Annotated in this window: 25 protein-coding genes (1 of these 25 running past the window's edge); 5 read left to right on the forward strand and 20 right to left on the reverse strand. The window is 40.1% G+C overall.

Translation table 11 applies throughout. From position 1 onward, the window contains the following. The 17 genes from EV200_RS11700 to EV200_RS11780 form a co-directional block, all read right to left on the reverse strand. Positions 1-2,041, reverse strand: the start of a protein-coding gene (locus tag EV200_RS11700; RefSeq protein WP_132532781.1) for a non-ribosomal peptide synthetase. Its footprint begins 2,417 nt before the window's first position; the window shows 2,041 of its 4,458 coding nt (coding positions 1-2,041); it begins with the start codon at positions 2,039-2,041; its stop codon lies off the left edge, out of view. 4 nt (positions 2,042-2,045) lie between these two features. Further along, a complete protein-coding gene (locus EV200_RS11705; protein WP_132532783.1) occupies positions 2,046-3,434 on the reverse strand; it encodes an FAD/NAD(P)-binding protein in 1,389 nt (462 codons plus the stop codon). A 50-nt stretch (positions 3,435-3,484) separates the two neighbouring features. Continuing rightward, the gene (locus EV200_RS11710; protein WP_132532785.1) at positions 3,485-5,191 is read right to left on the reverse strand and encodes a carbamoyltransferase family protein; all 1,707 of its coding nucleotides are present in this window, start codon (positions 5,189-5,191) and stop codon (positions 3,485-3,487) included. A gap of 23 nt (positions 5,192-5,214) precedes the next feature. Next, positions 5,215-5,793, reverse strand: a complete 579-nt coding sequence (gene cysC, locus EV200_RS11715) for an adenylyl-sulfate kinase (protein ID WP_132532787.1) — start codon at positions 5,791-5,793, stop codon at positions 5,215-5,217. Between the two features lie 17 nt (positions 5,794-5,810). Then, positions 5,811-6,815 (reverse strand): 2,3-diaminopropionate biosynthesis protein SbnA, encoded by a 1,005-nt coding sequence (gene sbnA, locus EV200_RS11720; RefSeq protein WP_208864535.1) that lies wholly within the window; start codon positions 6,813-6,815, stop codon positions 5,811-5,813. 24 nt (positions 6,816-6,839) lie between these two features. Continuing rightward, a complete protein-coding gene (locus tag EV200_RS11725; RefSeq protein ID WP_132532789.1) occupies positions 6,840-10,811 on the reverse strand; it encodes a non-ribosomal peptide synthetase in 3,972 nt (1,323 codons plus the stop codon). An 11-nt stretch (positions 10,812-10,822) separates the two neighbouring features. Then, positions 10,823-23,329 carry a non-ribosomal peptide synthetase gene (locus EV200_RS11730; RefSeq protein WP_132532791.1) on the reverse strand — a complete coding sequence of 4,169 codons (12,507 nt, stop codon included), beginning with the start codon at positions 23,327-23,329 and terminating at the stop codon, positions 10,823-10,825. Positions 23,330-23,458: 129 nt separating this feature from the next. Then, entirely contained in the window at positions 23,459-25,939 is a 2,481-nt protein-coding gene (locus EV200_RS11735) for an outer membrane beta-barrel protein (protein ID WP_132532793.1), read from the reverse strand. 27 nt (positions 25,940-25,966) lie between these two features. Then, a complete protein-coding gene (locus EV200_RS11740; protein ID WP_132532795.1) occupies positions 25,967-26,938 on the reverse strand; it encodes a 2,3-diaminopropionate biosynthesis protein SbnB in 972 nt (323 codons plus the stop codon). A 25-nt stretch (positions 26,939-26,963) separates the two neighbouring features. After that, complete coding sequence (locus tag EV200_RS11745) at positions 26,964-27,827, reverse strand: sulfotransferase family 2 domain-containing protein (RefSeq protein ID WP_132532797.1); 864 nt, start codon at positions 27,825-27,827, stop codon at positions 26,964-26,966. A gap of 31 nt (positions 27,828-27,858) precedes the next feature. Beyond that, the gene (locus EV200_RS11750) at positions 27,859-33,918 is read right to left on the reverse strand and encodes a non-ribosomal peptide synthetase (RefSeq protein ID WP_132532800.1); all 6,060 of its coding nucleotides are present in this window, start codon (positions 33,916-33,918) and stop codon (positions 27,859-27,861) included. 5 nt (positions 33,919-33,923) lie between these two features. After that, on the reverse strand, positions 33,924-35,777 hold the full coding sequence (locus tag EV200_RS11755) for a TauD/TfdA family dioxygenase (protein ID WP_132532802.1): 1,854 nt from the start codon (positions 35,775-35,777) through the stop codon (positions 33,924-33,926). Positions 35,778-35,811: 34 nt separating this feature from the next. After that, positions 35,812-42,834, reverse strand: coding sequence for an amino acid adenylation domain-containing protein (locus tag EV200_RS11760; protein ID WP_132532804.1), 7,023 nt, complete (start codon positions 42,832-42,834; stop codon positions 35,812-35,814). Between the two features lie 471 nt (positions 42,835-43,305). Continuing rightward, positions 43,306-45,081 (reverse strand): aminoglycoside 6-adenylyltransferase, encoded by a 1,776-nt coding sequence (locus tag EV200_RS11765; protein WP_132532806.1) that lies wholly within the window; start codon positions 45,079-45,081, stop codon positions 43,306-43,308. A gap of 2 nt (positions 45,082-45,083) precedes the next feature. Then, complete coding sequence (locus EV200_RS11770) at positions 45,084-46,493, reverse strand: ATP-binding cassette domain-containing protein (RefSeq protein ID WP_165877917.1); 1,410 nt, start codon at positions 46,491-46,493, stop codon at positions 45,084-45,086. Between the two features lie 529 nt (positions 46,494-47,022). Further along, positions 47,023-47,736 carry a thioesterase II family protein gene (locus tag EV200_RS11775; protein WP_132532810.1) on the reverse strand — a complete coding sequence of 238 codons (714 nt, stop codon included), beginning with the start codon at positions 47,734-47,736 and terminating at the stop codon, positions 47,023-47,025. Between the two features lie 91 nt (positions 47,737-47,827). Next, complete coding sequence (locus EV200_RS11780; RefSeq protein ID WP_132532812.1) at positions 47,828-48,328, reverse strand: UpxY family transcription antiterminator; 501 nt, start codon at positions 48,326-48,328, stop codon at positions 47,828-47,830. Between the two features lie 308 nt (positions 48,329-48,636). Here EV200_RS11780 and EV200_RS11785 point away from each other — a divergent pair, with 308 nt between their 5' ends. Then, positions 48,637-49,344 carry a LytR/AlgR family response regulator transcription factor gene (locus EV200_RS11785; RefSeq protein ID WP_132532814.1) on the forward strand — a complete coding sequence of 236 codons (708 nt, stop codon included), beginning with the start codon at positions 48,637-48,639 and terminating at the stop codon, positions 49,342-49,344. A gap of 1,537 nt (positions 49,345-50,881) precedes the next feature. Here EV200_RS11785 and EV200_RS11790 read toward each other — a convergent pair. Then, positions 50,882-51,160 carry a helix-turn-helix domain-containing protein gene (locus EV200_RS11790; protein ID WP_132532816.1) on the reverse strand — a complete coding sequence of 93 codons (279 nt, stop codon included), beginning with the start codon at positions 51,158-51,160 and terminating at the stop codon, positions 50,882-50,884. Between the two features lie 342 nt (positions 51,161-51,502). Here EV200_RS11790 and EV200_RS11795 point away from each other — a divergent pair, with 342 nt between their 5' ends. Together EV200_RS11795 and EV200_RS11800 are read left to right on the forward strand one after the other, a co-directional pair. Beyond that, positions 51,503-52,426, forward strand: a complete 924-nt coding sequence (locus tag EV200_RS11795; protein ID WP_132532818.1) for a hypothetical protein — start codon at positions 51,503-51,505, stop codon at positions 52,424-52,426. After that, positions 52,423-52,821: a hypothetical protein gene (locus EV200_RS11800; protein WP_132532820.1), complete on the forward strand. Its 399-nt coding sequence runs from the start codon at positions 52,423-52,425 to the stop codon at positions 52,819-52,821. Before EV200_RS11795 ends, EV200_RS11800 begins: the two co-directional genes overlap by 4 nt. Here EV200_RS11800 and EV200_RS11805 read toward each other — a convergent pair. Together EV200_RS11805 and EV200_RS11810 are read right to left on the reverse strand one after the other, a co-directional pair. Beyond that, complete coding sequence (locus EV200_RS11805) at positions 52,787-53,776, reverse strand: gluconolaconase (protein ID WP_132532822.1); 990 nt, start codon at positions 53,774-53,776, stop codon at positions 52,787-52,789. The genes EV200_RS11800 and EV200_RS11805 overlap by 35 nt on opposite strands. Positions 53,777-53,781: 5 nt before the next feature. Continuing rightward, on the reverse strand, positions 53,782-54,915 hold the full coding sequence (locus tag EV200_RS11810; protein ID WP_229676732.1) for a PQQ-dependent sugar dehydrogenase: 1,134 nt from the start codon (positions 54,913-54,915) through the stop codon (positions 53,782-53,784). A 578-nt stretch (positions 54,916-55,493) separates the two neighbouring features. On the opposite strand from EV200_RS11810, the gene EV200_RS11815 reads away from it, so the two are divergent. Beyond that, entirely contained in the window at positions 55,494-56,111 is a 618-nt protein-coding gene (locus tag EV200_RS11815; RefSeq protein ID WP_165877918.1) for a TetR/AcrR family transcriptional regulator, read from the forward strand. 116 nt (positions 56,112-56,227) lie between these two features. Then, entirely contained in the window at positions 56,228-57,085 is an 858-nt protein-coding gene (locus EV200_RS11820) for an SDR family oxidoreductase (RefSeq protein WP_132532826.1), read from the forward strand. Positions 57,086-57,671: the final 586 nt, after the last annotated feature.

The following is a 57,671-nucleotide window of genomic DNA, read 5'->3' on the forward strand; positions in this document are numbered from 1 at the left end:
GCGAGGGTTCGGAAAGTACAGCATTACCTGCAATATAAACCGCAGCACCACAAATTACCGGCAGAAATAATTCCAGTATCGAAATATCAAATGAGCAGGAGGTAACCGCAAATAAGGTATCTGATTCTTGTAAACCAGGTGTTTGTTGCATACTGAGCAAGAAATTAACTACTGACTTTTGTAGTATTTCTACCCCCTTAGGATTACCTGTAGAGCCAGAGGTGTAAATGATATAAGCCGTTTTTGCTGACGAATAAGAAAAAGACCTGGCTGCCGGCGGATTGAGCTTAACCTGGTTAAATACTTCGTTTATCTGCACTACGGTTACCTCATTTGAACAATCAATGGTCTGTATATCCTCTGCCGTAATCAGCAAACCTGCACCGCTGTGTTCCAGTACATATTTAAGCCGCCCTACAGGAAAGGCGGGATCGAGCGGAATAAAAGCCCTGCCTGATTTCAGGATTCCTAATAAAATGATAAGCAAATCAGCAGACCTATTTATCATTACCCCGATTGGTGATGATAAGGGTGCTGAAATCGTATCCGTTAAATAACAGGCAACGCTATCCGTAATTTGATCCAATTGCTGGTAGGTATAGGTCTGATACCCATCTTTTAAGGCTATATTTTGTGGCGTTTTTTTAGTTTGCCAGCCAAAAAGCTCCTGGATGGTTAAATGAGAGGAGTAATTTTCTGCAGTTTGGTTGTATCCTTCTAAAAGTAAAGTTTGCTCGGCTGAAGGCAAATAATTAAGGCCGCTAATTTTACTTCCGGCATTATTGCTGACTTCGTTAAACAGCATTTCTATATGCCTGGCCAGGTTATTTATTTCATCTTCATCAAAATAATTGAGGTTATAATCGAAATCTATTTTTACATCCTCGTCTTCATTATATTCTCTAACATACAAAGCAAGGGCACACCGCTCTGCCCTGTTGGTTAAAGGAATTACCTGGGTAGTAGTTCCTTCAAATGTATCTCCATAATGATGTTTCTCGTAAGAAAGGGTTATATCATAAAGCTTTTTATTTTCAGTAAAAATCTGGAGCTCTCTGATCAGTTTTCCGATGGGGAAACGCTGATAACGATAATCTGTTCTAAGCTGATCTTTTATCTGGATTACAAGTTGTTTAAAGGAATGATCCATTTCTACATTTATGCGCAACGGAGAAACGCCCATAAAAAGACCAACAGTATGTTTATAAGCGGCTTTGCCTCTGTTAAGTACCGGAATACCGATGGCAAAATCGGTTTTATGGTAAAACCTTCCAAAATAAGTGTAAAATACAGCTAAAATAACATGAAATGAAGATGCACCACAACTTTTGCCCAATATACCCAGCTGATGATATAAAGACCTGGGCACAATAAGTTCTTTCCGCTTGCTCTGAACAACTTTTGGAAACGGGATTTTCTTGCTTATAAGTTCTTCGGGCAGTACGCTGAACCTGTTTACCCAATAGGCATTTTCTTTTTCAAAAGATGCGCTTTTCCTGTAGTCCAGATCTTCTGCAACAAAATCTGCATAGCTGTAAGCATTTATTGCGGCTACTTTTCCCAGTTTCAGCAGTTCGTTGTAATTTTTTACCAGCTGCTGAAACATTAGCGAGGTGCCCCACCCATCGGTAATCAGGTGATGATAAACGGATAGCAGGTAATGAAAATCGTTATTTACCTTAATTAACAAGCATTTATGAAGCAAACTGCCGTTCAGCAGGTCGAATGGTTTTTCAAATTCTTCCTGGATATACCTGGTTGCTTCGGTTTCAGCATCTGTAAAGGATGAAAAATCTATATGTTGCAAAAATGTGTAATTTATTTCGCACACCTTTAACATAGGAGGATTATCCCGGTCAATAACCAACACACTACGGATTGCATCATGCTGTTGTACCAGTTCCTGGTAAGCTAATGACAGTATCGTGGCATTGAGCTGGCCACGAATGATAACTTTAGCTCCAATATTATATATCGGCAAATCAGGATGGAGAAGCTGATCATAGTAAATATTCTGTTGCGGTAAGGAGAGTGGCATCATAGGATCAACTATTAGAATATTGTAATAATGGCTTGTGCATACCGGTAACCCGATCTGCCAGTTGTTTTGCCTGTACCCTTATTTCAGGAACAGCAGTTGTTTCCCATAAAGTTCCCTTAGCGGGAGCACCAATGGTATAAAAACAATCCGAAACCCTACCATCCTGTTGTATCAGCGCTCCTTCTGCAGAACATTGTAAACCGAGGCCAAGCGGGTCAGCACAAATTACTCCTTTTTGCATCAGGTTTCTAATCAGGTCATGTACAATCAGATTGTAATCAGTTAAAGGCCCCATGCAGTTAATAATTACATCTGCTTTTAATTGCTTTATTAATTGTGTTTTTTCCTGTATGTAGGTAATGCAGAATCCTGCTTCAGCGCTTTCGCTGATTTGCCTGATTCTGCCTGCGTACATTGTTATTTTACCTGTTGCCAACCACGAATGTACAATTAAAGCACATTCTTCAGGCATTCTGTGTCTGCAAACTTCCCACCGGTGGCGCAGATGTTCTATAAATGCTTTTCTTTCCACTTCAGCAAGCTGGTTCCACAATTGTGGAATATGGGGCCGCAATGCATCTGTTACCGCACGCCAGTCTGAACCGATTATTGCGGCTTGTTTTAAATGTTTTTTCAGTATTCCAAACATTCCGAGTATGGTTACCTGTTTGCGCATATCTTCACCGAAACAAGGGTAAGGAATACATTTTTTATGCACGGCAGGCATTAATCCATGTCTTGATATTGCGGTAACTTTACCCTTATGGCCTCTTTTGTGAAGACTGATAATGGTATCAGTCATGGTGAGCCCTGTGCCGATGATAAAAATTTCCTCCAGGCCTTTTAGGCTGTCCATCAATCCGGGTTGCCAGGCCGAAGGAAAGTAATTTGCTGAATGGGTGTAATCATTATTTTTTAAGGCTAAATGCCCGGGCGGAAATGTGCCTGTGGCCATAATCAACTGATCGAATGACAGTTGCCCTGCCCCGTTAAGCAATACATTTTTCCCCTCCATATCCACATCTACAGCCTCAGCCTGCAACATGGATACATTGATTAATTCAGATTTATATTTCATCAGGTGGTTAAAAATATCCAGGATGTACTGTCTGTATATTTTCCGTGGCATAAATGAAAGTGGTGTAAAATCAATAGCATTTTTAAGCAGCCAATCTGCAAAATGATTTTTATCATCCGAAAATGCACTCATATTGGATACGGGCACATTGAGTAAATGTGCTTCTTCAGTAGTTTCATAAGGTACCCCAAGACGATCCAGGCGCTCTTTTTCGAGCAGAACAACATTTAACCGTTGCGCGCCGGGTGTGCGAAGCAGGTTCATCAGTATTAAATAACCACTTATCCCCCCTCCTATAATTACTATATTTTTCATCTGATTTGCAGTTAAAATTCAGGTAATTTAAATCGTAAAACCTGTTAAGGTTATAACATGATGAGGTAGTCATCAATCACCAATGCATCTATGCCGGTTGTACAGAACATGGCTACCGCATCTTCTACTGAATGGATGATGGGTTTACCCATGATATTGAAACTGGTATTGAGCAAAATTGGGATACCCGTTAGTTCTTTAAAGGCCGAGATGAGATTATAATACCTTTCGTTGTATTCTTTTTTAACCGTTTGCAACCTGCCGGTACCATCGGTATGAACCACACCAGGTACTTTATTAAAACTTTCTTTTTTAAAAACTAGTGCTTTTTCCATATAGGGAGATTCGCTATAATTTTCAAAATATTCGTGGCCGTACTCGTGAAGAATTGAAGGCGCAAAAGGCCTGAATTCTTCCCTGAATTTAACCTTGCTGTTGATGATATCTTTTATGTTCTCATTCCGGGGATCTGCCAGGATGGATCTGTTACCCAGAGAGCGTGGACCATACTCTGCTTTTCCCTGCACCCAGCCTATAATTTTTCCTTCTGCCAACAGCTTTGCAGTATCCTGGTATATATTTTCTGATTTCCTGGCATAATTGAACTTATTAAAGCGCATGATCCTTTCCACAGCATCTACAGACATTCCAGAACCCAGGTACGGCGATTTTATATTTACGATTTCCTTTTGTACAGGATGATCCTGGTAATAGGCCAGTAAAGCAGCACCTACGGCATTTCCATCATCTGCAGGGGCACAGGGTACATGCATATTTTTAAAGTTTGTTGTTTGCTGCACTTTACCATTATAGGCAGAGTTTAAAGCGCACCCGCCTGTAAACACCAGATTTTCGGAAATCCCTTTTTTATACAGGTTTTGTAAGAGGGCAGAAAGGATATCAGAAAAGAATACCTGCGCGGTAAAGGCAAGATCTGCATATTTTAAGGACCCATTACCAGGCCAGTTTTTAACCACTTCTTTTAATGCACGCGTAGCATCTGAAGCCCTTCTTTTAGGAATCATTACAGTGCCTTTTACTTCCAGAAACTCGCATAAAAGCGCATATACCTCTTCATTGTATTTGCCATAAGGAGCAAGGCCCATCACTTTCCACTCTTCTCCGTCTAAATGGTTAAAACCGCAGGCGTTGCATACAAAGCCATACAACATCCCTAAACTACCTGCAGATGAGGGAATTCCCGGAACGGGGGTAAGTGTTCCGTTTATGTAATGATAAAATGCTGTTGATCCTTTTTCTCCAAAACCATCTGCCACCACACAAACCGCTTCTTTAAATGGACTGCTATAACAGGCGAAGGCTGCATGTGTAAGGTGATGGTTAAAAGATTTTTCGACAATGCCGGAGTTTCCGAATTGCTGCTGAAAATTAATGGCAATATTTTTTCCGGCTAGCCTGCCATTGGCAATCATTCCCTGGCGCATGGTTTTAATGGTACGTTCGTTAGTTTCAGTAACCCGCCTGTTCATCAGCCATTGCATTAACGGATTGCTGATCCGCTGAATATAACTTTCGCCCCAGGAAGTTGCAATCACCAGATCGGCATCGGGCTCACAATATTCTCTTACCAGCTGCCTTGACCGGATGAGGTCGTCGGGAACGCAATTCCATGCACGTTTATTTTGCAAGTTCCGCTCCGTAGCCTCTGCAAAAACAAGTTCACCTTTTGAATTTATGATAGCGATTGCCGGGTCGTGACAAGTAGAGGCTATTCCTACATAATTTTTTTTCTTCATATCATTTTTTGGTCAGCGCTTTTTTAGGCCTCGTTTATTGATTTATCCTGTAAAGTATCCATAAGAGATAAAGTTGGCAGGTAACCGGCTTCTTCCAGATAGCTGATTATTTTATTAACAGAAATTTCTACTGTTTCTGTATCTGTAAAACAGATTATTTCAGGATGCCGGGGTTCTTCATAAGGATCACTTATTCCCGTAAAACCTGTTAATGCTCCACTACGAACTTTTTTGTACAATCCCTTTACATCCCTTCGTTCGCACTCTTCAATGGGGCATTTAATGTATACTTCTATAAAGTTTTTAATTTTAGCCCTTACCTGTTGGCGGGCTTCCTGATAAGGCGATATGGCCGAGACAATTACGCCCACACCATTTCTGGAGAGTAAGGCTGCAACAAAACCAATACGAAGCACATTAATATCCCTGTCTTCACGCGAGAAAGTTAATCCCTTTGAAAGGTTTTCTCTGATCACATCTCCATCGAGTGTTTCACAAGGTACCTGCCTCTTGTTTAGCGCTAAACATAACTTTTCGGCTATGGTTGTTTTACCCGCTCCGCTCAAACCGGTAAGCCAGATTGTAAATCCGTTAATTTTCATAAAATTGAAGGAAAAAGTTAATTATTTATGGTAAAGTCCTGATATTGTGCCGCAGCAACCTTTGCTCCCCACTGTTGATCATAAATGGTATCTAGGTAAGCATCTCCACTATCCGGACAAATAAATAATACCTGTGGCTTGGTATCAAAAGCAGGATGATTTTGGAAATATCTTTTTATACAGCTGTAGGATGCACCGGATGAAGCTCCGCAAAACAGCATGTGCTGATCAACCAGGTTATGGCAGCCTTCAATAATGTCGACCTGTGATATATGGATAATTTCATCAATTATAGCTTCATTAATGAGTGGTGGAACAATGCTTGAACCAATACCGGAAATAAAGCGCTTTTGTGGAGGATGCGAAAATATTACTGATCCTTCTACATCAATGGCTATAATTTTAATATCAGGAAATTCTATTTTGAGTTTTTTTGACAGGCCGGCTATTGTTCCGCACGAACTTACACCAATAAAAACATAATCCAATTTTACAAAGCTATCGGCTATCTCTTTGGCCATATAATGATAATAGGTTTCTGCATTTACAGGATTTCCATATTGATTTGGCCAGAATGTGTGCTCGTTTGACTGGCGTATTGCTGATACCCGTGCAAGGCGCGTAAGCAGGTAGCCGCCGGTTTCATCAATTTCTGTTACCTTGATTACTTCTGCACACAAGTAGCGTAAAAGTTTCTCATAACCCGGATTAATGTTGGGATCTATTACCGGGATAAACCTGATGCCAATAAGTTTACAAAGCATGGCCAGTGCAATGGCAAAATTACCCGAACTGGATTCTACTACTATGCTATTTTCATCTATCTGACCATCGCCGATAGCTTTATATAGGATATTAAACGCAGGCCTGCTTTTAATGCTACCTGCAAAATTAACGTATTCAAGTTTGGCAAAAATATTGGCATTCATATGTGGCACAGCAAGTTTTATAACAGGCGTATTACCAATCAGAGGCTGGATTAAACTTAGTTTTTCCAGCATTTCTTTTGTTTGAAGGGACATAACTTATGATAGATGAAACTGATTTTAATTAAATATTAGCCATTTGTTTTTAACAGGAGCAGCAACAAAACTGCCCTGTGCAATCTGATAAAGTATTGCTGCGAGTTCAACTGGTTGATCTCTCCACATAAAGTGGCCTACATCGGGCATCTCTACCAGTGTAACATTTTCTGCATACAGCCGCCAGTCTTTATATTTTCGGTGATATCCTTTAGTTATCGGGTCGCGGTCGCCAACGATTACATAAAACGGGGCTTTTAACCGATTATAATTGTTTTCCTTCATCAGGTTAAGATGATAATTGAAGGCGGCTTTGGCCAGTACACCATCATATTTCAGGTTACGGAAAAAAATCAGCTGATCTTCCAGTTCGGTTGGAAAGGTAGCATCAATGCTTTCTAAAAAAGAAACTAGTACTTTGTCAGTCCTGTCATCGTCCTCCGAAACCTGTTTGGTACGGGGCAATGCACCACCTGTACAGATGGCATGGCATATGATGCCTTCATCCTGTAGCATACGGCCAATTTCAATTGCAAGTCCGGCGCCGTTACACTGCCCGTAAATGATAATTGGTGTCTGGATTCTTTTTTTAACTTCTTCTACAATCGCTGATGAAAGCTGAAGCAGGAGTGATTGCATCGATTCTTCGGCACTTGGCTCAAACCTCGGAAGATTAATCCCATATACGGCAATCTCATCTGTAAGCTCCAAAAGTGCTTTAGTAGTTTCTTCATAAATGAGCGGATCACCTGCCGAATTTGGCACAGCAATAATGCTTATCTTTTTCTTGTGGCCTGCCGGGGTAAGCTCATAAAGGTTATACATGCTTTCCTGGCTGTTTTGTGCAATATATGCTGCCAATGATCTGATGGTAGGATATTTATAAAGATCAGACACCATAAATGCCCTGCCAAATTTTGATACCATCCGGATGGCTTTAAAAGAGTCGCCACCGATTTCAAAAAAATTATCGGTTACGCTTACCTTTTCCATTTTAAGCACCCCCTGCCAAATGGCGACCAGCTTTTCTTCCGTTTCGTTCAAAGGATGATGAAATTCGCTTTGTTTTAAAAGAGGGGCCGATTCGGCTATTTCACGGATGGTTTTCCGGTCTGTTTTTCCGTTTGTGGTTAGCGGAAAAGTCTCCAGCACAGTAAAATAAAGTGGAATCATATAATCGGGCAACCTGGAAGCCAGAAATGTACGAAGCGATTCGGTATCATAACCTTCTTTTACCACAAGATAAGCACTCAGATAGGTATCGCCATCTATTTCCTGTTTATCAAATACGATAGCATCCTCTACAAACGGGAATAAATCAATAGCCTTTTCTATTTCCTCTAATTCTATCCTGAAACCCCTGATTTTTACCTGGTAATCTTTTCTGCCAAAAAATTCTACCGCACCGTTTTCAAGAAAACGGCCTACATCTCCTGTTTGATAAAGCCTGATATTTTTTTCCTCCCGGAAAGGATCAAACCTAAACACACCTGCAGTTTTAACTTCATCATTTACATAACCTCTCCCTACACCTGCACCCGACACCACAATTTCGCCTTTAATGCCTATTGGGCATTGCTGAAAGTTTTGATCTACAATGTAGATCTTTGTATTTTGAATGGGAAAACCTACCGGTACAGTATCAACTTGTAAAGGTTTGTTAATAAGATAATGGGTAATGTCATCCGAAGCTTCTGTGGGGCCGTAAGCATTTATCATTGGAATACTCGGATATAATGTTAACCAGCGGTTAACCAATTTGGGTTTAAGTGCCTCACCTGTCATTACCAGGTATTTTAGTTCAGGAAATTCGGGAGGTTCGATGCCATCATCGATAAGGCCCAGTAATATAGAAAGGTAGGAAGGAACCAGTTCGAGAATTGTTATTTTATCGAGCGTTAGCTGCTGCATAAATGAAACCGGATCCAGTACCAATTCGCGGCCGTACACCGCCGTCTTCCCTCCCGCCATTAAAGCGACAAAAAATTGCCATACTGATATGTCAAAGCATTGAGATGCATTTTGAACAACAATACTGTCTGCAGTAATCTGCATATCGCTTACTTTAGCAAATAAGTGGTTCATCATTCCTCCATGTTCTACCATGGCACCTTTGGGTTTACCCGTAGAACCTGATGTGTAAATGATGTATGCAAGATCACCCGGATGATTTACTTGGCCAGGGTTTTGCATGTTACATGCTGCCAGTGCCTCTGCAGATTCATCAAGATCAATTACACTATAATCCTCCTGAAGCCTGGCCCTTAGTACTGTATTTTCAAAAGTACGGTCTATGAGCACCATTTTTGCTCCTGAGTCTGCAAGCATCAGCAGCAATCGATCTTGAGGATAGTCAATATCCAGCGGAATATAGGTTGCGCTACATTTCCATACGGCAATGATGCTGATGATCATATGGTCTGAACGATCCATGAGTATTCCTACTTTATCATCTGCCTTTAAAACGATTTTCTGCTGCATTAGTGCAGCCAGCTGATTAGCAGCTATATTAAGCTCATTGTACGAAAATTGCCTTCCCCTATACAATAAAGCGATATGTTCTGGTTTTGATGCAGCAAAGCCTTCTATAATGACGGTAACCGATTGGGTGTTAGGCAAAGAAACATCAGTGCTGTTAAATTTCTCCATCATCTGCCGGTCATGATCCATAAAAACAGATAGGTCGGCAATTTTTGTGTGGGGATGTTTAACAACCTGATTAAGCAGGTTTGTAAACATTTTGGCAGCCCTGCTGATAAAAGCATCCTCAAATGCATTGGCATTGTAAGTAAATTCTACAGCCAGTTTTTTACCCGCAGTAATATCAACGCAGAGATCATAATTTGTTTGTTCGAAATTATCTTCGAGGGTAATGTTAAATTCATTTCCGGCAGTTACAGCATCTGATTCAAGCTCAGGAAATTCAATAAGCACGAGTAAATGATCAATTAAATGCTGTTTTAGCGGTGATAGAGATACGATTTCTCCAAAAGGAAAATAATCATGGTTGCGGCTTTCTGTCAATTGTTCGTTTACCTGCTTAAGCAGTATTTCAAATGTTACGCCCGGATCTGCATGAATTCGAGTTGGAACGGTATTGATAAAAAGACCAACCATTTGTTCCGCATTTCTAAGTTCTGCAGGTCGGCCGGCAACAACTGAACCAAATATAACCTCCTGGTTAGCCGTTAATTTACTCAGCAATATTCCCCATACACTTTGTAGCAGTACATATAATGTGGTATGATATTGTGCTGCAAGTGAACGGAGGGCTGTGGTTATATCTTCTTCAAGCACCGCTTTTACCTGTGCTCTGCAATACCCAGAGGCCTGCTGTGTTAACGACCTGCGGCATGGAAGAACAGTAGCCTCATCATAACCTATAAGGTAACGCTGCCAGTATGCCAGTGCTTCTTCTTTATTTTGTTTTCCCAACCACTTAATGTATTCTTTAAATGGTGTTGCAGTTGGTAGTGAGATTATTTTATGCTCATTAATCAGGATATACAGCTGCATAAATTCGCTCATCAGGATGCGCAGTGACCAACCATCCAGAATAATATGATGGTAGCTCCATACCAGGTTAAAAGTGGTATGATCAAGCTGAATTACTGCTACCCTCATCATCGTTTCCGTAGACAAATTAAAATGCCTTGCCCGCTCTGATGTTTTAAATGAGGTCATAAATGCCGTTTTCTCTTCAGCATTAATATCCCTTATGTCATGGTAAGTAAATACGGCTTCGCATTTTTTAAGTACAATTTGTATCGGAAGTTCTAATTTTTCAAATTTGAATACAGTTCTCAGCACGTCGTGCCGTTCTACCAACTGCTGCAGCGCTTTTTCAAGGGCGGCGATATTTAAATTTCCCTTGATCAGGAAAGCAGATTGTTGAAAATATGCTGAAGATTGTTGTTCCAGAAGCGTATGGAATAATATTCCTTCCTGCATAGATGACAATGCATAAATATCACTGATATTTTCTTTGTTAAGCATATGTTTTGATGTTAATCGAATAAGTTATCAATAGTGTCAATAGATAGTCCTTTTAAAGTAAAGTCGCTAGGTGTTAATTCAACTGTTGCTTTACCCATACACAGTAAGATGATGGCCAGCAAGGCTGTTTTATACTGTTCAATAAAGCTGGTCATCAGCGCACGCTCGTATTGTTTATTGCTGAATGTGATGGAAATAGAAAGGCATCCCTCTTTAATGATCCCATTTACTTCCCACTCATGCTGCCGCAGGGCATCACCTGCATGTATGCTGCCTGGAGATTCATCAGAAATGGCAAAAAAGGTATGCTGCAAGTCAGAATCAAACTGGCCCAGGTAATTAAAACTAACCTGGGGTTTAAGATTATAAGATTCAGATTCAACATCAGTACTTAAATGTTTCAGCATGCCATGGCCTATTCCTTTGTTCGGTACATTGTGCAACTGTTCTTTTACTTCTTTAATACACCTGGATACTTCTGACTCAGCATTCCATGATAATACAACTGGATAAAGCGCTGTAAACCAGCCAATGGTGCGACTGATATCGATATGCTCGAATAAATCTTCACGACCATGCCCTTCCATCGCAATAGCAATTGAATCAGCACCGAAAACAGTATTGAAGGTTTGCATGAGGGCGCTTAACAGGATGTCGTTAATTTCTGTATTAAAGGCTGCATTAACGCGGGTTAACAGGAAAGCAGTATTTTCATTATCGAGTTTAAACGATACCTTTTCCTGATGTTTCACTAAATTATCGCCTAACTGCCCGTTGCCCGGCAGCCTATATACAGGTGTAGCATCAACTTTCTGCCAGTAATCCAGTTCATTAGCTAAAAAATGTGGAGTATTGGCATGGCGTTTCAGTTCATCTGCCCATATTTTATACGCATCTGTTTTAAGGGGTAACTGTAAAGTTTGTTTCTCTGTAACCTGTTGGTAAAGCATATTAAAATCTTCGAAAAGCACCCGCCAAGAAACACCATCGATTACCATGTGGTGAGCTACAATAAGCAACCTGTCGCCATCTGGTAAGTGAAATAGAGCGAGTTTAATTAAAGGTCCCTTTTCAAGATGAAGACTGTGCTGCAGTTGTTCTGCTTTTTCGGCCATCTGCAACAATGGATTTTCTACCAATACATATTCTTCCAGGTAAACTGGCATTTCATCAGCATTGTATTGCACCCAACCAGGATCTGTATGAGCGAAAAAGATCCTCAATGCATCATGGTGTGCTAAAATTTTTGCAAATGCGGAACGAATATGTTCTGCACTAAGCTGCCCGGCAACATGTAACATTACGGCCTGGTTATAGTGGTGAAGCCCTGCCGGGGAAGCCGTATGCAAAAATTCTTTTTGTATTGGGGTAAGTGCAATCTGGCCCGAAATGGTTGCCTGGTTAGCCATCCGGTATTGTACCTTAGCCCTTTCGGCAAGCCGAGCAATGGTTAAGTGCTGAAAAATTTCGCCCATTTTAATAGAAAGCCCCGCGTTGTGAAGGCGTGCCACTACCTGTATGGCACGGATAGAATCGCCGCCAAGATCAAAGTAATTGTCATGGATTCCTATCTGTTTTTTACCCAGTACATTCTCCCAGATTAAAGCAATGGTGGCTTCTGTTTGATTGCGTGGTGCTACATATAACGATTCTTCATCAATTGCATGAGTTTCAGGCATCGGGAATAACTGGCGATCGATTTTCCCGTTGTGATTTAGGGGGAACTGCTCCAATACAAGAAAAAAATCTGGGATCATGTATGCTGTTAAACAGGCAGACAGGTACCCTTTCAATGCTTCAATTACCAAAGCATTGTGCGTTTCAGCCTGGATATAGGCAACCAGAATTTGCTTGTCGGTTTCATCCCTTTTAGCCATCACCACATTATTTTTTACTCCGGGGTATTTAGAAATGGCTGTTTCAATTTCTCCAAGCTCTATTCTGAAGCCTCTTATTTTTACCTGAAAATCCAGTCGGCCCAAGAATTCCATATTACCATCGGCAAGCCACCTGCCCAGATCTCCCGTGCGGTAAATGCGCTCGCCTGTAATAAAGGGGTTTGAAACAAACTGCCGTTCGTTAAGTAAGGGTTGATTGATATATCCGGGACTAAGCCCAGCCCCTGATATACAGATTTCGCCGGCAATTCCTTTAGGCAACAACTGTAATTGTTTATCAACGATGTAAAACCGGGTATTGGAAATGGGTTTTCCGATAGGAATGTTGCTGTGTTTCCCATCAAAACGGTAGCAGCTGCTGTAGGTTGTATCTTCAGACGGGCCATAGAGGTTGCGTACCGAAATGCGGTTATAATCAAGTTCCTGCATAAAATATGATGGTACCGGCTCACCCGCAACATTAATTACATTTACGTGGCTCAAATCTGTATTACCGGCCAGCAGGCCTGCTATTACCGAAGGCACGGTATTAAGCAAAATATCTTTCTCTTTATCGAGGTATTGAATAATATCGGCACCCGATTGCAGTAACCTGATGTATTTACCGGCACAGAGCGTGTAAAAGATCTCAAATATCGAAAGGTCAAAACAGAAGGAAGTGGTAGCAAATACAGTTACAAACCTATCATCTTCAAATTCTGTAAGTGCCCAGTAAATAAAGGCTACAATGTTATCATTTGCAATCTGTATGCCCTTTGGTTGCCCGGTAGAACCAGATGTATAAATACAATAAGCCAATTGCCCGGTACTGCCTGGTATTGTCGGGTTAAATACAGCATAATTGCTGATTTTATGTTGCAATGCTGCATTAAAAATTAAAATTTCAGTCCCTTCCTGCACAGGCAGATCTGCAGCCAGCCGATCATCGCTAACCATCAAAACCTTTACCCCTGCATCCTGCAACATATAGGTGATCCTGTTTTGAGGATAGGCAGGATCTACAGGTAAATAAGCCCCGCCCGCTTTAAGAACGGCAAGCATACAAATAATCATATGGGCGTTTCGCTCGGCCAGTATTCCGATAAGCGCTCCCGGAGTAATGTGATATTGTTTGCGCAGGTAATGAGCTAGCTGATTGGCCCTGGCATTCAGCGCTTCATAAGTCAATTCTTCTTCATCTGTAACCAGCGCCAGCGCTAAAGGTGTGCGCAACACCTGTTCTTCTACCAGTTGTCGAACGGTTTTAGAAGGAAAATCCTGTTTGTAGTGCGCATTAAATAGCAATTCATTTTTCTCGGCAGGCGAAAGATAATCCAGCAACTGCAATGAAACCAGGCTGTCACTGGTAACCGCGCGGCAGAGCCCCTCAAAGTGGCTGAACATGGATTGTATACGCTCATGCAGAAAAAGATCGGTATTAAATTCTATATTAACTGATAAACCATCAGGGGTTTCGGTAAAATAAAAGGTAAGATCCACTTTACTCACCCCCGTACTTCCGGTATGATAGGGAAGAATGTTTAAATCTTCAATCAATGGCAGTTTACGGTACGAGTCATCTCCGGTATTCTGCAACAGCACCATTACATCAAACAGCGGGGAACGGCTGGTATCCCGAATTAAATGCAATTCTTCTACCAGACTATCGAACGGATAAATCTGGTGTTCATAAGCATCGAGCATATCCGCTTTTAACGTTTTTAAAAGCTGATCGAATGATGCCGCCCCATTAAAACGTGTACGGATTGCAAGTGTATTTACATAAAACCCGATCTGATCTTCCAGTTCGCTATCATAACGACCTGCTATAGGCGAGCCGATAATAATATCTTCCTGAGCGGTATAACGGTATAACAGGGTATTAACAACGGCCATTATTGTCATATAAAAACTTGCTCCTGCGGCTTTTCCCAGTTGATTAAGGTCAGCCGTAAGCGCTTTGTTTAACATAAAATGGAGGTTATCTCCATGATAGGTTTTTACCGGAGGCCTTGTAAAATCAGCCGGTAATTCGAGTACAGGCAGTTCACCACTAAAACGTTCCAGCCAGTAGGCCCGGTGGCCCGAACTCATTTCTGCAGATAACTGCTGGTGCTGCCAAACTGTATAATCTTTATAATGGATACGTAAGGGTGGCATTAATAGCGCCTGGTTACGGCGGTAAGCGGCATATATGTAAATTAATTCTTTTATTAACACATGCATAGACCATCCATCACTGATGATATGGGCCATTGTAAAAACAAGGATGTGGCGCGCAGGTGCAATTTCAAATAGGGCAGCCCTTATCAGCGGGAAATTTTCGAGGTTAAACGGTTGTTGTACCTGTTCCTGTATAGTTGCCCGTATATCTTTTTCTGATCCTGCTGCAGCAATCGTGAGGAGATAAAGATGGGCTGCAACTTCTTCTGCAGGAATTATCAGTTGCCTCGGCTGCCCTGCTATGGTAATAAAACGGGTACGTAAACTTTCATGGCGCTGCACCAACGAAATAAATGCCCGTTGCAATGCATCTTTGTCTAATTCGCCGTTTAACTCATGCGAACTGATTATATTATAAGCCCCCACCGCTTCTTCCCATTGGCTCAATACCCATAAGCGCCGTTGCGCATGCGATAATGGATACGAATACTGTATTGGTGCAAGGGGAATGCAATCTGCAATTTCCAGTTCTTTACCCTCCAGTGCACTAGCTAGTTCTGCTATGGTGGGTAAGGCAAAAAATGTTTTCAGATCGAGTTTGAGTCCGTGTTGCTGGTGCATTCTTGATACCACCTGGGTGGCCTTAAGGGAATGCCCGCCAAGATCAAAAAAATTATCATGAATACCGATCTGATCAATTTGCAGTACCTGCTGCCAGATCAGGGTTAATTGTTCTTCCATTGAGGTGCGCGGAGCCCTGTAAGTTGTTCCGGATACCGAACGGATGGCTACCGGCATTGGCAAGGCTTTCCTATCTAGCTTACCATTTATGGTAAGTGGAAATTTATCCAGCACAACAAAATAGGCAGGCACCATATAATCTGGCAGTATGGCATTTAAAAAGGTGCGTAGCTCAGGGATTACTTTATTTCTTAACTGCTGCAGCATCGGATTGCTTATTTTCTCGCGATGTGGATCAGGTAATGGCTGCGTTAACAAAAAGCGGTTATAATAAGTAGCAGCCAGGTTAGCCGGTGTAGTTGCGGCATTTGTCAGCACCATGTCATAACGTCCTCCATTAAGTTGCCTTGCCCATCCTGTATATGCCTGGTAGTTATATTGGGCAGCCAGCTGTAATATCAGGGTCTCATCCAAATCATTGCTCAACGCTCCTATCTCCTCATGGAGTGTGGCTACAGTTTCGGTTAAAGCGCGCTCATTGATCAGGGATACCAGTCTGTTTTCCTTTATTAAACGACTGTTGCTTACACCTGCAATACCTACAGGCGCGTTGTTGTTTGCGGCAAAGTAATTGCTGATTGCCAATGGTGTAAAATCTCCGCTAGCGGCATCCAGCCATGCAATTGCAGGAAGATCTTTAGTAACCTGCTCTTTAAGTGTAATTACAGCCTGGTAACGAAACCTGAATAGTTCATTTTCGCATTCACCATTTTTAGGGAGAATTTCTACCAATCCTATCTCATCAAACTGTCTTTGCAGATCAATAAAATACGCCGGATCAATCAGCAATTCTTTTTCATTATCCAGCGCAGCCTTAATCCGTTGCTGCAATACAGAAATCGGCGTATCAATAGTTGCTTTATCATACTGAACGGATGTGTGAAATACATTTTGAAGGGATAGGCTCCTGATGTCGCCGATAATCAGCCGGCCACCAGGTTGTAATAAACGGATAGCTTCGCCTAGTAATGCATTAAAATAGGCTGCATCAGGAAAGTATTGTACTACTGAATTAATCACCAGGGTATCAAAGCTGCCAGAAGGAAGGCTTGTAAGCTGATGCGCAGCCAGCTGAAGTAATTTTACCTGTTCCCACAAACCAGGCAATGCAGTAATACTTTCTGTTAAATATTCTATCGCAGTAGCCGATATTTCTGTACCCGTATAACTATTGGTATGTGGTGCAATCCGGAAAAGTAATAGTCCGGTACCGCAGCCTACTTCGAGCACGTTTTTGGGTTTACCGGAAAGTACCAGGCTCACAATATCATCTACCCATTCTTTCATTTCTTCTGGCGGGATAGGCTCATCTGTATATGTGCTTTTCCACCCTTTTATATTAAACATGGGATCAGATACCGTATCGTTGTCTATGCTGTAAGTGTGTTCAAATACAGATTGCCATTCTGAAACACGTTCTGATTGGAGCTGATCGGTATCCTGCAATAAATCAAGACTGCCGGGCTTACACACAATGTAGGCTGCGAGGCTTTTTTCACCATCATGGTGATCAAAAGCCATGGTATTAACTTGGCTAACCGCCTGGTGCTTTAATATTGCAGCAGATACTTCACCCAACTCGATGCGGTAGCCCCTGATTTTTACCTGATCATCATTTCTTCCAGCATATTCTATTTTCCCATCAGGAAGGAAACGCCCCGTATCGCCTGTTTTATACAATCGCTCTCCTCCGAGCAGGGAGTGAGTTATAAATCTTTCTGTGGTCAGTGCCAGCTTGTTATGGTATCCGCGTGCCAAGCATACACCACTCAGATAAATTTCTCCATAAACCCCCGGTGGTACTAATCTCAGCTGTTTATCGAATATATACACCCTGGTATTCCATATTGGCTGTCCGATAAGTACCTTCTCTGTAAACGGCGTGGTTTCGAAAAAAGTTACGTCTACCGATGCTTCTGTTGGACCATATAAATTATGTAATGCTGTAGCAGGAAACATCTGGTGATGTTTTTTAACACTCGCCAGGTGCAGTTCTTCTCCACTGGTTATAATGCGCAACAGGGAGGTGAGTTTATTTGCAGTTGCCTCAGAAAGTGCTGAGAGAAAGGCATCAAACATACTGGGTACGAAATGCATCGTGGTGATGCCTTCTTTTTGAATAATTTCTACAAGTGCGGCAGGTGAATAGATTTCATCACGCCTGCACAGTACCAACCTGGCGCCAAAGCAAAGGGTCATAAAAATTTCCCATACAGACACATCGAAAACGTAAGCGGTTTTTTGGAGGATATGATCTGCGGTAGTGAAACCATAATGCGCCCACATCCATTGGATGCGGTTAACAACACCTTTATGTTCGAGCTCACATCCTTTAGGTTCGCCTGTAGAGCCCGAGGTGTAAATAACATAACACAAATCAGCCGGGGTATTTACTTTTACCGGGTTATCGGAAGGATAATTGTTCAGCCAGGTACTATCTGCTCCCAGATAGATTTTATTGCAATCCATTACTTCGGCCAGCCCGCGCTGTTCAGCTTCAGTGATGAGCACCTGCAAACCACTGTCTGATACCACATACCTGATTCTGTTTTCCGGGAAATCCGGATCAATGGGAACATAAGCTGCACCGGCTTTTAAAATCCCCAATATTCCAATCATCATGTAAGGTGATCTATCTAGCAGTAAGCCAACCAGCTGATCGGGCACTATTGCGTACTCATCGCGCAGGTAATGTGCCACCTGGTTAGCTGCCTGATTCAATTCGCGATAGGTATAGCTTTGGGTTTCAAATACAAGTGCCGTTTCTTCAGGACAACTATCGACAGCTTTTTCAAATAATGAAACCAGTGTCTCTGTTTCCATAAAAGGATGCAGGGTGTTATTAAAATCATTCAGTAATTTTGATTCTTCGGCAACGGTAAGATAGTTGTAGCGGTTTACCGGCTGATCAGGCTGCGCTACCGCTGCCGATAACAAACCAGAAAAATGTGCAGTTAATTGCATGATCCGATCGTGGGTAAAGAGCGACGAATCGTACTCAACCGTTACAGACATGCCTTGTTCGTTGATCGCGAAACTAAACCACCAGTCGAATTTACTTACCTGATTATCAATCATACAGGCGCTCACTTCCAGGTACTGCAATTCGGGCAGCGGGTGGTTTCCCATTGCCGTATTCTGCAGCACCAGCATCACATCAAACAATGGGTTCCGGTTAATTTCCCGGGCAAGGTTCATGTTATCGATTAACTGATCGAACGGATAGATCTGGTGATCATATGCCTCAAGTGCTGTGTTTCTGGTTTTAGCAATAATTTCGTTAAAAGTATCGCTGCCGTTAAACCGGGTACGCAATGCCAATGTGTTCACATAAAAACCAATCTGGTTTTCGAGTGCCGAATGTTCACGACCCGCTACAGGCGAACCTATGATAATATCTTCCTGTCCGGTGTAACGGAACAGCAGGGTATTCATCATGGCCAGCAGGCCCATAAATAGGGTAGCATCCTGCTGCAATACAATACTTTCTAATTTTTTTACAGTTGCTTTATCAATATTAAATTTTACAATGCCACCTTTATAACTTTTTACAGCCGGGCGCGGATAATCAAGCGGCAGGTTGAGAATAGGAATTTCATCCTCAAAACGCGTTAGCCAGTAGTCTCTGTGAGGCAGGATGTTTTCTTCATTTAACAGGTTGCGTTGCCATACGGTATAATCTTTATAATGAATGAAAAGCGGTAGAAACGGATCTCCCAGGCCTTTACGAAATGCTTCATAATAGGTTAAAACTTCTCTAATCAGGATTTGCATAGACCAGCCATCACTGATGATGTGGTGCATGGTAAGCAGTAAAGTATAATGCGTATCGGTGGTTTGCCACAGCGATGCCCTGATCAGCAAATCATGTTCAAGATCAAACAGCTCATTCGCGTATTCTGCCGCAAGTAATTTAATTTCTTCTTCGTTTGTGCCGGTACCCCGAAGGTCTTGATACTTTAATTTAAAGGCCGACGATGCCAATGCCATAATTACTTGCCCTGGTTCTCCGTTTATGGTTACAAAACGTGTTCGGAGACTTTCGTGCCGCGCCAATAGTGCATTAAACGCCTGGTTAAGTGCTTCAAGATCAAGAGAACCTTTGAGGTGAAATGCATTCGACATGTGGTAAGCACCAGCTGTTTCTTTCCATTGCTGAACAATCCACAAGCGGTACTGTGCATTCGAAAGCGGATAAAATTCTTGCAGCGGTGCGGGCGAAATGGCCCACACATTACTCAGGTCGGCTGTACGCATGATATTACATAGCCCTGCAATGGTAGGATGTGTAAACAACTCCGGTAAACGCAAGCTTACCCCCATTTGTTCCTGAACCCGCGAAATTACCCTTATCGCCTTAAGCGAATGGCCGCCAAGCTGGAAAAAATTATCGTGTACCCCTATCGGATGTACATCCAGCACTTCTTCCCATATAGCAGCCATGCTTTTTTCCTGTAAGCTATCTGGTGCGGTAAAGAAAGCCTTCATCACCCCGATCATGTCTTTTACAACAGGTAATTTTTTTCTGTCTATCTTTCCATTAGGTGTAAGGGGCAGTTCGGGCAATATTATGATGTAGGCCGGAAGCATGTATTCGGGCAAAATCTGCCGGAGCTTATCCCGTATTTCGTCTGTGCCCGATACCATATCACCAACTACATAAGCAATCAGTACAGGTTCTCCGGTAGTTACATCAACCATTACCAGCGCCTGTTTTGCAAATGTATATTTTAATAAAGCCGATTCTATTTCTCCGGGTTCTATACGAAATCCGCGTACTTTAACCTGTTCATCTACCCGGCCAAGCACATTAAGCTCTCCGCCAGGCAGCCAAAAGGCAATATCGCCAGTGCGGTACATCTTTTTACCGGGTACGAAAGGATTAGCTATAAACTGTTTTTCGGATAATTCAGGTTGAAAAAGATATCCTTTAGCTAACCCTTCTCCTGCGATATACAGCTCACCGGTTACAAGTACAGGAACGGGGGCCTGGTAATTATTAAGTACATAAAACTGGGTATTGGCTATTGGTTTTCCTACGGTAATGCTGTTGCTACCGATTTCCGAAATCTTTTTCACCGCAGACCATACTGTAGTTTCGGTGGGCCCGTACACATTAAATAACTCCATACAGCGTGTAGTTAAGGCTAATGCCAGTTCGCTGGTTAAGCGCTCACCGCCACATAATATTTTTAAGCCCTGTTTTCCCTTCCAACCGTTTGCAATTAGCATGTGCCACGTGCTCGGGGTGGCCTGCATCATGGTGCAATTGCTATTTTCGAGCAGTGATTCGAGCAATTCGGGATTTTTACCTTCCTCTGCTGAAGCCAGTAAAACAGTGGCACCCACAATTAGTGGAAGAAAAAGTTCGAGTACCGATATATCGAATGCATAAGTAGTGATGGCCAGTAGTACATCCTTATCGTTTATGCCGGGATAATTTTTCATGCTCCACAGAAAATTAACAACCGCACGATGTGGAATTTCTACTCCTTTTGGTACCCCTGTTGAACCAGAAGTATACAGCACATACATACTGCCGGATGGGTGGCACGGTACAGAAAAATTATCTTCCGCAGCATTTTCAAGCGCTTCAGCCAGATCATCCAAACAAATGGCAGTTACAGCCAATCCGCCATAAACAGTTTGCAGGTGCTGTTCGGTTAGCAAAATACCGATCTTACTATCTTCAATCATGTAAGCAATACGATCGATTGGATAATTTGCATCAAGCGGCACATAGGTACCCCCGGCTTTCATCACCGCCAGCATCGAGATAACCATCCACTGGGAGCGCCCGGTCATGATCCCAACCCGCTGTCCGGGTTGCAGGTTGTATTTTAACCGCAGGTAATGTGCCAGCTGTGCCGCTTTTGTATTGATCTCTTTATAAGTATATATTTTGTTATTGATGATGAGTGCATGTGCAGATGGCGTTTTTTGCGCCTGTGCTTCCAGCAGTTCATGTACAGTACCCTCCGGATAATCCATTCCGGTAGCATTATAACCGTAGAGTAGCTGGTAATTTTCATGCTCATCGAGGCATTTCAGGGCATGTAAGGGTTGTTGTATCCCGAGAGATAAAGATTGTATGATATTTTGCAAGTGGCCTGCCATGCGCTCCACATACTCAAGCGTAAAAAGTGCGGTATCGTATTCTACTGATAAGAGGAGTGCTCCGTTAACCTCACGGAAATTAAATGTAAGGTCAAATTTACTGAAACCTCCGGGCAAAGGATAACTTTCGAAAGCGGTACCGTTAAATGAAAGGTTTTCAGTAGCAAATGTGTGGTTGTTATGCAAAATCACCATTACATCAAATAATGGAGAACGGCCTAGGTTGCGCTCGGGTTGCAATTCATTCACTAAATAATCAAAAGGATAAATCTGATGGTCAAAAGCTTGTAAAGCAACTTCCTTAACATTTTTCAGCAGATCCTCAAAAGTATTGTTCCCCGAAAAGGTGGTTCGTAAAGCAAGCGTATTGATGTAAAGGCCAACCTGTTCTTCCAGGTCGCTATGGCTCCTCCCTGCTGAAACGGTTCCTAAAACAATATCTTCCTGGCCTGTATAATGGTAAAAGAGCGTATTTAAAGTAGCCTGAAGCACTACAAAAAAACTTACACCTGTACGCTCTGCTATTGAATGTAATAAAGTATTAATTTCTGCAGGAATCCTGCTCAGGTACGAAGCACCATGGTAAGATTTAACGGCAGGCCTGGCAAAATCTGTTGGTAGTGCTAAAACAGGTAACGCTCCGCTAAACTGATTAAGCCAGTATTTGCGGTGGTTATTGCTGTATCCATCAGTAAGCTGCTCCTGCTGCCATGCGGCAAAATCGCGGTATTGGAGGGCAAGCTGAGGCAATGGATCGGGGAGTTTATTGCAAAAAGCGTTATATGCCAGCACCAGTTCTTTCATCAGAATTTCCATCGATGTTCCATCACTTACCAAATGATGGACGACACAAATGAACAAGGTCTCGTTTGCTGATGTGCTGATGAGTGCTACCCTAACCGGAAGACCATTAACAAGATCGAAAGGAGTATTAACAATGCGATTAACCAATTCTTCAGGTGTTGCTCCGTTAACGCTGCCATTTATGGCATCATACTCTTTAAGAAACATATCATAAGTAACCGCAGGAAGTATTTTCTGCCTGGGTTCTCCATTTATTTCGGTAAAAACAGTGCGTAAACTTTCATGACGGGCAAGCAGCAATTCAAAAACCTTGTAAAATACAGGTCTGTTAACCGGACCGTTAAATTTACCTGCCACAGGAATATGATAAGTTGCATTTCCTTCAGAAAACCGATCAATAAACCATAACCTTTTCTGGGCATGCGAAACTGCATAATCCTCCTGCCATGGCAACTTCGGAATTTCCTGCAATTGTGTTTTTTCCAGCTGGCTTAGAAAAATGGCCTGTTTTTCTATCGTGGTGTGTTTAAATAGATCTGTAAGTTTCAGGTGTACACCAAAATGCTTTTCCATTCGTGATACCAACTGCGTTGCTTTAAGGCTATTCCCCCCCGAACTAAAAAATTCGCTTTGAACACCCAAACCTTCCCGGTTGAGTATAAGCACCCACATATTAAGTAACTCTTGTTCTGTTTCATTGCGTGGGGCGATATAATTATCAGAATTAGGATGCTCACTCCCGGAGATCCTCGATAGATTCATAATATCCTTTGCTTTCCTTCCAGCGATGGTTTTACGGAATAGATCCTTTTTCATTTATTTTTATTTATAAATATGATGGATATGTTTTTATAGCATTAAAGGGCAGTTTTATCCCATCAAACCGTTTTAGATTTTAAAAAAAATCTTTAAACAGTTAGCGATTAATTATGGTATACTGATGGCTTATTGTATTTTTAAACGCTCGTTTCCGTTGTCTTTTTCGCTGGATTTCCGGTTATTTAATGATTTTCCACCAAAATTATAGGTAAATGATAAACGCAGCTGGCGGTAATCCAAACTCCGTCTTTCTGTAGAATGGACGTTAAAATAATCATACTGATAATTGTATTTCATGGAATTTAAAAGATCATAAACACTGAGTTTTACATTTGCTTTTTTATTCATCAGTAATTTCTGGACACCCAGGTTTAGATAGTAAATCTCTTCAAGCCGGTTTAAGCCAATTAACTGAGGGGCATCATATTTAAACTGGCACTCTAACTTATAATTGTTTTTTAATGTAAACGTATGATTGGTGCTGAACCCAAACCCAAACAGGTGGCGATCGTAACTTTTCCCCATATAATCGGCAGCTTTGGTTTGATTAAAATACCCGTAGGCATTGTTATTCATGTTCCACCAGTTGGTTACAGTTACCGGTATATCAAGTGCTACCGATACATTACTTAATACATCCAGGTTGGTTACTGCAAAAATATTAATGTTTGTTTTTTCCTGTATCTCCTGGATACTCACTATGGGGTTTGAGGTTCTGCTGTAGCTAACTGAGAGCGAATAATTCTCTTTAAAGGTATCTGAAAAGCTATATACATTGGTATATTCTGGCTTCAGAGATGGATTTCCCTGCAAATAATAATACTGGTTAAAATAAATAAGGGTTGGGTCAAGGTCCTGATATGATGGTCTGCCAATCCGCCTGCTGGCAGATATTCTTAAATCATGGGCATTAAATTTTTTATCGGCACTTACGCTCGGAAACAGGTTTGTGTAGTCATTTTTAATACGCAAACCCGAAGTAAAAAAATTTGCATCTGATGATGTTCCTTCCAAACGAAGCCCTGCATGCAGGTTATAACCATCAATTTTCTTGGATAAATTTAAATAGGCCGCGAGTAAATTCTCACTATAACTAAAACTGCTATTTTTAGCCGGAACATTTACAATAGCCCCGTTAATTATTGAATCGTAAATAAGGTCGTTTTCCTGCCTGATCCATCCTCCCTTTACCCCTGCTTCCAATTTTGTAGTTTTATTAAACGGAACGGTATAATCTATCCTGGCCACATTATTATTGACCAGAAAAGGAACATTGTTTCGGATGGAGTTGGGCATTTTCAATTCTCTTCCATCGGGATAGTAATAGAAGTTATTACTTATGCGATCGTCGAAATTATCAAATTGTGAAAAGGTATAGTTGAATTCGATGTTGTGGCCTGTTTCTTTAAATTTATGGTTGTAATAAAAGTTATAGGCTGTATTGGTTAGTTTTTTGAGATTGCTGGTCTGCGTACTGTAAACAGAATCAATTCTAAAGTTGCGGTCGCTAATCAGGGTAACATCATCAATGGTGCGGTTGCGCTCGAAAATGTTAAGGTCGAATGTAAAACCCATCGCACTGGAATTGTTAATATCATAGTCTACCCCTACCTTCGCCACCTGGTTATCAAACCTCGGTTTAAATTTCATTTCCTGCTGAAAATTTAATGGCACACTGGCATCAATAAACCGGTCTATTTTAAAATTAACCGATCTTTTCATTTTATTATAGCTGTAGGAACCAAATACATTAAATCGTCCTTTTTTTACATTAAGCATAAACGAACCCAGCAGATTTGGATAAATACCCTGATTGTAACCGGCAGAAGCTGATCCGTTAACCCCGGCCTGTGTATTCTTTTTAGTAATGATATTAATAATGCCACCCGCCCCTACAGCATCATATTTTGAACTTGGATTGGTGATGATTTCTATTCTTGAAATGCTTCCGCTTGGCATATTCTGCAAGAGCGAAGAAAGTTCTGAAGCAGATAACGGGCTCACCTTATTATCAATCATCACGCTCACTCCTGCCCTGCCATTTAACCTTATCTGTCCATCATCACCAGCCGATAAACCTGGTATCTGTTGCAGTAGTTCGTTGGCAGTGCTTCCATTCGTTAATACACTATTACCCACGTTCATAATTATTTTATCTGCCCTTCTTTCAATCAGGTTTTGCTTAGCTACAATTGTAACGTCGCCCAGGTTTTTTGTATCCTTATTCATCAGGATATTACCTATAACCAGCACTCCGCTATCAGGAAGTTTTAAAGATCTTTGGTATTGCAGGTAACTAAGGGCAGTAATCTCCAGGGAATAGTTACCCGGTTTAACAACAGGGATAGAAAACTTTCCGTCAGGGTCGGTTTGGGTTGCTGTTCCTAATTTAGGATCCTGATTTTTGATCCGTATGGTACAATAAGCAATTGGATTTTTTGTAATACTGTCTAAAACAGTTCCGCTAATGCGCGTTTGTGCATCAGATGAAATTGACATAAACAGGAGTACGATTACAAAGAGGTAGAAGCCTGAATATGGCATTAGAAAGCGGTATGCTGTGTTGAAAGTTTTAAATTTAAAATATCTGTTTATTTTATTCTGCATGTTTTTCTGTTTAATCTGCTGTTGCACTTAATCTTCTAGTAATACTCCGGCATTTAGTTCCATTGCAAGATGGTAATACTCACTGGCTATGGCAATATCAAATATAGCCATCCCCATAGGGTTAAACATAATGATATCATCGGGTTGCTTATTCTTCAACAGGTCTCCGCAAATTACCTCAGTAAGGGTTATGGTATCCTTTTGCTGCAAACCCGTTTTTAGGTGCATATTTTCAATATCAGTATTTTCACGGCACACTTCATCCCAATCATCAATAATGATCATGTCTACCCAACTTCTGTATTCAGGCACATAATCGCGTAAAGATACGTTCAGCTGTAGCGAACCTTTTTTCGGAGGCAGATTGATATAAGGTTTTTTGGAAACCGTACAGGTTATAAATATATCGGCGTTTTTATAGGCACTTTCCCAATCCCCGCAAACGGTAACATGCTCCCGCAGCCGGGCAGGTACCTTTTTCAGGTCTACGCCCTGCAAATCAAACATACGGATTTCCAGTTCACGATTTCCTGTTATTCCGGCCAGCATTTGCAGATGCAGTTGCCCGATTGGTCCAAAACCAATTATTCCAATACAAATTTTGTCCTGTTCTGGCCTTTGCAAAAGGTAAGCATCAACCAGAACACCTGATACCGCAGCAGTACGAATACCGCTAACAAGAGCCGTATTAAAAATGCAGCGCGGAACGCCTGTTTCTGCTTCATTAAGAATGGTTACGGAATGTGCCCTCGCCAAACCTTTATCCAGATTACGCGGAAAACTTGCAATCCATTTAATACCCGCCGTGGCTATATTCCCACCAACATAGGCAGGCATGGCTATAATCCTGTTAGATAGGTCCGAATAACGCAAATATGGTTTTACGGGCTGTACAACGTCCTGATCTCTTAAAATATATAGGGTATTCCTGATTACATCCAATAGCTGATGCCAGTTGATGCCAATTTTTTCTAATTCCTTTTTGTTCAGATATAACATTTTTGTTTTTATAAAAAATAGATAATTATCGGGTTAACTTAATGTAAAAATCCCAGAGTGTAAATCCCAGATTACCTGTATACGGGCGGCTAATTTTTTCGATTATACGGTTGTATTTTCTAAATTTCTCCAGATCACGCTGAAATGCAGGTCCTTTATTGTTGATGATCTGATTAAATTGCTCTACAGCAAACGCATAGAGTTCGATATCATATTGGTTGGCTTTTTCGATGAGTGCTAAAGCACGGGCTGAGATTTGATTCCGGCCTGGTTTATTTTCAATGGTATTGAGCGCGGTATAAAACGGATAATTCCAGCCGAATTGCTGCTGAAGCAATAACAACGTTTCATCAAATCTTTCAGTAATGCCAAAAATTTTATAATGGGTGATGAGGTTATGTTTAGCCGTTTCCAACATATTACGGTCGCATTTTTCATGGCTTTTGAGCTGGATACCGGAAATTTGCCGGGTTTGTATATTATCAAGCTCTGCACTTAAGCCACTGTCAGCAAATCCTTCGAGCTTCATTTTATTGCTCATCAGGATATTGTGCAAATAATGCCCCGGTAGTTTTAAGATGTAGTAGTAATAGGAAATCACCCTTTCTACAGGATCACGAAGTAAGGTAATATAGGTATAATCCTTATAATACTCATGAATTCCGTAACTGGTATGCCCTTGCAGCAATTTCATTTGCATTTGTCGGTTTTCCGGCATCTTGCTGAATTCGGCCAAAGCTTCATCAGTATTACCCGATTTTTCTCTTACATAGAAAAAAAACTGATCCTCTTTTTTGTATTGGCGCCCCATCACCGAAACCAATGTTGTACCTCCACTGCGTGGCACATGTGTAAAAATAATAGGGTACTGATTAATTGAGTTAAACATATGGGATGATGAATGATATTATGATGTGTACTTATTCAGGTTGGACTACGGCCAGGGCATACCTGCCTTGTATACCTGTTTCAATCCACTGGGTGCGTTCCAAAAACTGCTTAAAAGGCGTATTCTTTGCAGTAGGTATAAATTTTGCAACCAGCTGGCTTAATCCCTGTTGAGCAGCATCAGTATGCAGGAAACGGAGTACAATATCTTCTACTCCCCTTCCAAGAACCCTGCAGCTAAGCATGAAATTTTCGAGCAACAATGAGTTCCCGTCTACACGCGAAATAATAAGACCTGCCAAGCCATAATTCCCGAAACGATCTTCTACATGGATTATTCTATTAAAGCTATCAGGCGCATTAATAATTTGCTGTACCTCTTTCGATGTTCGTTGTAAACCATTCATATTAAACTGATTGGTTCGCTGTATAAGTTGCACCGCACGCTCTGTTTCTGCATTAGTTAAGGACAGCATGTTTACCTTAATGTTTAATGAGGCTATAAAACCGGCTAGCGAGTCGCTTTTAGTTTGCACATCGTTTCTCTCTTTTTCAGCCTTGTACCTATCATTGCGTTCCAGGTCTTCTTCTGTAAGGTAAAAGCGGTCAAAAGCCCAGTTATGCAATAAAAAATCAGTCATATCTGCAGGGTCTTCCGGAATAACCATGGCCAGTACCTCAGGACATCTGGCCGTTACCTGCTCTACCTCAAACTCGCTGTCATCAAGAAAGATAAAGCTGTCGGTTCCTAAATTCAATTCGTGGGCAATTGATTTTAAATTATCTGGTTTATGTTCCCAGTTTATTCTATGCGTAATAATATGCGAGCGCTGTAGCACCATTTGCGGATGATGATCGAAAACGTTCCATACGTCGGCCTCGTTATTTTTACTGGCCAGTACAATTAAAAATCCCTCATGGTATTTCTCTACCAAAAAACGTTGCAAAGCAGCGTATTGACCATCTATTTTTATTCCATCTAAACCTGCCTCCCCAACAATTCCCTTCCATAAAGTGTGGTCGCAATCTACCGCTATTACTTTATAGGGAGCAGTTTTCCAGGCATATATTTTTCTGACCAGGAATGTACCTAAAGCAGCATAATATTCTGGTGTAAAAGTGATATGGCCAATGTTATCAGCCCCATTATCAAATATTTCATCAACCTCATAAAGTTCGGTAACACCATTCATATCTAGCAGGTAACAACCGGTAAGGCTGGTAAAAAAATCTGTAAGCAATTGGCAAAGTTTGTTAATGGTATTGATCACTTCTATGTCATAATTACTGGAAGCTGAGGCAGGTACCACACCAACGAAACAAGGTGATAACATGCTATTTCTGCTATGGCTAAATGCAGCTAGCAACTCATTATAAGTTTTTTCCAGCAGGGCTGACTGATCTTTGGAGTTTAATGTGGGTTGATCACGTAACCAGTCTTCGGGACGTATAAATACAATATTTAGACCTTCATTTTTGCAGAGTATGCTATTTTCGTCATACAATTGCTGAAATACCTGGTTATAGGGCGCAAAATCAATTTTTAAGCCCAGATCAACTTCTTTACCCCAGTATTCCATATATTCTTTAAGCGGATCGGCTACAAAGGATGAACAGATGGTAATGCTTAGTTCGCTTTGCTGCGGTAATTCAGATGGTTCGGCAACCCACGGAAAATAAGCAGATAATGGCTGTGATGGATGGGCAATAATATCTTCCAGTAAATCAGTATACCGGGTTAGAAAAGTTGCCATACGTGGCTCTTTAAAAAGTGCTTTATTATACGTGAAGTACAGCTTTATCTCATTTCCTAGCGGATATATATCCAATTTAAAATCTAACACAGCATGAACCTCGCTGTTTTGATCTTTGATATAAGGACTCATCCTGATGCCTGTATCTCCAGTTGACAGATCACGGCCTGTAATGGATGTTTCGGAGTGAAAATTAACCATCGTATCAAAAAAAGGATTGCGTGCCCTATCACGTTCTGATAAACAATCGTCTACCATTAGGTCAAATGGATAATCCTGGTGCAGGTAAGCATTTACCAGTGTTTGATGGATAAAACGAAGGTAATCATCCAACTGATCGTTCTTATTGGCAGTGATGCGTACCGGCAGGAAATTGATAAACACACCAAGCATATTTTCCAAGTCGATATGACTTCTGCCTGAAACAAGAGAGCCTATTACCAGGTCCTGCTGATCGGTATAATGTGCCAGCAACATTCCATATAATGCAAACAACAGGTTATTTAAAGTAGTATTGCGTTCTAAAGCGAATGCTTTAAGCCTATCGGTTAATTCTGCAGACAATTCGTGAACCAGTGACCCGCCAGAAAAAGATAATACTTCCGGACGCTCAAAATCGGCCGGAAACCGGAGCACAGGAATGTTGTTCTGATACAGATCATTCCAGTATTTACCTTGCGATTGGTAAATGCCGGTATGCCAGGCCGCATAATCCCGGTATTGTAAGGTAAGCGGTGATAATGCCTTTCCAATTCCGGTAGCATAAAAACGATAGAGGTGCAACAGCTCCCGGGTAAGTATATTTCTCGACCATCCGTCGCTTACAATGTGATGGATATTAAAAAGGAAAATATATTTTTCTTCTGCCACCCTAACAAGTGTAGCCCGCAGCAGGGGGCCTTTTGATAAATTAAATGGCGCATGCATATCTTCGGTGATCATCTTTTCGATCACCTCAGCCGAATTTGCTGTATGCCCCAAATCTTTTTCGTTTAGCAAAAAGTTAATGTCGGCAGGTGGTAAAATGAGCTGGCGGGGCGCTCCGTTAACCGTAATAAATACGGTTCTCAGACTCTCGTGCCTGGCAATCAGTTTTTCCAGTACATATTTAAATTTCGCTGTATCCAGCTTACCTTCCAACAAAGTTGCACTGGGGACATTATAAGCGGCATTGCCTTCTTCAAACTGACTAAGCACCCACAAACGCTGCTGCGCATGCGATAATTGAAAATCTTCTTTTTCGGCTAATGCAGGTATTTCAGAAAACTGCTGTTCGGTTGCTCCAGGTATTAATTTTGCCAAAAGGTTAACCGTAGGGTAAGCAAAAATTTTACCTATATCAAGTTTTACGTTAAAGTGCTTGTGTATATGCGAAGTGAGCTGTATCGCTTTAAGACTATGCCCTCCCAGATCAAAGAAATTATCCGTAATGCCGATGCGGGTTTTACCCAGCACAGCTTCCCAAAGTGTAATCATTTCTTCTTCAATGCGGTTACTTGGAAGCACATATGCTGTTTCATTACCAGCATCTACTGCCGGAAGTGATTTTACATCGATTTTTCCGTTGGCAGTTATGGGAAGGCTCTTCATCGGAACAAAGTAGCTGGGAATGAATGCATCCGGAAGAAATTCATTAAGAAAATCACGGAGCTGCTTTGGTGAAACCGGAACATTGCTTTCGTAATAAGCCGCGAGTTCCTTACCAAAAACATCATTTTCAATGGCAATTACTGCAACCCGATTAATGTCTTCATACCGCAATAGTGCATTTCTTACCTCATTTAATTCGATCCGGTAGCCACGTATTTTTACCTGGTCATCTTTTCTTCCTTTAAAAACAATTGTTCCGGAAAGTGTCCAGCAGGCCTGATCACCGGTTTTATACATAATCGAACCCGGTTTCCTGGGATGATCAGTAAATTTCTCCCTGGTCAGTTCATCATTATTCAGGTACCCTGAAGCCAAACCTGCGCCAGAAATACAAAGTTCTCCGGCAACACCCGGAACAGCATAATGGCCATGCTCATCTAAAATAGAAACAAAACTGTTTGCAATGGGATAACCGATTACCGGATGGGTAGCGTAGGAATCGATCTTGTTGTTATCAATCAGTATGGCGATAGTGCCAATGGTGGTTTCTGTAGGCCCATAGTGATTGGCCAGTTGGACAGATGGTTTAATGCTGATCATTTTTTTCAGATCAGGTACACGTATCGGTTCGCCACCCATAATAACTAAACGCAGTGCACTATCTGTAAAAAGATCGGCATTGGTAGCGCTAACCAGCAGTTGAAAAAGGGATGGTGTTGTTTTTAAAAAAGTAATTTTTTCATCTGCAATATATTGTACCATTACCCCGGGATTTCTAATCAAATTATCGGGAATAAGGTGTAAACAGCCTCCGCCCAAAAGCATGCCCCATACACTTGTATAACCAAGATCGAAAGCATAAGAAGAGAGCAATACCGCACTGTCTTTTTCTGTAACTTCAAAGTAAGCCCGGAGCCAGCTCACATAATTGACCAGGGATTGATCAGAGATTAAAACACTTTTTGGCTTTCCTGTTGTACCTGAAGTGTAAATGACGTAAACCACAGCATCTGTTTTTCGTACAGGGAAATGAGCTGCTACCTGATTTTCATTTAAAATGAGCTCGTCAATCCATACGGTATCTATTTTATCATCCAGCATATTGCCCAAACTACTGTGGCTAAGTAATACTTTGGCAGAACTATCTTCCAGGATAAAAAGGGTGCGGCTAACAGGACTTCGAGGATCAATTGGTACGAAAGCAGCACCTGCTTTTATGATCCCCAGCATCCCAACAATCATGTGTTCATTTTCTTCACATAACAACCCTATGCGGTCGCCCGGCCTGATTGATTTTTCTTTAATCAGATAATCCGTCAATCTGTTGGCTTTATTGGATAATTCAGCATATGAAATTCGTTTATCCCCTGCAACCACAGCAATTGCTTCAGGATATCGTGCCGCTGCTTTATCGAACATTTCATCAACAGTGTAGGACGAAGCAGGAAATACCTGGTGATGAGGATTGAATGATTCCATCATGTCATCCAGTAACGAAGCCGGGAGCAGCTGCAAGTTGTTTAACCGAATGGTAGTATCCGAAAAGCATTGTGCTGTAATGTTGCTGTACACTTCTGCCAGCAATTGAATACTTTCTTTACTGAAGGCATTTTTATTATAAATAAATTCCAGATTCAACGCTCCGTTTTCATTAATACACCTTAGCTGGATTTTTTTAGCTTCAACAAGGGTTTCGCGGTTCAAAACCTCAATTAAACCATCATTAATTACCTGATTATGGATGCTTAATGGCGAATTTATAAATTCAAACACATAAGAATATGTAGCATCTGGCCTGCCCGAAACTTCGTGTAAGAGCTTATATTCACCATTAGTTTCTATCATATCGCGATATGCTTCGAGGCAGAAGGCAAAAGACGTGTTTTCATCAATGGCCAGCGATATCGGTAAACAAAAGGAAAGCAATCCCATTATATCGTGAAGTTCTTCAAAATCACGGCCATTGTTAATATGCTGTGTAATGATATCCTGTTTACCGCAGAAATTCCAGATTAACCATTGCCAGCAAACGCCCAGCCGAGCCTCTAAATCCTCATCAGCATGAGTTGAAGGGGGAAGCTGAAGGGCATACACACCGGGATCGAACACTGCGGTGTTTAAAGGATCTTCATCAAAAATCATTGCCGACATCTGGGCAATAAAACTATTTTTTTTCCAGTAAGTAATTCCATCTTCGTTTTCTTCGGCTTCGAGAAGTTGATTCTGCCATTCGGAGAACTGAAGATAGGGCAAAGCTTCTTCTGGTGTGGCAGTTGCATCATTCCCTGCCAAATAGCCCGCTATTAATTGATTTGCCAATACGTTAATGCTGTAAAAATCTGCACACAGCGCAGGGGTAGTCATCAGGATATGATTAACTTCATCCGGGCCATTTACCACATCAAGCCGTACAAGCGGCCCGTTTTCAAGATCAAAAACCTGTTTCGAAGCAATTTTAATTATTTTACTTAATGCATCCGGGTTAGTTATCATATGCTCACCAAAAATAAAGTCAGCAAAATCGTTAATAACCTGCACCGGCCATTCAATTCCGGCAGGCTTGATGTAAGTGGTGCGGAATATGCTGTATCGGTTGATAATTGCGCTCAAAGAACTTTTAAGCCTTTCCGGCTCAAGCACTCCTGTAATCTTAATGGTTACTTGGGTATATGGAATATGATGGTCCTTATACTTTTTAAAAAAATGTTGCTGCTGTGGCGATAAGCGGTAATAAGATAGCTGTTCCATAATAATTATTTCAACTGTTCGGGTTTTAGCAAAGAAAAGTCAGTGTACACCCGTTCTACTTTCCGTAATAAAGCATTAAATTCTATAGCAAGACCAAAATCATTCCCGATCCAGTCGCGTGTTAATCTGGCAGTTTCCCCATCAATAAGTTTTATATCCTGAGTTTGCATGGCCAGCATATTTAAACGATAAGCCCTTTCTGCCGCTACCATTCTGATTACAGCAGATTCTATATTGGCACCGCAGGTTATAGTGCCGTGATTGCGGAGCACAATCATATCCTTACCTTTTAAAGCCGCAGCAAGCTGCATCGCCTCTTCAGTGTCGTTTACCGGACCACCAAAATGCCCGTATAATTCATGATTCTCAAAAAAAAGGCAGCAATTTTGATCTATGGGTTTTATATACCGATCGAGCGCACTAAAAAGTGTTCCCCATGGAGAATGGGTGTGTACTACGCAATTTACCTGGGGATAATGGTTGTGGATAGCCGCGTGGATACAGAATCCGGCAACATTAACCGGATAATCTCCTTCAATCACCTCACCATTTTTATCAACTTTAATCAGGTTTTTTGCGGTTATTTCCTCCGCCAGCATACCAAAAGGATTTACCCAAAAACAATCCGACTCCCCGGGTACACGCATACTGATGTGCCCGCTGATACCGCCCTCATCCAGCCCTTCGGTAACCATCACTCGGTAAGCAGCGGCGAGTTTATACTTTAATATACTATGGTCTGTATCATGGCTTGCATGATTGATAAAAAATTGTGCTGTAGCATGGCGGGTATTATTTACAACTTTGCTGTTTAACTGTTCTTCTACAGGTTTGTAATGATAAGGATCGGCCATGGCTACAAGTACCTTTCGCGTTCCCTCGAAAGGTTCGCGCCCATGCGCAAAAAGTAAATTATCCAGCATAATTACATCCGATGCCTTCCAGTCAAATTTAAATTGTGCCCTCCTGTAAGCTTCTCTTATTTCTTCCAGGTAAGCAATTGGAATGGGCGAACCATCGCCAAAAAAGGTATTTCTGGGCAGATGATCAAAGCCGCACTGCTCAATCAGGTAATCCTGAACGGCAGGAGCCTGACTAGAGATATGGAAAAGATGTGCCTGATTAAACCATACCCATTCTTTACTTTCCGGATGTTGAATAACAGCCTGGCACACCTGCCTGGTTCTTAAAGCATTATGCTCTTTCCATTCAAAGGTTATATTTTTTTTGCGGAAATATTTTTCTGCATCTTCTTTGCTTTCAGTTTGATAAACCTCCTGCCAGGGCAGGTCTAGTTCGTTACCGAAATTACGCACATACATTACCCCTTTTTTTATAAATTCATTGCGCAAGCTTTCACTAAGGCCTGCAAATACCTTTCGGCTATCTGCCAGCGGTGTTGCACCGCCAACCTCGGCGGGTTTTACGCTATAAAACCAAATTTTTTGAGGCCAATCGTTGCTGTAAGAATGTTCATTGTGCATGGGAATATGTTCCTCTTTCGGATATTCTGTTGAGGTATATACTTTTTCAGCCACCTGCCTACGGGGTGTAGAAGGTTCAGAATAGTCCATAAGCTCATTCGATAATTTCCGTGTAAATGAGTTGAATGCGGCATCATCATTAACGTTGAAACCACGGAATAATACGGCTCCGTAGCGTTTATAGGCATCGTCAATACTGCTTTTATTTACTGTTGCCCACGCATTTAAATCAAGCCGCTCCCCTGTTTCAAACATTGCCAGTTCTCCGTTTCCTGTGTTAAGAAATGATAATCTGACTGTGGTAAGGGGATCAATTTTAATGGATTGAGGCTGAGTATTCATGAGCCCTTTTAAGGCATCCTGCTTTAATTTCATCTGAACTTCGGGTAAGTATTTATAATGATTATCCTTAACTGTTAATCCTTTTAGGGGCGGTATTAATCAGCATTTTCAGGTTGTTTTTATGTGTATTCGTTCTGTTTGCTTTTTTGTTTTCGCTAACCAGCGCATCATATCTGTTTAATTCTTTTATGCTCTGATCAGGATTTAAGGTAATATCTTCCAGTAACTGCATGTAACCTGTAACCACCGCCTGGATGGTTTCTTTTTTAAAGAGCGCATACTTATATTCAAAAACACCAGTTAAATTACGGCCTTTACGCATCACCAGGCTAAAATCGAACTTGGAATTTATTTCTTTAGGAATGATTTTGGTTGTCTTGAAATTGAGCTCTTGCAATGCTGAGTGCGCATGTTCATTGTCATCATTCATCACAAACCTGGCTTGAAAAACAGGATTTAAGCCAACCTGCCTTTTATAATCCAGGCTGGTAATGAGCTGATCGAAAGGCATATCCTGGTGGGCAAAATCTAAAAGTACTTGCTCTGCAGTGCCTGTTAATAATTCACCAAAGCTTTCTTCGGTATTTATTGTTGTTTTAATGGCCAGTGTATTTACAAAAAAACCAATGATAGATTCGAGGTCTGCATGCCTGCGCCCTGCAGTTGAGGTACCCAGTATAATTTCATTCTGGTTGGAAATGTGATGAAGCAATACATTAAATGCGGTAAATAAAACAGCAAAAAGCGAGGTCTGGTGCGCGGCTGCCAATTGCTTTAGTTTTTCATACAGGCGATCTTCAACACTGAAAACAAATCCTTCGCCATCTGCCTTGTTATTCTCCTCCCGGTTAAACGAAAGTGGCAGATTTAAAACCGGAATATTACCTCCAAGCCTCGATTTCCAGTAAGCAATGCTTTCTTCAAATTGCGGGCTCTCCAGGTATTTTTTCTGCCAGGCTGCAAAGTCTTTGTATTGTATGCCAAGTGCGGGTAACTTTATGGTTTCTTTAGCTGTTATGGCCTGGTAAATGGTAATCCAATCATGAATGAAAATATCCATAGACCATCCATCGCTGATGAGATGGTGCATGGCCACTACCAGCATGGCAGTGTGATTGTTAAATGTATATATTTCTACCCTGGTAAGTAAAGCATTTACCATTGAAAATGATTTGGCATTTTCATATTCAATCAGGCTAAAACATACAGATTCATCAGGAATGCCATTTTTTTGTATAACGTTAAAATAAGGATCGGCTTCATCCAGGATTTTCTGTCGTGGCAGCCCCTGTTCATCATTGATAAAAACGGTACGCAAACTTTCATGACGGGCTGTTAGCAATAAATAAGCTTCTTTTAATGCGCTTATATTTAATTCCCCTTCAATCAGCAGCCCCCCTGTAATATTATAAGCAGTGGCATTTTCGGGATATTGACAGGCAAGCCAAAGACGGAGCTGATTGCTGGATAATTCATAATCATCAGCCAGGGGTACTTTATTGATGCGGCTATATTTTTGCTGCTCTTTTGAAGCAACAAACTGTGCTAAATGAAAAATATCCTTATTACTGAACACATCCCTTAAAGTAATTTTCACCTCGAGCTGCTGTTCTATTTTATTAATGAGCCTGAGTGCGATAAGACTATTTCCGCCACACTCAAAAAAATTATCATTTACACTAATTTTTTCCCTATTCAGTAATGCTTTCCAGATATCGGCCAGGAGCAGTTCGGTTTCCGTTTCTGGTGGACGGTAAGCTTCCTGAACAACATTAACAGCAGTTACATCAGGCAATAACCTCCTGTTAACCTTACCATTAGAAGTTAATGGAATATGATCTACCTCTACAAAGATTGATGGTAGCATGTAAGCGGGCAATCGCTCTTTTAAATAAGCTATTAAAGTGCTCCTGCTATAAGTATCTTTTACTGTTAAATAGGCTACCAGCTGCTTATTGCCCAAGGCATCATCACTATCGGTTACGATACATTGGTTTACCGTGCCTGATTGAAGTAGGTGCGTAACAATTTCTCCGGGTTCTACACGGTATCCACGGATTTTTATCTGTTGATCAACCCTGCCCATAAATAAAATACCACCATTTGGCAACCGCTGCACAAGGTCTCCGGTTCTGTAAACTTTATTTGTATCTGCCGGGTTAAATGGATTATTGATAAATTTTTCGCCGGTAAGCACCGGATTATTTACATAACCTTTAGCTACACCCTTACCACCAATCAGTAATTCTCCGGCTATTCCCAGAGGGCATAATGAGAAATCACGGTCTACAATATACACTACACTGTCGGAAAAAACATCTCCTATGGGTACAGTGTGGCAATTTTCTGCTGGATTAGTTTCATATAATAATTTTCCAATGGTGGTTTCTGTTGGCCCGTAATGATTAATTACCCTAACATCAGGCCTTTGGTCATTAATCAGCCGAATAATCTCACCGGATAACTCTTCCCCGCCAAAAATGATCATTTTTGAAGGGTACAGAAAGCCAGCTTCTGTATCCATCGATTTCCAGTAAGAGGGTACTATTTTTATACAATCTATGCTATGTTCCCTAAAATACCGCTGCATACTGCCCGGCATACTCAACATATCTTTAGAAAAAAGGTGAAGGCTGGCTCCGGATGTAATTGCACTAAAGAGTACTGTATTTCCAAGGTCAGTTGATATGGTAGACATTAATCCATAACTGCGGTTAGCCGCTAAACTAAGCTTAGAAAAAATACCAGATAAATAGTCGATAATATTGCCATGGGTTACCATTACTCCTTTAGGGTTTCCGGTAGAGCCTGAGGTATAAATTACATAAATGAGGTCGTCTGCAATTAAGTTGTTTCGAACTGCTGTTGCAGGCTGCGAGTGCATTTCTTCAATGATCACAATCAGGAGCCCGCTATCTATAAACAAGTGCGCGGCAGCTTTATTGCAAACCAGAATCTTCGCGTTAGTATCTTTTATAATAAAGTTTACCCTCTCTGCCGGGTAATCAGCATCCAGCGGTACATAGGCTGCTCCAGCCTTTATAATACCCAGCATACCGGTTATGGTAAGTTCTAATGTGTCTGCTATACAAAGCAGAATTAATTCGCCCGAGTTTAACTCCTGCATGCTTAAATATCCAGCTAATTGATCAGATGTTTTGTCAATTTGCCTGTAGGTTATTTTTTTTTCCTCAAAAACAACAGCAATTTCGTCGGGTACTTTTTCTACCTGCGCTTTAAACAAGGTTAGGATTGTATTTGGCTGAGCCTTTTTTATCTCACTATTTTTGTTGGCCAGCAATTCACTTTGCTCTTCGGGCTGGAGCATTTGAATATGGCCGATCCGTTGTGAGGGATCATTTACAATAGAAGACAGGAGCATTTGAAAATGCCCTTTCATCCTTAAGATCGTTTCAGGGAGAAACAGGTTGCTACGGTATTGTATGCTCACGTCTAATCCCGACAGGTTTTCGGCTATACTTAAAGTCAGATCAAATTTTACCGTTTTCTGTTCGAGCTCCTGCAGGGAAAAGCTTACCTCACCAATTTTTGATGCCGTGATGATCTGGTTGTTCTGAAAAACAAATAAAGATTGGAACAAAGATTCATGAGCTGTATCTCCGTCATTTTTAATGCTATTGAGAACTTTTTCGAAAGGAACATCCTGGTTTGCAAATCCATCTATTGTCGTGTTTTTTACACTCGCCAACAAATCGGTAAAAATAGGATTACCACTAAGATCGCTACGCAATGCGATGGTATTAACAAAAAAACCAATTAAAGTTTCTACCTCTTTCCCCGTTCTATTAGCCGTAGGAGATCCTACACAAATATCAGTGTGCCCGGTGTACCGGTACAACAAAACTTTGAAAACAGCCAGCAAGGTCATGTAAAGGGTAACGCCTTCTTTAATGGATAAAGCGGTCAATGCTTCACATAATTCTTTTTGGATTTTAAAGTTTAATGATCGCCCGGCAATGTTTTTCACCGGTAAAGGAATAAAGTCTGTAGGAAGATTCAGCGGGCTAAGATCTTTCAGCTGTTCTTTCCAATATAATAATTTATGATCTAAAACTGGTCCGCTAAGATAGTTGCGCTGCCAGATCGCATAATCTGCATATTGGATGGCAAGTTCAGGCAGCATAACCGCTTGCCCTGCTTTAATTGCATTATAAACGGCAATCAGTTCATCTATAAATATAACCATAGACCAGCCGTCAGAAACAATGTGATGCATTACAATCAGCAGCTGATATTCATGCTGCGTAAGTTTCAGCAAACTGGCACGTATTAAATGGTCTGTTGAAAGATCGAAGGATCTGCCTAGTTCTAAATTGATAAAGTTTTCCTTATCATTTTGATCAACGTCAGTAAGTTTCCATTCATTTTGAGGAAAAATTTTCTGGTAAGCCTGATTTTCGTGCTGAGCAATAACGGTACGCAATACTTCATGCCTGTTAATTAAGTAAGAGAATGCATCTTCCAATGCATTTCTATCCAAATCGCCTTCCAGCTTTAACAATATGGGTACATGATATTGACTGCTGCCTTCTATCTGGTCAATTAACCATAAACTTTCCTGCGAAAATGACAGGGGAATAAATGCAGGCTTTGTAACAGCAACAACCGACGGAACCGAAACGTCTTGTTCTTTTTTATGAATTTCGGTGCTTAATGCACTTACGGTAGCACTTGCAAATAATGTTTTGATTGGTATATCTACAAAGAAAACCGCTTTAATTGCAGATGAAACACGTGTTAGCATCAACGAATTCCCGCCAAGCCTGAAAAAATCGTCGTTTACCCCAATCCTATCTACTTCGAGGATATCCTGCCAGATCTTTATTAGTTTTTCTTCGGTATCATTTGCAGGAGCCAGGTAATCTTCCCTGACCAGGTCGCTTTCAACCGGGTTGGGCAGGTTGTTTTTATTTACCTTACCGTTTGGTGTTAGCGGCAGTCGATCTAAATGTACAAAAAATGATGGCAGCATAAATTCAGGAAGCAAGCGGCGCAGTTTTTTGAGCCAGCCTGGTATATTGATTGCTGTAGCTGATACATAATAAGCCACCAATACTTTTTGCCCCTTAACCACTTTAACCGCTACCGAAGCCTGTTGTAAACCCGAACGAGTGCTGAATAAGGCATGCTCAATTTCACCGGTTTCTATTCTGTACCCTCTTATTTTAACCTGTTCATCTTTCCTTCCTAAAAACACTACATTGCCGTCTTCAAGCCATTTACCCAAATCACCCGTTTCATACATCCTGTTTTCGGGAATAAATGGATCTGAAATAAATTTTTCTGAGGTTAATGTTGGATTATTTAAATAACCTCTGCCTACACCTACGCCAGAAATATAAATCATTCCTGCTACTCCTACTGGTACTGGTTCCATCTCCTCATCCAAGATATAGACTGATAAGTTGGCTATCGGCTTTCCGATAGGTATGTTTACACGGTTTGTATCAGCTGTACTAACTTGATATGTGGTAGCACAAACAGCACATTCGGTAGGCCCGTAAGCATTAAAATAATGGGTATATTTTGCCACTTCTCTTGCTTTTGATACATTTGCCACTTCTCCTGCAGTAATAATGCACCTCAGGTTTTTTACATCATCAATGCTTAGCAAATCAAGATAGCTTGGCGGGAAAGTGACTACAGTAGCCCCGCTATCTTTTAAAAACACTTTAAACTTTTGTTGATCTATAATGGTGTCTTCATCAGGAATAAGTAAAACAGCCCCGCTATATAATGCCATCATCATTTCAGATATACTGGCATCAAATGCAACGGCTGCAAACCATACTACGCGGTCAGTTTCGGTAATGTTAAATTTCCTGATCTGATCAAGCGACATATTTACGTTACCCGCATGCTCAATAATTGCTCCTTTAGGCATTCCGGTTGATCCTGAAGTATAGATTACATAAGCCATATCATTCGGAGCAATAGACTGGCTAAGGTTTGTAGCAGGCAGGTAATCAATTTTTAATTCGTCCAGGTAAATGGTATCAATACCTGTAGGCGTACCTCCAGTATCACTGATAACCAGTTTAGCCATACTATCTTTCAGGATATAATTCTTCCGGTCATCCGGATATTTCAGATCCAATGGCAGGTAAGCTGCACCTGTTTTTAATATGGCCAGCACCGATATCAGAAAATTATCTGATTTTGGCATCAGCACGATCACGATATCGCCGGCACCAATTGCACAATAATCTTTTAAGTAATGCGCCAAACGGTTAGCAGTTTCGTTCAGTACCGAATAAGTGAGACTGCTGCCTTTAAAAACAGAAGCGGTGTGGTTTGGTTGTTTTGCCACCCGATCTTCAAACAGGCTGATGATGGTCTGATCTTTGGGATAATCAAAGCGGGTCTGATTAAAATCGCAAAGGATTTGATGCTTTTCTACAGCGGATAAAAGCGGTATATCTTTGCAGGGCAATTGCAGGTAACTTTCTAATTGCATCACCAACTTGCGGTAATTGTGTAGAAAATGCCCTGCAACACCATCTTCTGTAAAAATTTTAGAAAAGTTTATACTGATGCTTATCCCCGCTAACCCCCTGTTTGTTACCATGAGTTGGAAAGGCATTTGCTCACTTTCAATGGCCACATTATTTGTATAAGAAAATCCAAACTGTGCTACCTCATTAAAACCGATAAATCCCAGCCTGTTTTCCAGTGAGGTAAGATCATAATCGGCATATTGATATACTTCCTCTATCTCCGCCTTACCTTCCTGAAAAGATTGTTTTAAAGTATCTTCTTTTTGATGGTTAATGGCAATGAACAAAGGATTACCATCTTTATGCACTTCCAGGTGATTTAAGGTATAGATAGCTGTTGGCGAACCCGGAAAATACCGCTCTAACAATACCCTGTAGAGGGTGATTAAAATGGTTAACTCGGCAGTATATCTGTTGCCGGTTATTTTATTAAAAAAAGCTTTATCACCATTGCTAATATACAAGGTAGTAGTAGATAAAGACCTATCCACTTTAAGGGGCAGAATATCTTTATTTTTTATCTTATTTACCCAATAATCACTTTTAAGTTTATTTTCAATATTATCAGCCATTGCGGTTAATTTCTAGGGATAAATAATTTTTAACCAGTTTTCTGCCTTCTGGATTAAACAATAGAATATACAGCAGATTAGATTTAGGATTTTCCTTGGAATTTTTATCGTTACAAATTACTTTATACCCAAAGTTTTATTGCCAGCCACCGGATATACCAATAATTGCTGAATAAAACCGAATGAATAAAGCTAGCGCTACAATGAACAACATGAGCAACTGGAAAAACAGAGATTATTGTTCGGATTTAACTACATTATCAATGCCATTTACTAAGGCAACAATGATAATAATTAATTCTTACTGAACAAAATATATTTGTCATTTTACTTAATTATTGTAATCACCAACTGTAATATTAAGAAGACACAAATCATTGCGATGTTTTGGCTTAAATTAAGGTTTATGACCACTAAACATTTTTAAAGCATATTAAATATTTAAATCGATTATATTTGTGTGTTAAAGCATCATTTTTCTTCAAAAACATATACACATTCCAGGATGGTGTCTAAAACGCTATTTTCCAGTTCAGCATTTAATTTAAATCCGCAGGTATACGCCAGTTCGTGAGAAATTTTTCTGTATAATTCTACCTCTCCTACCAGCGACTGAAACATGGTATTGATATCAGAATGAGGAAAATTCCGTAGCAACCCGACATAAAATTCAGGATCGCACCACTGCTGTATTTTTTTGGCCTGAGGATAAATATTTTTCACTGGATGATGAATTGCTGCATGCCACTCCATCATTTTAATTAATTGATTTTTCATTGAATTATCCAGAACAACAATGGCATAGTAAAAATCTTGACGCATCAGTTTTGCTGCCATTTTATTTGCCGTATGCCAAAATCTTTTATAATTGTTATAAAACCGTTTTGCATCAGCCTGGCCGGCTAAAAAATGTTTCGGAGCATCCTGGTACCGGTGTAAAATGGTTTCCAAAATCTCCTCTTTAGCATGGATCAATTCAAAGCCATTATTTAATATCTGGTCAAAATTCTGTTGAAAATGGTTGTCATTTTTAGTAAGATGTAAGTTATTAATCACATTTACATTAATGCAGCATCCATTTTTTAAAAGAATATTTACCACAACACCAAAAGCACCCTCAGCGTTTGACAGGCTTAAATTGTCTTTAAAAGATTTACGCCAAGTATCGTGGTTGGTGTACTTATAACAGTTTGTCGTAATTAAAAAACAATCTATTTCCAAAAGGCTTCCATCCTTGCTACATAACCCATTATCGGAAATGAAAATTGCATCAATATCATCTTCACCTTCAGGCAATTTATATAGCGGAATGGTGATTTCTTTTAAATCGGTAACTGTTCCTATCAGTTGTTTCTCCATAAAGGCATTGTACACCTGTTTTTCAAGTAACCTGTTTGGATTAAATTCTTTTTTAAGTGCTATATGATTAGATAACTTGATATAAATTTGCATGGTTTGCAAAACTGCGTCTCTTACCTCATCTTCGCCGGCATTTGGAAAAACGTTAAATAGCGCTAAGTATAGTTTCGGATCACACCACTGTTTCAGTTTGGCACCATAATAAAATACATCTAAATTTTTATCGTTAGTTTCGAGCAAAGTGTACCACTGGATAAGCAGGATCAAGTTTCGTTTCAGAATATTGTCTACCATAATGTTGGCATAGGCCAGTTCGTTCCCAATTAACCAGGTATTCATTTTATAACAATTTTGCCAAAACTGGTTCCAAAGCCCGTTAAACCGCTCTTCGTTCAAAATCATATCCTTATCTTCACTCCCTGCCTCGTGTTTAAATACAAGATTTATAATTTCCTGAATATCGATAGTATCAAAAACAATCTGGTATCCCCTTTTCAGGTAATAATGAAAATCATAAATATGGTTGTTGATTAACCGGATTAAATTTTCGGGCAGTTGTAAGGGCGTTTCCGCCAAATAATTCTTTACTTGAGTAAATTCTTTAACATCAACAATTAACAAATCCAGGGCAGGACCATCTTTCATGATTAATTTGTTAACTTTCATGTGCGCTACGATATCTTTTACAACCAATCTTGAAATCACTTCGCCAAGCTCATCTACCCATTCTAAATCAGCATCGTTAATATATTTTAACGGATCAGAAGTAAATATAATCAGATCTAAATCTGAGTATTTATCGCTACTGGTTAAAGCGGCCGATCCAAAAGCAATAATCGATTTTATATCATCGCTTTTGTTTCCAAATAATTTAAATCTATCAATCATATTTATAAATTAACAGGGATATTCCATAGTTCATCAGCCTCCAATGAATGGCTTTTCAGGTCTATATCTTTAACAACCTGGCCGTAATCAAATTTAATAATGCGATCTGCATGTTTAAAGTAAGCATCATCGTGTGTAACTGCGATAATGGTTTTTCCTTGTTCTCTTAATTTAATCAGCATTTCCTCGTAAAAATATTTTCTAAAGTGCGGGTCCTGGTCTGCCGCCCATTCATCCAGTACCAGTATTGGGCGTTCTTCCAGTAAGGCAAAAATCATTGCCATCCGTTTGGTTTGCCCCTTAGAAAACTTTCTTCTCGCTGCAGCATCATCAATACCTGATACTACGGTATCGAGTTCCATCGTTTCTAATAAGGCTTTATATACCGCGTTATTTTCAAGTTTATATCCTTCATAATTTGCAGAAAAGAGATGAGGTTCGGAATAAACAGCAGAAATATGGTTTCTGTAATATTGAGAATCATTGCCCACCCTTTTCCCGTTAAAAAAAATATTTCCCGAGGTGGGATGATAAATACCGGTAAGCAAATTGATAAAAGTACTTTTACCACTTCCATTTCCACCAATTACAAAAATAAACTCCCCTTTTTTAATTGTCAGGTTGATTTCTTTTATCGCGAATCCATCACCAGATAAAGCAGATTTATATTGATAAGAAACCTGATCAAATACGATTTCATTTAACCCTTCTGGGTGAGTTGTTAATGACTCTGCAACATTTGAAACAGGGAGATCTTTAATGTCTTTCAAAAAGGTAGCAATTCTTTTATTTGCTACAAACGCCCTGTTAAAGAACCCTTGGAGCGCCATTAAACTATTTATTGGTCCGCGTATAAAAAGAAGAATAATTACAAATGTAGTTACCTCTTGCTTGTTCAGCATTCCAGTTCGCGGAAGGATAAATATTACAATGCCAATAAGTAAGTACAGGCCATATTGACTAAAAAGATTAATAACAGACATCAGTCCGGATACCCTGGTTTCTATTTTATTAACGGATAACCTGTTCGGGCGTAGATAATTTTCCCTGATACCTGTTCTTCTGATCATACTTAACTTAAATTCTCTAAAGCCTTTAAGAATATCATCAACAATTGCAAAATAACTATTATTAAGCTCTTTAAGCCTATCCATACTATGCTTTACTTTTATATTTACGGCATAATAAACTGACGAAATCACCATAATCAGTGTAATGATAAAAATGGCAGATGGAAGCGAAACAACCAGAAAATAGATTAAACAGATAAACAATGTCATTAACGATGTAATAGCAGTATTGATGATGCCCGGTAAAAAAACGAGCACCCGAAGGTCTTCTATTATACTGTAAATTCTTTGTAAACCAATTTCTTCCAGGTGATGCATACTAGCCTTCTGGAAATTTTCCATAATATGCAGTTCACTTTCATAAATAAGCTTATTTGAAAAAACAATAATTTTCTTTTGAAAAAATATATTCAGTAAAAAAGAAAATATAACAAGTGAGAAAAAGTATATATCCAGGTTACCATAAATAGCTAACATTTTGCCTGATACAATATAATTTACCATAGTTAATATACCGAGAGTAAGTATTGTATTTGGAATTGAAAAAGCCACCAAAAACAAAATACTCTTTACTGAAATTCTGAACATAAGTTTAATTTAAGGAGTTGCTTTATAAAAAATCATGTATAATACTAATTAAGCGCACTATATAAAAAAATTTGATAGCTAACAGTTTTAAATATTTATAAACCAGTAAAAAAATCATTTTAATACCTGTTGTGTATATGATAGAACACGAGTACCATGCTTTAACAACAATTAATGATCTGCATATATTTAATCAGTAATATCCCAGCTCAAAAGGGCGTAAATAAGCACTTACAGCTTTAATCATTTGCTTTTTTACATTATTATTGCTAACAAAATGTTATCAGTACTGAAGGCTTTCTGCTACTCTAAAGTTCATTAGTTTGATTAATTGTTCCATGTGCTCCTGGTGGAAGAAATGTCCGCCGTTAAAATGATAGATACTGCATAAACCGGAAGTATGTTTTTTCCAGCTATCGCATTGGTCAGCAGAAAACTCATCACTTTTACCAAGAAAAACAGTAATTGGAAAAGGCAGTGGCCGAATGCTTTCCTGAACATCGTGTGTTTCTACAATCTTAAAATCATTTCTTAAAAGCGGAAGAAATATATCCAAAAAATCTGCGCTGTTAAACAATTCCGGAGATGTACCTCCAAGTTCTAAAATGGAAGCCTTAAACTCACTTTCGCTTAACAAATGATATTTTTTTTTCCTGTCTGCAAGGTGCGGAGCGCGACAACCCGAGAAGAAAGCATGAATTGGTATTTGGTTATTGCTATTTACCAGTTTCTGGATAACTTCATAGGCTATCATCGCACCCATACTATGACCAAACAATACATATGGTAACCCATTTATTTTTTTTTTAATCAGGTGATATGCGTCATCCACTGCTGCTGATAAATTTGGGTAAAAGCTATCGTTTATACGCGTACCTCTACCAGCAAGCTCAAGCGGAATTATTTCAATAGAGGGATGTAAATATGGTTTCCAATTGTAATAAGCCAATGATGACCCACCCGCGAATGGCAAACAGAATAACTGAATTTTATTCATAAAGAACTTAATTGTTAACAATTGTATAGTTTGGAAGATTAGATTTTATGAGATAAAAAAGATTAAAGTTCTCGTTTTAGTTAGCAATATTCTAAGCAGACAACATATCTTGTGAAAAATTTACAAGGAGACTTCTATTTAACAAATTAACCCTAACGAGAACTTTATTTTTCCCTTTATGGTTAACTACCTCACAACCTAGCCCATTAAATGAACCTTTACTTATTGTAATCTTCATTCCTGGTGAAAATTTTTCATTTGAAACCTCGAAGTTATCTACTTCCTTCAATGCTAAATTGATATTTTCAATTACAGAATTTCTAACTATTGCCAACTTTTTACCTGTTTTAATGTAGCTTATAAATCCCCTAGCTTTTGATGAACTATAAAACTGAAGGTAGTTTTTTAATTTTACAAATACGTACGATGGAAATAGAGGATATTCTATCACTTTAATTCTGTCCTTCCATTTTCTTTTTTCATTAGTTATGGGCAAATAGATTTCAATTCCCATAAAACCCAAGTCTTTTACCAAATTTTTCTCTTGTTTTGGTTTTGTATAAATAATATACCAACCGACTTCAAAGCTCATAATTCAATTTTAATAGATAAACACTTTAATCTTTGATAACCTAATGAGGTTTTACCATTTACTTTACCTGATATTTTAAATATCCAAAAGTCAGTGAAGGCAATTTCACTTTGCACTTAGGATAAAGATATAGGTTAAAAAAAAGGAAAAAAATCCAATAGACAAACAGCCGCAAATAGAGAGTAAACGACACATTTAAACGTGCGAAAAGCATTTTTTTAAGTCTGAATTTGTCTGATTAATTATTTAGTTATATATTAGTATCATTCATTTTATATCTTAAATATTAACCTTAACAATCGCATATCATGTTTACATGCGCTGTAGTCGATGACGACTATTCATCTCTAGAATTAATTTCGGAATATATCCAATTGCATCCAAATGTTAAACTAGTCAAGATGTTCAGCGATCCTTTATTGTGTCTGAAAGGGGTAAATGAATCTCTTAGGCCCATTGATATACTATTCGTGGATATAGAAATGCCCAATATCAATGGAATCGAACTTGCCCGACTAGTGAGGCACAAGGTAAAAACACTAATATTTACAAGTGCGCACACTAAATATGCATTTGATTCTTATGAAGTAAAAGCTGATGCATATTTACTAAAACCGTTTTCTTATTTGAAGTTTTCTCAAACAGTAGACGAAGTTTTACAGGAGGAGAAAATTAACTTCAAGCAGTACATCACGCATGATTTTATTCTGATAAAAAGTAAAAGGTATAACGCTAAATACACCAAGGTTTACCTAAGTTCCATTATTGCAATAGAATCTCAAAATCAAGAAGTAAAAATTTGCACTTCTGATGATGTCATATTTGCGAACCATTCTCTTTCGGGGATATTAAAACTACTTGAACAAACTGATAATTTTGTTCAAGTCCATAAATCTTTTGTGATATCACAAAATCACATTAAAGGTATTGAACGAAAATATGTTTTGCTTACTAATAATTTAAAAATACCCATAGGTAGAAAGTATAAAGAATTCTATGATAAGATTTTTAAATAGTAATAAATGTGGATTATACAATATATGACTATCACATTTTATTCATTAAAAAGCAAATGCTGTTATCATGAACTTTTAAAGCCGATAACAGTAAGTATCCGGAAACCACAAAACACTGTTCACGCAAGGAGTGAAGAACATTTGAATCAGAATCTTGAGGTCACTATCACAGTTTCTTTCATTTTGACAAATAAAATTTAGAATTCGATAATTTCGCGGCCATCTCCATGATTATAAAATAATTCAAAACCGTATAAAATCTACATTAGGCCTCTTTTGCGGTCATATGAAAATTGCAAGGCTGGTTGAAAGCTTTGTTGTACAGATGAAAGTTAGCTGCCAGAGGTTGGGAAAGTTGAATTTCGTCACAAATTGCCCGATCGGGCAGCCTATCGGTATAACGCCAGGCTGATCCTAAAAGATGGTTCGATTGTAAAGAAAGATTGGAGATACTTAAATGATGGCGACTGGGGGTGCTGGTTTTTTATGAATTCAGCATGTAACTTTTGTGATGATGTGCTTGGCAAAACCGCCAATGTGTCTTTGGTGATGCGTGGGTTGAACCATATCATATGCCTTGGATAGACTGGTACCAATGTGGTCGTTGTCAGATCAAATGTAGTCGGGCTTTTGATCAGCAAAGGCATTGATTCAGGGAGATTATTACTGATTGGGGTAGACAAAGAATTTATAGTACGAACACAAGAAGATGGGTTAAGGCAAAGACGTGATGGTTTACCTTATCGGTTAAGTTGGAATAATACCAAAATAGAAGCAAAAATGGGTTAATCCTAACAACAATATACCGATCAGAAGGAAACTGATCTACATCGTAAGGTTTCATATTGAAATATGACACAGTAAGATTTTTTTGTTTTCCAAAAAATTAAATTTGATGTCGTTTTACCTTGCCTAGGCCAAATGCGCGCTACTGGTTTATTATAAGGTAAGGGGCAAACAATAAAAACACATTTGCGAATCTTGTTTCAGATCTGTATTATGCTAGCATTTAACAAAATTATCGCCTGATGAACCTTAAAGAAATAACAGTATTTGCCGATAGCAATTCCAGTAAAATTGAAACATGGTCGAATGTACCCTATTTTTAACCGGGCAATTGATGGCCCGGGGGATCAAAATTAATCGCATAAATATAGGGCTAGAGCGAAAGCTCGAGATGTTTTTTAAAAAAGAATCTTTAAAATATGGAAATTCTTCAGCGAAAACACCGTATTTCATTTTAAACCTACCAGTTTGCATCGCTGGATCACTCAATGCAAGATAAAACAGGCTACACGTTGTTTTCCGTTAACAGATGCATGGTTATTTATTAACTTTAGTTAATATACAGCAAGAGAAGAACAACTATGCGTTCAGGCAGAATTGAGTATTATTTTATAAAACATGTATTCCGAAAATAAAGACTGAAATAGAAAAATTTTCTTTCTCCGAAACACCAAAGCCCGGATCAGATCTGCTTTGCCAGCCAATCATCTACAAGGCGAAGCATACCTTTCCCTTCACCAGTAAGCGCATCTCATATCCTCCCCCTGCGCTTACTTTGTTTATACTCCGCCAGCAGTTCACTCTTATAAAACTTATCACCTCCTGGAAGCTTCATCGGTTTGAGCTTTCCATCTTTAACCTTACGCTTATAAGTGCTTTCACTAATACCCAGGTAATCCTTTACATCCTGCCGGTCCATCTGAGGGTCTTCGTCAAAAGCCAGGTTTCCATGAAACTTATTGTTGTAAACCAATACCAGAATCTGATAAATTTTAGATAAAATATCCAAAAGCGCATCCATTTTATTCATACCTCAAATATTCAAAAGTTAACTATTGGCATCTGCTCCTTTGTTTGCGAATCATGACCTTGCTCCGGCACTGAACATCAACCCCTTTAATATCCGAGAAAAAAGATAGACACCTCAATATCAGGCAAATAAAATAAAATTTTCCACATTCGTCAAGTTGCCGAAAGGTTGCCGGTGGCAGCAACCCTAGCAGATAATCACCCCAGCGAGCATTATTCCCGGTCACAATCCAGCTGACAAGTAACCGAAACACCGGTTTCACCACGGAAACCATGCAGTTCACCAAGCATACGGCGCCGTTGCCCGTCCCTTCCCTATATTCAACTGCTAATCCATCGTAAAATGAATTATGAACTTTTTGGCCTTAGTGATCGCCTGGAAATCCTCCTAAGCAAAGATGCAGCCTGCAAGGAACAGGAAGACCTGAAAGAAACCAGCCTGGAAGCTGAAATCAAACGCACCTATCGGGCCCTCCTGCAGCAAGCCTGTCCGCTTCACCAGGACCAGGTCCGCAGCTATATCCAACTGCATCAGCAGGGTCTGGAACAAATGCTCTCAAGAATAGCTGAACATCAAGATTGCCAGCACACCAGGAAGGAAGAAACTCAAGTGAAAGATCTGTCCCTGCTGAATGCCTTCAAGCAAGAAATACTGAACCTGCTTTTGCAGCTCAAAATGAATTTTCCAAAAGCATTCCGCCATACAAACCCGCTTCCCATCACGCTAATTCACCCATTTCGGGCCAGATCCGGCAAGTCCATCCAGCAAGTGACCAGTATACTTTCTGACAAAGGTCTACATCCCGAAATTCTTTCCGCATTTACCACCATGCTTGATGCCTTGATCAATCCCGAAAATCCCATAAGCTATGCATCCCAGGAATTTATGGATCATTTTTTCACGACCCTACTGCTAAAAACAGCATCTTTTGGAACCTATGAAGAACCCTTAACACTCATTCTCACCCTGATCGCTCTAAACCTCAATCATCCCACCTGCTATGCGTTCTGCGGCCAATACTTTCAAAGTGAAATCAGCAAATGCGAACACCGCCCGAATCAATACCGCACCCTGTATGTTATCAGAAAGACCATTGACCAGGCAAGGGCAACATCCGCCCGCCCATACGATGCGAATTACCCGCCGATCGGCCAGGCGCTACTAAGCTTCATTGATGCAGAACTCAAACACCTGGAATCCATCAACCAGATCGCAGCAGACTCCAGTACGGTGGTTTACTGGAAAACAGCTACAAAGTCAACATGACCGTACGTCAGCTGGCCATATTCATCCGCCTTCAGGTGGAAGCCAAAATGATCGTTTTCCAAAGCCCCAAAATGCTTCATCAGTTCATCGCCAAACATTACAGTACCACAGAGCAGGATCAGATCTCCTCTAAAAGTTTTAAGAATGTCTATTACGCAAACGCCGACCAGGACATTGAAAAAGTGATCGAAATGATGGTCACCATGCTTGCCCTTGCGCAGGAAAAAATGGGCCTTCCCATTAAAGACAAAACTGATCATACTGATGTCTTCAGCATTATCGTCGATAATAAAAATCAAAGCCGAGTAGCCGCACTTCCAAACCCTGTTTTAGCCAAGCAGGTTTATGCGCGCACCCCGTTTATTGTTTTTCTTTCGGTTTTGGCACAGGCTTGAATACCGCTTTTTGGATAGCAAACTGTTTTGAGGGAACGGCGTTACTATCCAGTAGTTCGTTGAATCTTGCATTCATTACCCAGACCTGTCCTTCATTTAGCGTCGCTGTAGCAGGATAGGTAAAACGATCAATGATTAGGGTTGTGGCTGCGAGCTTTACGCTTTTCCATTCATCGGTTGAAATTAATTTAAAAATCTTATCGTTTCCACCATTGACAACGACGGTGAGAGAGTCGCCTGCACTCAATAACAATCCGTCTGCTCCAAGGAAAAACTGATCAGTTTTGATCCGTTCCACATTTTTTGGATTGTTCAGCATTACTTTGTATAACATACCGGTCGCACTGTTATCCACAATCAAGAAGCCTGATTTATGAAAAGCTATTCCATTGATGCCAATTCCCTCGGTCACGAATTTTTCATCATTTGCAAAAAGGCTAGCCTTGGCATTCGCATCGATTTTATAGATCGAATGGGCGAAGCTATCAGTGATATATGCATTGCCCGCGTCATCAAAGGTGAGGTCATTTGGAAAGTGCTTTCCAGCCTTTAGTCCGGAAAGATCCACATCGGAGAGCATCTTCCCGCTTTCCAGGTCAATGATCAGAAGGCGAGCCATCTTTGTTCGGGTATCAGAAGAGGTAAACTTACTGTAGTTCGCATCGCCGATGCAAACATATAGTCGCCTTCCATCCGGGTGGATCTTCATTCCATATGATGATTTTAAACTGTTGTCGGAATATAGCGTAGAGTAAGCGCCAGCAGGGGTCACCTTTCCAATAGTCCCAAGTCTAGCTGAGGAAACATAATAAAGATTGCGGCTATTATCATAGGCAATTCCCTCCGGGTAACTGTCTTCTGCAGTGAAGGTGATCCGCTGTGTTGGCTCAGGCTGAAGGACCTTGCATCCGGCAATAAGAACAAGGCCGAAGAATATATAGTGATAGATTTTCATGTTGACTAGATTTTTTGTTTGATAGAATAAATTACCCCGTTTGCATCATCCGAAACATAAATTACACCTTTTTGGCTGATGGTGATTCCTGCAGGTCTTCCAAAACGGTTATTGCCTTGTAAAAAGCCCGTAAGAAAATCCTCTGCGCCAACAGCTGTACCATTTTTAAACCGGATGCGTTGAACCTTAAAACCGACCGCCTTTTTGGCATTCCACGACCCGTGCCAGGCTACTAATCCATCGCCCTTATATTCCGCAGGGATTCCAGACTGGCCCTTAAAAAACACGAATGCAATGGGGGCCATATGCGCGGTAAGTTCCAAGACAGAAGGCTGGGTAGTCTTAACCACTGACTCCTTAATGTCGCCTGCAGGATCTTCCCTGCTCTGATCAACTTCCTGCTTTCCGTAAGCGAACGGATAACCATAATTTCCATCCTTTACAATTCGGTTCACCTCTTCAGGTGGCCATGTGTTTCCCTTTCCGTCGCCGCCATTGTCTATGCCCCATAATTCTCCGGTCTGCGGATGAAAGTCGAAACCTATAGTGTTTCGAAGTCCACTGGCAAAAATAGTCCTCTTCCAGGTTTTTGGATCAATCTGCAACATGGTAGCCGCATCCTTATCACTTTCCTTACAATCATTACACAAGGTCCCGACTGATAAATATAACAGGCCATCCGGTCCAAAACTCATTGTACGGTTCGGATGCTGACCGCCATTTGGAAGGTCACTGATCAGAAGTTCCATATCACCAAGGGTGCCGTCTGCTTTTAGCGGGTATCGCCTTAGCTGGGTATTGTTGCAGAGATACAGGTAATTGTCTTTCATGGTGATGCCATGCACACCCTTGAAATCATAAAGAACAGTTTTGATTTCATCGAATTGATCATCTCCATCATTATCTGTAAGCATCAGCACATCTCCACCGTCCCTGCGCGTGACGTATAATGACCCATTTAGAGCGGGGTATAACATCCTCGGTTTCCCCAGTCCAACAGCTGCTGCCTTTACTTCCCAGCCCTGGGGAACTTTCAGAAGACTGACCATTTCAGGCAAAAAATCCAGGTGTTGAGGGTAATTGGTTACCAGCATACTTTTGGTACCCTGTTTGGGCGGAAGCCCACGCTGAGCGTTCACGGATCCCAGGCTTGTAAAGCAGCAGAAGATAAATATCAATAGTTTCACTTTCATCATATGTTTATGTCTAGACAGAGAGAACATGGAGTATGTTGGATGGTTTAAGAATAACTACCTTTATTAATACGCATTTGCAGGGAGTATAATAAGGGTATCATTTGAGTAGATATACCCTTTATAATGCTTTTGAATGAAGTTTGTGATTTTCGTTTTTAATAATGAGTCATATCTCAATCGGATCTGATCCGATATATCTAAAACCTGATATATACCCAATCAGGAATTTACAGGTAAACCCCAATTGATACTTTTATCACAAGCTGGCTTTGCTAAAAGGCCCGACGCATCACCGTCTGCGTTTTATTTTGCCTCATGAACATAGAGGGAAATAAACATTCATGATAATAAATGTCTTTCCCCTATTCTGTGCCAGACCGCAAAAGTCTGCTTGATCAAATTAAAAGATCTGTCTATTACATCACTTTGCTTTAAACTGCGTACCTCAGCGTGTAACTAAATCTAAAAAATTCAAAACAAATTAATAAATATATTGTCTTATAATGACTAACAGTCACTTAATGAATTCACCAAAAAAACATCTATCTAAATCGCTCAGGGAACAAGAGATTATTAACGCGGCAGATTACATTTTGACGACTGTCGGTGTAAGGGATTTTACAGTTGATAAGGTAATTGGTCATCTGGGCGTTGCCAAGGGAACCATATATAAATATTATAAAAGTAAAGATGATGTCCTAGCAGAAGTGAGTGTTAAAGGGCTGACAATATTACTCAATCATTTTAAGGAATCAGTACAGAAAGAAAAAGATCAAATGGACGGCTTGAATTCCTTAGTTATGGCCTTTTACAAATATTACTTGAAATATCCAAAATATTTTGAGCTTTTCACTCACATGGAAAGACCTGAATTTCAGAGTGAAATGCGTAATTATCTCAAAATTAGCTTAGAAATAAAGAATTACTTTACAGACTATCTCATTCAATGCCAGTCAGCCGGTTTAATAAAAAAAGATTTGGACCCTTCCTACTGCACCTATATGATTTGGGGAAGTTGTATGGGTTTGATGAATTTTGTAGATGCAAAGAAAGTGTTCATTAAAGAGATTGTTAAACTCGGGCAAGAAGATTTGCTGAAATTATATGCTGAAATTTTAATAGGTGGATTAAAGGTATAATTTTTTTGAACAAAAGTGACTAATAGTCATTTTTGAAATCATTTAAAATTACATAGGATTCCATTATCAGGTGAGAAATATCAAATAATATATATATATCATTAAAACGAATAATTATGATTTTAGTAACAGGAGCAACAAGTGTTATTGGCCAGAAACTATGTCAATTGCTGGCTGAAAACAAAAAGCCATTTCGTGCCATGTGCCGCAAAGAAGATCAAGTGGAAAAAATGCTTAAGAAAGGCATTGATGCAGTTTTGGGTAATTTTGAAGATTCAGATAGTTTAAGGTCGGCTATGAAAGGGTGCAAGACTTTATTTTTGGTCAGTCCGCCAAATAAAAACCAGCTTGAAAGCGAAACTAAAGTTATTGACGTGGCAAAAGAAGCAGAAATCACTTATATCGTCCGGGTATCTGCATCAGATGCAAATTTGAGATGCTCTGTTCCATGGGCAAAAAATCACGCTCATATTGATCATTACCTCCGGAAATCTGGTATCGACTGGACGATACTCAAACCAACTGCTTTCATGCAAAACTTTTTGACGATGACTAAACCAATCTCAAAGGGGTATTTGCCACAGATTAGTGGTAATGGTTTGGTGGGTTACATTGATGCACAAGATATAGGTAGTGTTGCTTACCATGTTTTAACACAAGATCATCACAAGAGAGCGACCTACTATTTGAATGGACCTGAAACGTTAGATATGAAAGAAGCATCTTCAAAACTGTCCGAAGTATTAGGTAAAAAAGTACGGTACATACATTTGCCATCATTCGCATTCCGCATTCTATTAAGAGCAACAGGCGCATCCAAATGGTTGGCTAATGGCTTAATAGAGCAATACGGAGAAGTGGTTGCAAAAAATCATGACCACGACCTTGGTGAAGAAGTTTTCCGACTTACCAATTGCCAACCACGTTCCTTTAAAGACTTTACGGAAGAGAATAAGAAAGCATTTATGGCCTAGTTAATCTACTGCATGCTAAAAAATCAGGTCCGTACATTGAAGATTTCAATCCCCTTGGGACTCCTATGCCTTGCAACTCACAGTCAAGGACACCAAACGCAAGCAGTTCTGCGAAAATGAGGTGGTCATTTCCAGCTGAGTATTGAAAATAAGGGGGCCTCTCCCCCCCTTAAAATAAAATCTAATTTCAAATCCATAACTCTGCTTTAATATTCGGTAAGACCTAAATACTGTTACAGTCTTAAATTGGAAGGTATTGTGTAGTCGGTCTTTCCAGACTCTATCTTTTAATTCAATTAACTTTTATCGTAAAATCGTTGCAGAATTGATTTACTGCATCCGCTGCCTAAGCTGACAATGTCCCCAGACAGCAAAAAAATCAAATTGTTTGGAGAAATTCTATCACTTTCAACAGATTTCCAAGTTTTAAAATTTATAATGAGACTACTATTTCTAATCAATAAACTAAACAGTGGCCAATGGCACTATATATAAATACTATAAAAGCAAAGACGATATTCTTGCGGAGGTAAGTGTCGAAGCCTTAAATTTTGACAATTCTCTTGGATTACTTTTGCGAGATAAA

This window comes from Pedobacter psychrotolerans, from assembly GCF_004340665.1.
Lineage (GTDB): Bacteria > Bacteroidota > Bacteroidia > Sphingobacteriales > Sphingobacteriaceae > Pedobacter > Pedobacter psychrotolerans.

Coding starts and splice junctions, on each gene's coding strand:
- EV200_RS11705 (WP_132532783.1), bottom strand. CDS start 3,434: ATGAAAAATATAGTAATTATAGGAGGGGGGATAAGTGGTTATTTAATA.
- EV200_RS11710 (WP_132532785.1), bottom strand. CDS start 5,191: ATGAAGAAAAAAAATTATGTAGGAATAGCCTCTACTTGTCACGACCCG.
- cysC (WP_132532787.1), bottom strand. CDS start 5,793: ATGAAAATTAACGGATTTACAATCTGGCTTACCGGTTTGAGCGGAGCG.
- sbnA (WP_208864535.1), bottom strand. CDS start 6,815: ATGTCCCTTCAAACAAAAGAAATGCTGGAAAAACTAAGTTTAATCCAG.
- EV200_RS11725 (WP_132532789.1), bottom strand. CDS start 10,811: ATGCTTAACAAAGAAAATATCAGTGATATTTATGCATTGTCATCTATG.
- EV200_RS11730 (WP_132532791.1), bottom strand. CDS start 23,329: ATGAAAAAGGATCTATTCCGTAAAACCATCGCTGGAAGGAAAGCAAAG.
- EV200_RS11735 (WP_132532793.1), bottom strand. CDS start 25,939: ATGCAGAATAAAATAAACAGATATTTTAAATTTAAAACTTTCAACACA.
- EV200_RS11740 (WP_132532795.1), bottom strand. CDS start 26,938: ATGTTATATCTGAACAAAAAGGAATTAGAAAAAATTGGCATCAACTGG.
- EV200_RS11745 (WP_132532797.1), bottom strand. CDS start 27,827: ATGTTTAACTCAATTAATCAGTACCCTATTATTTTTACACATGTGCCA.
- EV200_RS11750 (WP_132532800.1), bottom strand. CDS start 33,918: ATGGAACAGCTATCTTATTACCGCTTATCGCCACAGCAGCAACATTTT.
- EV200_RS11755 (WP_132532802.1), bottom strand. CDS start 35,777: ATGAAATTAAAGCAGGATGCCTTAAAAGGGCTCATGAATACTCAGCCT.
- EV200_RS11760 (WP_132532804.1), bottom strand. CDS start 42,834: ATGGCTGATAATATTGAAAATAAACTTAAAAGTGATTATTGGGTAAAT.
- EV200_RS11765 (WP_132532806.1), bottom strand. CDS start 45,081: ATGATTGATAGATTTAAATTATTTGGAAACAAAAGCGATGATATAAAA.
- EV200_RS11770 (WP_165877917.1), bottom strand. CDS start 46,493: ATGGAAAATTTCCAGAAGGCTAGTATGCATCACCTGGAAGAAATTGGT.
- EV200_RS11775 (WP_132532810.1), bottom strand. CDS start 47,736: ATGAATAAAATTCAGTTATTCTGTTTGCCATTCGCGGGTGGGTCATCA.
- EV200_RS11780 (WP_132532812.1), bottom strand. CDS start 48,328: ATGAGCTTTGAAGTCGGTTGGTATATTATTTATACAAAACCAAAACAA.
- EV200_RS11785 (WP_132532814.1), top strand. CDS start 48,637: ATGTTTACATGCGCTGTAGTCGATGACGACTATTCATCTCTAGAATTA.
- EV200_RS11790 (WP_132532816.1), bottom strand. CDS start 51,160: ATGAATAAAATGGATGCGCTTTTGGATATTTTATCTAAAATTTATCAG.
- EV200_RS11795 (WP_132532818.1), top strand. CDS start 51,503: ATGAATTATGAACTTTTTGGCCTTAGTGATCGCCTGGAAATCCTCCTA.
- EV200_RS11800 (WP_132532820.1), top strand. CDS start 52,423: ATGACCGTACGTCAGCTGGCCATATTCATCCGCCTTCAGGTGGAAGCC.
- EV200_RS11805 (WP_132532822.1), bottom strand. CDS start 53,776: ATGAAAATCTATCACTATATATTCTTCGGCCTTGTTCTTATTGCCGGA.
- EV200_RS11815 (WP_165877918.1), top strand. CDS start 55,494: ATGAATTCACCAAAAAAACATCTATCTAAATCGCTCAGGGAACAAGAG.
- EV200_RS11820 (WP_132532826.1), top strand. CDS start 56,228: ATGATTTTAGTAACAGGAGCAACAAGTGTTATTGGCCAGAAACTATGT.